39 protein-coding genes (1 of these 39 only partly in view) are annotated in these 52,686 nt (G+C 35.0%); 17 read left to right on the top strand and 22 right to left on the bottom strand.

The annotated features are described in order from the left end of the window. From K0R77_RS14480 to K0R77_RS14500, 5 genes are all read right to left on the bottom strand, one after another. Positions 1-90 carry the start of a DASS family sodium-coupled anion symporter gene (locus tag K0R77_RS14480; protein WP_300353803.1) on the bottom strand. Its footprint begins 1,374 nt before the window's first position, so 90 of the gene's 1,464 nt are visible here — the first part of the coding sequence; it begins with the start codon at positions 88-90; its stop codon lies beyond the left edge, outside the window. Positions 91-135: 45 nt separating this feature from the next. Beyond that, complete coding sequence (locus K0R77_RS14485) at positions 136-1,194, bottom strand: MlaD family protein (RefSeq protein ID WP_300353806.1); 1,059 nt, start codon at positions 1,192-1,194, stop codon at positions 136-138. Positions 1,195-1,206: 12 nt separating this feature from the next. Continuing rightward, on the bottom strand, positions 1,207-1,986 hold the full coding sequence (locus tag K0R77_RS14490; RefSeq protein ID WP_300353809.1) for an ABC transporter ATP-binding protein: 780 nt from the start codon (positions 1,984-1,986) through the stop codon (positions 1,207-1,209). Then, positions 1,986-2,750 (bottom strand): ABC transporter permease, encoded by a 765-nt coding sequence (locus K0R77_RS14495; RefSeq protein WP_300353812.1) that lies wholly within the window; start codon positions 2,748-2,750, stop codon positions 1,986-1,988. Before K0R77_RS14495 ends, K0R77_RS14490 begins: the two co-directional genes overlap by 1 nt. Positions 2,751-2,865: 115 nt before the next feature. Beyond that, positions 2,866-3,528, bottom strand: a complete 663-nt coding sequence (locus K0R77_RS14500; RefSeq protein WP_300353814.1) for a BON domain-containing protein — start codon at positions 3,526-3,528, stop codon at positions 2,866-2,868. 241 nt (positions 3,529-3,769) lie between these two features. On the opposite strand from K0R77_RS14500, the gene K0R77_RS14505 reads away from it, so the two are divergent. The 8 genes from K0R77_RS14505 (at position 3,770) to K0R77_RS14540 (ending at position 12,098) form a co-directional block, all read left to right on the top strand. Further along, entirely contained in the window at positions 3,770-4,705 is a 936-nt protein-coding gene (locus K0R77_RS14505) for a 1-phosphofructokinase family hexose kinase (RefSeq protein WP_300353817.1), read from the top strand. Between the two features lie 104 nt (positions 4,706-4,809). After that, on the top strand, positions 4,810-6,183 hold the full coding sequence (locus K0R77_RS14510; protein WP_300353820.1) for a L,D-transpeptidase family protein: 1,374 nt from the start codon (positions 4,810-4,812) through the stop codon (positions 6,181-6,183). A 7-nt stretch (positions 6,184-6,190) separates the two neighbouring features. Beyond that, positions 6,191-7,066: a universal stress protein gene (locus K0R77_RS14515; protein ID WP_300353822.1), complete on the top strand. Its 876-nt coding sequence runs from the start codon at positions 6,191-6,193 to the stop codon at positions 7,064-7,066. 336 nt (positions 7,067-7,402) lie between these two features. Next, the gene (locus K0R77_RS14520; RefSeq protein WP_300353824.1) at positions 7,403-8,596 is read left to right on the top strand and encodes a PAS domain-containing sensor histidine kinase; all 1,194 of its coding nucleotides are present in this window, start codon (positions 7,403-7,405) and stop codon (positions 8,594-8,596) included. A gap of 21 nt (positions 8,597-8,617) precedes the next feature. Continuing rightward, the gene (locus tag K0R77_RS14525; RefSeq protein WP_300353827.1) at positions 8,618-9,670 is read left to right on the top strand and encodes a response regulator; all 1,053 of its coding nucleotides are present in this window, start codon (positions 8,618-8,620) and stop codon (positions 9,668-9,670) included. Between the two features lie 79 nt (positions 9,671-9,749). Then, entirely contained in the window at positions 9,750-10,106 is a 357-nt protein-coding gene (locus K0R77_RS14530; RefSeq protein WP_300353830.1) for a hypothetical protein, read from the top strand. A gap of 85 nt (positions 10,107-10,191) precedes the next feature. Then, positions 10,192-10,623 carry an Hsp20/alpha crystallin family protein gene (locus tag K0R77_RS14535; RefSeq protein ID WP_300353833.1) on the top strand — a complete coding sequence of 144 codons (432 nt, stop codon included), beginning with the start codon at positions 10,192-10,194 and terminating at the stop codon, positions 10,621-10,623. A gap of 107 nt (positions 10,624-10,730) precedes the next feature. After that, a complete protein-coding gene (locus tag K0R77_RS14540; RefSeq protein ID WP_300353835.1) occupies positions 10,731-12,098 on the top strand; it encodes an MBL fold metallo-hydrolase in 1,368 nt (455 codons plus the stop codon). Between the two features lie 259 nt (positions 12,099-12,357). On the opposite strand, the gene K0R77_RS14545 is transcribed toward K0R77_RS14540, so the two are convergent. Then, positions 12,358-13,794: a serine hydrolase gene (locus K0R77_RS14545; RefSeq protein ID WP_300353837.1), complete on the bottom strand. Its 1,437-nt coding sequence runs from the start codon at positions 13,792-13,794 to the stop codon at positions 12,358-12,360. 447 nt (positions 13,795-14,241) lie between these two features. Here K0R77_RS14545 and K0R77_RS14550 point away from each other — a divergent pair, with 447 nt between their 5' ends. Next, positions 14,242-15,846: an ice-binding family protein gene (locus tag K0R77_RS14550; protein WP_300353840.1), complete on the top strand. Its 1,605-nt coding sequence runs from the start codon at positions 14,242-14,244 to the stop codon at positions 15,844-15,846. 339 nt (positions 15,847-16,185) lie between these two features. Here K0R77_RS14550 and K0R77_RS14555 read toward each other — a convergent pair whose 3' ends face one another. Together K0R77_RS14555 and K0R77_RS14560 are read right to left on the bottom strand one after the other, a co-directional pair. After that, positions 16,186-16,719: a hypothetical protein gene (locus K0R77_RS14555; RefSeq protein ID WP_300353842.1), complete on the bottom strand. Its 534-nt coding sequence runs from the start codon at positions 16,717-16,719 to the stop codon at positions 16,186-16,188. A gap of 23 nt (positions 16,720-16,742) precedes the next feature. After that, a complete protein-coding gene (locus K0R77_RS14560; RefSeq protein WP_300353844.1) occupies positions 16,743-19,001 on the bottom strand; it encodes a hypothetical protein in 2,259 nt (752 codons plus the stop codon). 503 nt (positions 19,002-19,504) lie between these two features. Here K0R77_RS14560 and K0R77_RS14565 point away from each other — a divergent pair. From K0R77_RS14565 to K0R77_RS14575, 3 genes are all read left to right on the top strand, one after another. After that, positions 19,505-21,067 carry a tetratricopeptide repeat protein gene (locus tag K0R77_RS14565; RefSeq protein WP_300353846.1) on the top strand — a complete coding sequence of 521 codons (1,563 nt, stop codon included), beginning with the start codon at positions 19,505-19,507 and terminating at the stop codon, positions 21,065-21,067. Between the two features lie 182 nt (positions 21,068-21,249). Then, a complete protein-coding gene (locus tag K0R77_RS14570; RefSeq protein WP_300353849.1) occupies positions 21,250-21,753 on the top strand; it encodes a hypothetical protein in 504 nt (167 codons plus the stop codon). Between the two features lie 411 nt (positions 21,754-22,164). Then, a complete protein-coding gene (locus K0R77_RS14575; protein WP_300353852.1) occupies positions 22,165-23,397 on the top strand; it encodes a YaiO family outer membrane beta-barrel protein in 1,233 nt (410 codons plus the stop codon). Between the two features lie 201 nt (positions 23,398-23,598). On the opposite strand, the gene K0R77_RS14580 is transcribed toward K0R77_RS14575, so the two are convergent. The 11 genes from K0R77_RS14580 to K0R77_RS14630 form a co-directional block, all read right to left on the bottom strand. After that, positions 23,599-25,728 (bottom strand): glycosyltransferase, encoded by a 2,130-nt coding sequence (locus K0R77_RS14580; protein WP_300353854.1) that lies wholly within the window; start codon positions 25,726-25,728, stop codon positions 23,599-23,601. Further along, positions 25,722-26,783 (bottom strand): HEAT repeat domain-containing protein, encoded by a 1,062-nt coding sequence (locus tag K0R77_RS14585; RefSeq protein WP_300353857.1) that lies wholly within the window; start codon positions 26,781-26,783, stop codon positions 25,722-25,724. Before K0R77_RS14585 ends, K0R77_RS14580 begins: the two co-directional genes overlap by 7 nt. A 9-nt stretch (positions 26,784-26,792) precedes the next feature. Beyond that, a complete protein-coding gene (locus tag K0R77_RS14590) occupies positions 26,793-27,146 on the bottom strand; it encodes a response regulator (protein ID WP_300353859.1) in 354 nt (117 codons plus the stop codon). Between the two features lie 14 nt (positions 27,147-27,160). Beyond that, positions 27,161-31,066, bottom strand: coding sequence for a response regulator (locus tag K0R77_RS14595; RefSeq protein WP_300353861.1), 3,906 nt, complete (start codon positions 31,064-31,066; stop codon positions 27,161-27,163). Positions 31,067-31,517: 451 nt separating this feature from the next. Next, positions 31,518-32,804: a TolC family protein gene (locus K0R77_RS14600; RefSeq protein ID WP_300353863.1), complete on the bottom strand. Its 1,287-nt coding sequence runs from the start codon at positions 32,802-32,804 to the stop codon at positions 31,518-31,520. A 41-nt stretch (positions 32,805-32,845) separates the two neighbouring features. Further along, positions 32,846-35,269 carry an ABC transporter permease gene (locus tag K0R77_RS14605; protein ID WP_300353865.1) on the bottom strand — a complete coding sequence of 808 codons (2,424 nt, stop codon included), beginning with the start codon at positions 35,267-35,269 and terminating at the stop codon, positions 32,846-32,848. 39 nt (positions 35,270-35,308) lie between these two features. Further along, on the bottom strand, positions 35,309-37,723 hold the full coding sequence (locus K0R77_RS14610) for an ABC transporter permease (RefSeq protein ID WP_300353867.1): 2,415 nt from the start codon (positions 37,721-37,723) through the stop codon (positions 35,309-35,311). A 94-nt stretch (positions 37,724-37,817) separates the two neighbouring features. Next, on the bottom strand, positions 37,818-40,235 hold the full coding sequence (locus K0R77_RS14615) for an ABC transporter permease (protein WP_300353869.1): 2,418 nt from the start codon (positions 40,233-40,235) through the stop codon (positions 37,818-37,820). Positions 40,236-40,351: 116 nt separating this feature from the next. After that, the gene (locus K0R77_RS14620) at positions 40,352-41,074 is read right to left on the bottom strand and encodes an ABC transporter ATP-binding protein (protein WP_300353872.1); all 723 of its coding nucleotides are present in this window, start codon (positions 41,072-41,074) and stop codon (positions 40,352-40,354) included. A gap of 12 nt (positions 41,075-41,086) precedes the next feature. Then, complete coding sequence (locus tag K0R77_RS14625) at positions 41,087-41,461, bottom strand: hypothetical protein (RefSeq protein WP_300353875.1); 375 nt, start codon at positions 41,459-41,461, stop codon at positions 41,087-41,089. A gap of 2 nt (positions 41,462-41,463) precedes the next feature. Then, positions 41,464-42,708 carry an efflux RND transporter periplasmic adaptor subunit gene (locus K0R77_RS14630; protein WP_300353878.1) on the bottom strand — a complete coding sequence of 415 codons (1,245 nt, stop codon included), beginning with the start codon at positions 42,706-42,708 and terminating at the stop codon, positions 41,464-41,466. Between the two features lie 257 nt (positions 42,709-42,965). On the opposite strand from K0R77_RS14630, the gene K0R77_RS14635 reads away from it, so the two are divergent. After that, the gene (locus tag K0R77_RS14635; RefSeq protein WP_300353881.1) at positions 42,966-44,309 is read left to right on the top strand and encodes a sigma-54 dependent transcriptional regulator; all 1,344 of its coding nucleotides are present in this window, start codon (positions 42,966-42,968) and stop codon (positions 44,307-44,309) included. Beyond that, positions 44,306-45,622: an ATP-binding protein gene (locus K0R77_RS14640; protein WP_300353883.1), complete on the top strand. Its 1,317-nt coding sequence runs from the start codon at positions 44,306-44,308 to the stop codon at positions 45,620-45,622. The genes K0R77_RS14635 and K0R77_RS14640 overlap by 4 nt, the downstream gene beginning before the upstream one ends. Before the next feature lie 54 nt (positions 45,623-45,676). On the opposite strand, the gene K0R77_RS14645 is transcribed toward K0R77_RS14640, so the two are convergent. The 3 genes from K0R77_RS14645 to K0R77_RS14655 are packed head-to-tail and all read right to left on the bottom strand — an operon-like array spanning position 45,677 to position 47,427. Continuing rightward, entirely contained in the window at positions 45,677-46,780 is a 1,104-nt protein-coding gene (locus K0R77_RS14645; protein WP_300353885.1) for a DNA topoisomerase IB, read from the bottom strand. A gap of 14 nt (positions 46,781-46,794) precedes the next feature. Beyond that, positions 46,795-46,962 carry a phosphatidate cytidylyltransferase gene (locus K0R77_RS14650; protein WP_300353888.1) on the bottom strand — a complete coding sequence of 56 codons (168 nt, stop codon included), beginning with the start codon at positions 46,960-46,962 and terminating at the stop codon, positions 46,795-46,797. 27 nt (positions 46,963-46,989) lie between these two features. Beyond that, the gene (locus K0R77_RS14655; protein ID WP_300353890.1) at positions 46,990-47,427 is read right to left on the bottom strand and encodes a DUF6526 family protein; all 438 of its coding nucleotides are present in this window, start codon (positions 47,425-47,427) and stop codon (positions 46,990-46,992) included. 313 nt (positions 47,428-47,740) lie between these two features. Here K0R77_RS14655 and K0R77_RS14660 point away from each other — a divergent pair, with 313 nt between their 5' ends. The 3 genes from K0R77_RS14660 (at position 47,741) to K0R77_RS14670 (ending at position 52,624) form a co-directional block, all read left to right on the top strand. Beyond that, positions 47,741-49,510, top strand: coding sequence for an aminopeptidase P family protein (locus tag K0R77_RS14660; protein WP_300353893.1), 1,770 nt, complete (start codon positions 47,741-47,743; stop codon positions 49,508-49,510). A gap of 383 nt (positions 49,511-49,893) precedes the next feature. Next, the gene (gene mnmE / locus K0R77_RS14665) at positions 49,894-51,279 is read left to right on the top strand and encodes a tRNA uridine-5-carboxymethylaminomethyl(34) synthesis GTPase MnmE (RefSeq protein WP_300353896.1); all 1,386 of its coding nucleotides are present in this window, start codon (positions 49,894-49,896) and stop codon (positions 51,277-51,279) included. Positions 51,280-51,448: 169 nt separating this feature from the next. Further along, positions 51,449-52,624 (top strand): site-specific integrase, encoded by a 1,176-nt coding sequence (locus K0R77_RS14670; protein WP_300353899.1) that lies wholly within the window; start codon positions 51,449-51,451, stop codon positions 52,622-52,624. Positions 52,625-52,686: the final 62 nt, after the last annotated feature.

Below are 52,686 nucleotides of genomic sequence, written 5' to 3' on the forward strand. Positions count from 1 at the left end.
AAAAGGATTAGTTATAAAGCACAACACACTGAGTACAAGCCCAATGACAAGGCCTATTTCTTTTCTGTGGATCTTGTAGTAGGTTGGCATGGCGGTCAGAATAAATGGATCATACTTTTGAATGATTAAGAGGAATTATCTTTTTTGTTTTTCGGTTTCTTTTTTCTTTTTATTAAAATAGCCTCTTAACAAAAAGTTATTCTTCGCGGCGGCTTCTATTTCCCTGAGTTCATCGACACCTTTCCCGATATTGATAATCGTGGAATCAACGGATCTGCCAAGTTTGGGATTATTAGTAAGCTTGGATAGCACATTCTCATCATTATTTATTTTCGAAGTAAATTGAATAAGATCATCAGAACTTTTTTCAAGATTGCGCAGTGTCTTTTCGATTGAAAGAGCTAAAGAATCGTTGGAAGATAATTGAGAAAATACATTGTTTTTATCATTTAGTTTTTTGGTGAATATACTGATTTCACGGGAGCTGTTCTGTAGATTAGAAATGCTGGTTTCAATATTATCGGACCATTTCTTATCAGTAAATATTTTTGCAACCGTTCCGTTTTTATTACTCAGTATGGGGGTGAATTTTGCCAGTTCCTGAGAGCTTATCTCTAGATTTTCTATAGTTCTGTCTATTCTCGCAGCAAAATCTTTATTAGTCATTATTTTTGTCAATAAACTATTCTTGTTATTCATTTTAGCACTGAACTCGACAAGTTCATCAGTAATTGCTTTGGCGTTGTCGGCACTTTGTTTTACACTTGAGAATAGATCATCTATTTCAATGGTTTTATAAGAAGCAATCATGTCATTATCCTTCACCATGGTTGTGGATGTGGTGCCCGGCGAAATAATAAGAATTTTATCACCCATTAATCCGTCTGATGCTATACTGGCAACGGCGTCAGTTTTAATATATTTTTGTACATCCTTTCTGATTAATAACCTGACCAGAACCAATGAATCTGAAATGAAATCTATTTTACTGACCGTTCCGATGTTGATACCGGAAAGACGCACGTTACTGCCCTGCTTTAATCCACTGACATTCTTAAATTCTGAACGCAAGACGAAATTAGAGCCAAACAAATTTCTGTTGACCCCAATAAAGTAGATGGCTGTTATGAAAAGAAGGATGCCTGCTGTGACAAAAATTCCCAATTTCCAGTTGTTTGATGACTCGTTGCTCATGGCTGTTTTTATTTATTTTTCAAAAAAAGATTTTACCCAGTCATCGGCATTATTTTCTATGTCTTTATAGCTGCCTTCTGCTTTTATTAGACCGTCCTTCAGGACGATGACTCTGTCACCCGTATATTTTGCACAGGTTAAATCGTGTGTTATGATAATGGATGAGGTATTATATTTTAGTCCGATATTTCGGATGAGCTCAATGATTTCACGGGCTGTGATGGTATCTAAACCTCCGGTCGGTTCATCATAAATGATAATTTCCGGTTTAATGATTAATGCTCTTGCCAGTCCTATTCTTTTTCTCATTCCTCCGGACAGCTCTGCCGGCAATTGATCAATAGCTTCTTCCAGTCCTACGTTTTGTAATGCTTCTTTAACAGCAGATTCCATTTCCTGTTCAGTAAGGTTCTTTTGGTTATGCTGTAATGTGAAAATTAAATTCTCCCGGACGGTCATCGAGTCATATAAAGCTCCGTTTTGAAACAGAAAACCAATCTTCATCCGGATCCGGTTGAGTTCTTCCTCATTGAGCTTTGTTATATCTTCTCCAGATATAAATATTTCTCCTTTATCCACTTTAGTAAGACCAACAAGGCATTTAACAGCAACCGATTTACCAGAGCCTGATTTTCCTAATATGACCAGGTTTTCTCCTTTTTTAACGGTAAAACTGATGCCGTTCAACACCTTATTACTGCCATAAGATTTGTAAACATTTTTAAATTCTATCAGTGATGCACCGGTTGCTGACTGGTCATGCCTGATAAGCAAATTTTTATTATTTTCCATTACAATTCAAAAAATAGATCAGTTACCTGCACTGCTATCAAATCAATGATAAAGATCATCAATGAAGCGATGACTACAGCTGAATTTGCAGCTTTTCCCACGCTTTTTGTTCCCCCGGAAGCATTAAAGCCTTCATAGCAGCCAATAATCCCGATAAAAAAACCGAAAAAAAAGGTTTTGATGATCGCCGGTAAAATATCTGTGTATTCCAGGGATTCAAATATGTTAGAAAAATAATGTTCTACATTACTTTCGCTGTGCATATTGATCCCGATAAAACCACCCATGATTCCAATCAGATCGGCATATAGTACTAAAATCGGAATCATTAGTGTTGTAGCGAGGGTTCTGGTCACGACCAGATACCGATACGGATTGATCGCTGAAACTTCCATGGCATCAATTTGTTCTGTTACTTTCATGGATCCTAATTCAGCTCCAATTCCTGATGAAACCCTTCCGGCACAAATCAAAGCTGTAATAACCGGAGCAATCTCTCTTATCAGTGATAGCGAAACCATACCGGGGATCATAGACTCGGCTCCGAACCTTGCCATAGCAGGACGCGACTGTATGGTGAGTACTAGTCCCATGATAAAACCCGTTATGGTCACTAATGCTAATGACTGATAACCAACAACAAAACACTGTCGTGTAAACTCTTTAAACTCAAAGCCTGGTTTGAAAATTTCTTTAAAAAAGCGGCTGGAGAATGAAGCTATGTTGCCTACAATACTGAGGTTTTTTTTAAAATAGGTTTCCACGATGTGATGTTTATAATGTTCATATAGCTAGGTTGTCCATTATTGATATTTGCAGAAATATTTTCAGCCGATAGACAAAATGTACAATCCGGAACGTTTAAGAATTAGTAATGAATTATAGATCGTACTCATAATCCACTGTTAACTCATTTTTTACATCTTGTATACCGGGAGTTTTCCAGACGATGCGACCTGCTTCTTCCTTTTGATACCAGGTGTGTACGTTTCCGGTTAATGTGACCGTTGTTCCGGATACTGATACGTTGATCTCACTGCTGTCAATTGAGCTTCTTTTAAGAGCCTGCTCTACATCTTTCTTTTCAACAGTGTTCCGGATTTCGGGGTTAATGGTAATATTATTGTAAATACCTTTGACGCCGGGAAGATATTTTACGGCATTTTCTGTAATATTCCTTATGTACTCCCAAGACACTTCACCATCCAGATCTACCCAACCGTTTTCTACTTTTACAGTTATTTTTTCTTGTGGAATAATTGAGTTTGCATTAAATGCAGCAATAATTTCACCGGCAATTTCGACATCAGTTTTTGACCGGGGATCTGGCAATTTTACTTCAATATCTTCTACCAGAATTTTTACTCCTGAGACATTTTTTGTGGCATGCTCTGCCTGTAATTTCTTTGCATAGCTATCTACAGTTCCTGTAAGGGTTACGATTCCATTTTTTACAATAACTCCGATTTCTGCTGAATTTAGTAGGGGTTCCCATTTAATGGCGTCTTGAACATCTTTTTGTAATTCTGCATTTGTTTTCATTTTGTTATAAATTTATATTTCAAAGGTCAGGAAACCTTATTGAAGATAAGATGATCAACATCACGATGAAATATGATGTTGATCAGATTAAATATTTGGCAGTGTATGGTTTATTGTTGAAATTTGAATAATAGAATCAATAATTTTTGAGCTGTCCGTTGTTACTAACATTTGGATGTGTCCAACGGATTTGTGGGCTATTAGACCTATTATAATTCTATAGTATTCTAAAAATTAAGAAATGAAAAAATCTGTTTTAACAATCACACTGAACCCGTCCGTAGACAAGAGCAGCAGTGTTTCAAATATAATTCCAGAAAAAAAATTACGTTGTAATCCTCCTAAGTATGAGGCTGGAGGTGGTGGAATTAATGTATCTCGAGCCCTAAAAAGATTAGGAGTAAATTCAGATGCCTTTTTTACTTCAGGAGGCAGAACCGGCAAGTTACTGGAAAGTTTGCTTCAAGACGAACAGGTGAATATAAGACCTTTCTATGTTACAGCAGAAACCAGGGAAAATTTCACTGTCCTAGATACTTCTAATAATAAGCAATATAGATTTGGGTTCCCTGGAGAACTCTTAACAAAAGAAGAGCAAAACGAAATTCTAAATAGAGTTGAGGAAGTGAATCCGTTTCCTGATTTTGTAGTAATTAGTGGCAGTTTACCAGCAGAAACTGATCCAAATTTTATGAAACAACTTGTTAATATGTGTAAGTCAAAGGGTAGTAAAGTGGTTATTGATACATCTGGAGAGGCTCTGAAAACAGCGGTAGAAGAAGGTGTATTCATATTAAAACCCAATATAGGGGAGCTTGCGATTTTAGTGGGAAAAGATAAGCTGGAAGAAGATGATGTAGATCAAGCTGCCCAGCTTATAATTTCGCAGGGTAAAGCTGAGGTTGTAGTAGTGTCATTGGGTTCTCAAGGAGCTGTTTTATTTTCAGCAAACGAAAAAATTAAGATTGAGGCACCGCCTGTAGAAGTGAAAAGCACTGTTGGTGCCGGAGACAGCATGGTTGCCGGAATGGTTTCTGTTTTGGTAAAAGGAGGAGATTATAAAAAAGTCCTTTCCATGGGAATCGCGTGTGGATCTGCCACTACAATGGCTGAAGGAACAGGGCTTTTTATAAAGGAAAATGTAGAGCGTTTATTCGATGAAATTTGGAAATTATAATTATTAATTTAAAAAACTAATAAACATTATATCATTTTTTTAAGTGACCGCAGTCATTATTTGAAACCGCTATAATTTGGAGATTTGCTACATAATTCAAGATTATGAAAGCTCTTTTAACCTTCACAATTATTCTTTGCTGTGCAATGATCACACGGGCTCAGGATTTGAAAATGACTAATGAGATTGCTTCTTCACTTAAAGACAACATTACTCTTTCGAAACTACATTATCCAAAATCGGTCATTCAGTTTTATGCCAAAAATAATTCTGAATATGCCTGGATAAATAGTAACAAAAAATCAGATCAGCCAGAAATAGCAATGTTGTTGCTGGAGTATTCTTATCGATTCGGATTGCCTTTATCTGATTATCATCCGGAAACTCTTTCGTTAGAGAATTTAAGAAAATTGAGAGATACTTCTGCTGAAATAAATCAGAAAGAACAAGCGGTGTTCGATATTCTGATGACCGATGCTCTTATTACTTTCATCAATAATCTGCATTTTGGAAAATACAATCCTTCGTACACCTCATCGTTTATTGATATCAACGATATTAATGGATTTCGCTCAGAGAATATATTGTTATATGCAAGACAGCAAAAAGATTTTCTTAAGGCAATCCTTGATGTTCAGCCTAAGATTAAAGCTTATACAGATTTTCAGGATTATTTGAATACAGTCTATGCAGAAAATGATTGTATGGATTCTCGTCCAGAAATGGAAAAAATAGTGATTAATATGGAGCGTTTACGATGGGTCGATACAGAAGATACGACATATATTCTGGTAAATATTCCTTCTTATACATTAGAATTTCATCAAAAGGGCACTGTGTCTGATTTTAAAGTAATTATTGGAAAGCCAACTACCAAAACACCGGTTTTGAAAAGCAGTATTAATTATTTTACAACAGCCCCTGACTGGAAAGTTCCCCAAAGTATTTTCGTAAAAGAAATGCTTCCAAAAATTTTAAAAAACAAAAGTTATTTAACAGATCATCATTATTCAGTTTACGATAAACAAGGTAATGAAGTCGAAATAACTTCGTCAAAATTAAAAGAGATCCGTCAAAATCCTTATAAATATAGTGTCAGACAATCATCAGGATGTGATAATGCATTAGGAGCAGTGGTTTTTAGATTTGAGAACTCTTATGGAGTATATCTCCATGATACTTCTCAGAAACAATTGTTTAATAAAGATGAAAGAGCTTTCAGTCATGGATGCATTCGTGTTGAAAATGCTAAAGAACTCGCATCTCTCCTTTTAAAAAATGATGGCTCCGAAAATAAGATTCCCATTTTAGAAAATGCAATGGCTGATTACCAAAGAAAAGATTTTGTATTAAAGCAGCCGGTTCCCATCATTATTACTTATCTGACTTGCTTAATAAAAGATGGAAAACCTGTACTGTATAAAGACATTTACCATTTTGATGATTCACTCGAAAATAAATTTAACCAAAATAAATAATAAAATTATGAGAACGATTGTAGTACCTACAGACTATTCAAAGCCGGCAAAAAATGCAGCATTGTATGCACTCCATCTGGCTAATGCTCTAAAATGTAATGTTGATTTGTGTCATGCATTTGCACTGCCGGTTGATAGCCCTATGCTTGGGCAGACCGCTTGGGCTTTATATGAATATCCGGCCTTACAGGATGAAAACAGTAAGGAGATGAAAAAACTGGTAAAAGTACTTGAAGATAAAGAGAAAACTTTATGGGGAGATGAAGCTTTTCCTTATCATCCGTCGATATACTATTCTTGCGAGGGAGGTGATGTTGTACAGTTAATAAATAATACAGCAGCCAATAATAAAACATTGCTCATTGTAATGGGGATGCAGGGAGCCGGAATGCTTGCCCGGTTTATTTTTGGAAGCAACAGTCTTAAAATGATTGAAAATACACAATATCCACTCCTGTTAATTCCTCAAAATCATAAATTTAAGGGAATAAAAAAGATCGCTTTTGCAACAGATCTGAACAAAAAAGATATAAAAATTGCTCAATCTTTGATTAAGTTTGCCCAATATTTTGATGCCGAACTTTTAATTACCCATATTATTCAGAGTAATAATGATGTGATTCAGGATACTTCTTATGAACATAAAAAAGAAGTGTTTTTAAAGGCTCTGGATGGTAAAGTTTGTTATAACTGTATTTACAGCGAAAATATAGATTACGGTTTAGATATTCTGAAAAATAAAGACATTGACATCTTGGCAATGGGACATGACCACAGAAGTTTTCTCGAAAGATTTACTAAAAGCAGTCATGCTGCAAGACAGGCTGCAGAGTTAGAAATTCCACTATTGATCATTCCGGAAACTGATCATTTGTTTTTTTAATCTAAAATAAAATTCCTCGGGGGCTCTATCTCGGGGAATTTTATTTTAGATTTCAATTTTTTTATTCTTGTTTTATTGAGAATAATTAATTATAATTTAACATTTTTTTATTGATTGTCCGTTTTAATACCTAAAATTAATTTTAACACAAAGTTCGCAAAGGTTTTTTAACTACTAACTGCTTTTAAGTTACACAAAGGCGTAAAACTTAACAAAGACCACAAAGTTTTTCGTTACTTAAAATAGTTTAGGTTGAAAAACGGATATTCAATTTTTTTTACATTCACATACTATTATTTGTATTAAAACTCATAACTTTATATGATGATTTAATATATGGAAGATACTAAACTTTTGCATGCTATTATAGAAACAGCAATTGATGGTATTATTACCATTGATAATAGAGGGAGAATAGAAAGTATGAATCCCTCTGCGCTAAAAATATTTGGGTATAAAAAAGAAGAATTAACAGGCAGAAATATTTCAGTACTGATGCCGGAACCGGATAAAAGCAGACATGATGGTTATTTGCTTAGTTATCAAAATACCGGCGAAAAAAAGATAATCGGAAAGGGCAGGGAAGTAAAAGGATTAAGAAAAGATGGATCCCGATTTCCCTTCAGGCTTGCCGTAAGTGAAGTGCAATATCAGGACAGGGTAATTTATACAGGTTTTATCCATGATCTTTCAAAAGAAAAAGAAGCAGAAGAATTTCTTAAAAAATATACGATCGAGCTTGAAGAATTAGTTGAAAACCGTACAAAATCGCTGAAAAAAATGCTTCACGAATTGGAGGTGGCAAAAGAAGAAGCGAATGTATCTCTGGAAAAAGAAAAAGCGCTGAACCGTATGAAAAGCCGTTTTGTATCAATGGCATCGCACGAGTTTCGTACCCCTTTAAGTTCTATGCAGCTTTCTGCTGTACTTATTGAAAAATATCTGCAAACTTCCGATAATCTTCAAATATTAAAACATCTCCATAAAATTAAAACGGCAATTGGGAGTCTGAATTCCATCCTCAATGATTTTCTTTCCTTAGAAAAATTGGATACCGGAATTGTAAAACCTCATTATGACTCATTTGATATTGTTAAGTTTTCAGAAGAACTTACAGAAGAAATGCAGCTCATCACCAAAGAAGATCAAATTATTATTTACCAGCATACCGGATCGGAAAATGATGTAAATCTGGATCAAAATCTATTAAGGAATTGTTTAATGAATTTAATAAGCAATGCTATTAAATATTCAGGAGAGCGTACGTTGATTGAATTCTCTACGGCAATAAGTGAAGATCAATATGTGTTTTCAGTAAAAGATAATGGAATAGGAATACCTGAAGAAGACCAATCTGGCCTTTTTCAGCCATTTTTCAGAGCCCATAATACAGGAAATATTCCCGGAACAGGATTAGGGCTCAATATTGTGCAGCGGTATGTAAATCTCATGCATGGTAAGATTCATTTTGAAAGTAAATCAGGTGAGGGCACCGAGTTTACCTTATCATTTCAGAAAAAATTAGTTTAATAATACTCCAATTTAGTTCCAATGGAAAAAACACGCATATTGATAATCGAAGATAATGACGATATCCGCGAAAGCACATCAGAAATTCTTGAACTTGCCAGTTATGAAGTATTTCAGGCTTCTAATGGTAAACAGGGAGTTGATCTGGCCATTAAACATATCCCGGATGTGATATTATGTGATATTATGATGCCGGAACTTGACGGGTATGGGGTTTTGCATCTTTTAAGCAAAAGAGAGGATACTGCGCTTATTCCTTTTATTTTTATAACGGCAAAAACGGAACGGGTAGAAGTCCGAAAAGGAATAGAAATGGGTGCAGATGATTACCTTACCAAGCCTTTTGATGATATAGAACTCCTCAGTGCTATTGAAAGCCGATTGAAAAAGAAAGAACGTCAGAAAAGTCTTTACAGCAATATTCTTACACAAATGACAAATTTATTTCATGGTTCACACGGACTTGATGAATTAAAGAAAGCTTTTGATGAACGAAAAGTGAAGTTCTTTAAAAAAAAGCAGATTATATACTACGAGGGTGACACTGCGAATGCGGTTTATCTTATTATATCAGGCTCAGTGAAAACAACAAAAATGACCGAAGATGGAAAAGAACTCATGACGGGAGTCTACAGCCCGGAAGAATATTTTGGAATCACCTCATTATTTGCAGGAAAAGAATATAAAGAGACAGCTGAAGTATTGGAGGATGCTACCTTATGCTCAGTTCCCAGAGAAGTAATAGACCAGTTACTATATAAATATCCCGATATAGCTGAAAAATTCATCAAAATTCTTGCCCAGAATGTTATTACTCACGAAGAACAGTTATTGCAGCTTGCTTATTTTTCTGTAAGAAAAAGAATGGCAGAGGTCCTACTTAAACTCCATGCAAAACATCCTCACACCGACAATTTTGAAATTTCAAGAGAAAACCTCGCTTCTATGGCTGGAATGGCTATCGAAACGGTAAGCAGAATTCTCAGTGATTTTAAAGAAGAAAAATTAATAGACAGAAGTGCCGGAAAGATTACCATACTTGATGTTCTAAGACTTCAAAAGCTTAAAAACTAATCTCTATCACTTTTTATAATGATTTCATGCATTTGTCAGTTCAATACAGTTCAATACATTTGGAGATTGAACAGATAGTATGAAAGTCATCGTTTATCATATCAGCCAGGAAGATAAAAAGCTTCTTGCTTTGGCTAATCGTAAAAAACATAAAATTACGATTATAGTAGATCCTTTAAGTGAAGCTACAGTCCATTTTGCAGAAGCAAAAGATACTGCCATAATCATTGATCAGGAAAACCCGGTTTCAAATAACCTTATTTTGAAACTTATATCCTATGGGATCAAATATTTTATATTCAGATTCCAGGAACATGTTCCCGTTGATGTATCAATAATTCAGGATTCCGGATTGAAATACATTACCGTTCCAGACTCAAAATTAGCCATTTCCTCAATAATTGAAATCCTCGATGCTTGGGAAAAAAGTGATTAGTATCATTTCAAAACGCAACGACAGTCATGATTTAAAAATTATTTCCATTATACCTTTGGAGTATAAACCTTAAAATAATTTTATTATGAAAACTTTAGAAAAAACCAATCCAACGAATCAATCTCAATTATTAGAATCTCTGGTAGAAGATTTCTGGAAGAATGATGATCTTGTTAATCAGTCGGTTAAAGTGGAGCCAACAGTTAATATTGTTGATAAAAATGGTGTCTATAAGATAAAAGTTTCAGCTCCGGGATTTAAGAAAAAAGATTTCCATGTAGCTGTGGAAGACGGATCACTGATCATCAGTGCTGAAACCAGTGCAGAGAAAAAAGAAGAAAAAGAAAATTATGTAAGAAAAGAATTTTCAGCTTCCTCATTTGTCCGCAGTTTCCGTTTACCAGAAAACATCACTTTGGGTCATATAAAAGCCAATTATAAAAACGGATTGTTAAATATTACGATCAGTAAAACTAATCTGGATAAAAAAGAAGTAAAAGAGATCAAAATACGCTAAAATTTTTTAGTATTAATTCATAAAACCTGTTGCGCATTTTAAGAGATTATTCAAGTATCAGAGCCTGAATAGATGAGGTGCGCAACAGATTTATAAAAATAAAAAAAATGGACACTATCATTCTAAAATCTCTCGGAGGAGCTGAAACAGTTACGGGATCTAAACATTTATTAAAAACCTCGGAGCTTACTATATTAGTAGATTGCGGATTGTTTCAGGGCATTAAATCTTTGCGTGAACAAAACTGGGAACCGTTAAATTTCGATGTAGCTGAAATAGATATTGTCATTCTTACCCATGCCCATCTTGATCATTGCGGATATATTCCTCTTCTTGTAAAAAACGGGTTTAAAGGTAAAATTTATATGACGGAACCTACCAAAGAATTAGCAAAATTGATTTTACTTGATAGTGCAAAACTGCAGGAAGAAGACGCTGAGAAAGCAAATTTTCATCATTATACCAAGCATAATCCCGCAAAACCGTTGTACACGATAAATGACGCTGAGAGATCTTTTAAACAATTTTTTACGGTTAATGAAAACACCACGATCAAACTTAGTGATCATATTCAATGCAGGTTTAAACCTTGCGGGCATATTATTGGAGCGTGTTCTGTGGAAATAGTATGTTTTGGAAAACCGATCATTTTTTCAGGAGATATCGGGCGGACTCAGAGCGCAATTTTACCTCCTCCTGATTTTTTCACCAAAGCAGATTTTATAATAATGGAATCTACTTACGGAGACAGACTTCATGACAATACCAATTTGTATGATAAATTGGAACACTGGATTAATCTCACGGTTAAAAACCAGGGTAACATAATTATTCCCAGTTTTGCTGTAGGCAGAGCACAGGAGCTCATTTATATTCTTTATCGGCTCAAGGAACAAAACAGAATACCCCGTAACCTTCCAATAATAATGGATAGTCCAATGGCTGCTTCTGCAACAGATATTATGGTTGAATATGCTGCATATACAACTGTTGATAAAGAAAAATGGTTGGAAATTATTGAACAGATGAATATCAACAGAGAATATACAAATACAACTGAAATTGTTCGTGATAAACGAAGTAAAATAATAATTGCAGGCAGTGGGATGATAACAGGAGGGCGTGTTCTTGAATATTTAAAACATGATGTCGGAAACAGCCGGAATACAGTATTAATTGTCGGATTTCAGGCAGAAGGTACTCGTGGAAGAGCATTACTTAACGAATCTCATGAGTTAAAAATTCACGGAAGATACTATCCTGTGAAAGCAAATGTTGTTGAATTGACGGGATTATCCGCACACGCCGACCAATCTGAACTGATGGAGTGGATAAAGAAATATAAAAATCCTCCTAAACAAATCATGCTGGTTCATGGTGAGCCCTCTGCATTGGAAGCATTAAGAGTGAAAATTCAAACGGAGTTACAAATACCGGTAAAAATTCTAATAAAAGGCGAGGAAGTCGTTTTTTGAAATGCCGATTATTACTCTTGAAAGTCGTTTTGGTGAAAGTTTATTTCCTCATTTTGTTTTCTATTCTGTTTAAGAAAAGTTTTCTATCGGTATTTGAAATTTCTTTGTCCAAATTCAATTTTTCTATTGTGATTTTATACGTTTCTATAGCTTGGTTTTTCGTTTGAGGTTTCTCAATGCATCAGCTTTCGGCTCATAGTGTCGCCAATAATCCTTTCATTTACGATGTTTTTACTGAATCACATCCTTCGTGCTAATTTTATTTAGAAATTATTTGATCCAATACTTTTTTGCCATTTCCATTTTCTGGATTTAATTCAATAGATCTTCTGTACATTTCAATGGCTTTGTTTTTATCTCCTAATTTTAATAAGATTTCTCCATAGCTGTCATAAGCATTCCAGCTTTCTGGGAACAGATAAACATTTAGTTTAAAGATTTCTAAAGCCTCACTTAATTTATTGTTGGCTGTCATTCGATATGCCCAATTATTAAGCTCAGATTCATCCGGGGCAAATGAAGGATTAATTTTTTTCTCCTTTTTTACAAAATCAATCGCTTTGTTAAATCCTATTTCATTTAAATTTTTTCTTAAATAGGTAAGTGGGTCCGCTTTCACTATATCCTGATTGTAACATCCTGCAATTTCTTCAATAAAGTCTTCCGGAGCACTTCCTGCTAAATTGGTTAATACAATTATTGCCAAATTATCGTTGGGATAAACTATTATTGCTGACCTGTTTCCACCGGACATTCCGATGGCTTTATGGTTTTTCCGAAGTTTTGCAATTCCCCATCCTCGTACCCAATTGGTTGGGGTTCCGTTGTTGAAATTACCAGGTGACCACATTAAATTAAGTGTTGATGATTTTTGAAATAGTTTACCATTTTGCAAAGCAATGACCCAATTTGCCATATCTTCGGCTGTACTGTTGAGACCAGCTCCTGTACGGGTGAAATCTGGAAATTCTGTGTAAGTATTTACCAGTTTTGTTTCACTTTTCTTCCCGTCAAAAAAACTATTGTAGCGATAGGATGGCGAATAATTAGGAATAATATCTCTCGAATCTCCAAATACGGTATTTTTAAGTTGGGCGATTTTAAATTGATTTTCATTAAAATTGGTTGCAAAAGGTTTTCTGGCGAGTTTTTCAATAATTTTCCCCAACAAATAATAATTCGTCTGGTTGTAACTGAATTGTTCTCCTGTTTTAAATTCTAAGGGAAGTGTTTTGAGTTTTCCCCAAATCGCTGCTTCATTTTTTAAAGGTCCAATATTCCCTGTCAGAGGATTAAGAAGTATTAGGATTTCAGGCAATCCTGAAATATGAGTTAACAATTGGTCAATAGTGATTTTCTGCCATTCATCAGGCAGGTCATCCAAATATCTGTTGATTGGGTCATTAAGTTTAATTTTATTCTGCTCTACTAATTGCATCACAGCAACCCCTGTGAAAATTTTTGTATTTGAGTTTATAGGGAAAACTGTAGTATTATTTACAGGAATGTTATACTGTAGATTTGCGATTCCGTAGGATTGGCTTAAAACGATTTTTCCATTCTGTACAACTGCCAGTTGCAATCCGGGGATTTTCCTTTCTTTCATTTCTCTGTGAATGATTTTATCAACATTGTTTTTAGTTTGTTGGGCGAAAAACTGTAATGAAATTAGCAATAGTAAAAAGTAGATTCTCATAATGATAAGACAACTGAAGCTGACTTTTATTACATTGAAAAGTATTAATGAGCAGGAGAAACGATCATATAAATAATTTAGTCTAATAAGATTTTTAGAGTTATTTTAAAGTCAAAGGAAAATACAAAACCATCTGATGAATTTTTGTCATCACAAAATTAAATCCAGATGGTCCGAATTCCATAAGATTTGAGGCACAAGTATATTCAGGTTTTACAGTTTCTATGTAATTTGATTTTTTTAAAATTACAATAATTACAATTTTTATTAATTTTTTTAATTTAATAATTAATTATATTTTTGTCAAAATTATAATAATATAATTTATTTATTTTTATTATTTTAATTTATCTATTGTAAATAAATTAAAATAATATTGTTTATGTTGTATTTAGTTGTATATTTGAAATTATAAATAATTGAATATTTATAAAAAATAATAATATTATGATAAAAATTTTACAATTCATATTCTCTATAGCAGTAATGATTACTGCAGGAGTATTTGCTCAAGCACCAGTGCTTGGTGCTACTTCCGATTTTGCGCTTTTTTCATCAAATGGTGCAGTAAGTAATACCGGTTTATCTCAATTGACGGGCAATGTGGGCACTAATAACGGCTCAAGTACAAATTTTGGTAACGTAGATGGTGTAATGCATGATGCAGACGGTGCTACAGCTACAGCCGCAGCAGCTTTAACGATTGCATACAATCAGCTGAATTCAGCTATTCCAAATTTCTTCCCTGCACCATTATTGGGTAACGGACAAACATTGACAGCGGGAACTTATTCTATCGGACAAAGTGCTACACTAAATAATACCTTGACCCTTGATGGTGGAGGAAGTGGGAATTCTGTCTTTATATTCAAAATTCAGGGTGCATTTTCTTCGGCGGCTGGTGCGCAAGTATTGCTTACAAATGGTGCTTTGGCATGTAATGTATTCTGGAAAGTGGAAGGATTGGTTGATTTGGCATCTAATACATCAATGAAAGGTACGATTATCGCAAATAATGCGGCTATCATACTTAATACAGGAACATCATTAGAAGGTCGTGCGCTTTCTACAACGGGAGCCGTTACAGTATCCGGTGTTACTGTGAGAAAGCCTATTGGCTGTGGAAGCTTGATTTTAACAGGACCGGCTCAACCGGTTTTAAATAGTGTTGCATGTTATACCATTTTTACAGGTAATGGTACCGTTACCAACACTGGTGTTTCTCTGGTGACGGGTGATATAGGTTCTAATCTTGGTCTTACCACAGGTTTTTCTGCAATTAATGTTACAGGTACTATACATGCAAACCCAGATACATCAACAGCAATATGTGCCTTAGATTTAGCTAATGTATATGCTTTTTTAAATACTCTTCCAACTGATATTGAATTGCTTTATCCGGCTGCATTTGGTCAAAACCTGGTACTTACACCTCATACTTATCAGCTAAATGCTGCAACAGTTCTTAACGGTACAGTATTTTTAAACGCTCAAAATAATCCCAATGCTGTTTTTGTGATAAAAATAAATGGCGCTCTTTCCACAAGTACTTATGCTTCTGTAGTTTTACAGAATGGAGCTCAGGCAAAAAATGTATTCTGGAAAATTGACGGTGCTGTGAGTCTTAACGATTATGCAAGTTTTAAAGGTACTGTAATTGGTAACAATGGTGCAATAAATATGAATATTGGTTCTACTATTGAAGGTCGTGTATTAAGCACAAGCGGTGCGATCAATACAGTTGGTATTAATGCGCAAATGACAGCTGGATGTAACCCTGGCTCTTTAGCAGTGAGTTCTGCTGTTAAAAATAAAGAAACAGCTTCTGTTTATCCTAATCCTTTTTCATCAGTTCTGAATGTGAAGCTGGATAATGAGAACAAAGAATCAAATCTTACAATTTATAATGCTGCAGGAACAAGAGTTTTAGGAAAAGTTTTGAATGAAACTTTAAGTTCAATTCAGTTAAATCTTCCTGCTGGAATTTATTTTTATCAGATACAAAGTAAAGATGGTAAGGTTCAAACAGGAAAAATTATTTCCAAACCATAGAATTTTATATATTTTCTGAATAAGGCAAAGTCTCACTTTTTAGTGAGACTTTTTTATTTACCGATTTACATATAAATACAGAAATGAACTTGCAGGATTTTCTGAAATGAAATTTATATATTTCTAGGCTAAATTTTAAGTCGATTATACATTTTAAATGCCCTAAAGCAGCAGCTTTTTCTTTGGAAATAAGATAAATTTAAATAATCATTAATGAAAAAAGCCCTCTCTTAGAGAAGGCCCGAAACACAATAATGAAAAAAAACAGCTTTGAACTGTGCGCGCTTGTCTGAGGGATTAATAATAATTGTGCTTTCAGTCAAGAATAAAATATGTACTTTATTTCCAATAATTCCAATTGGCTCCGTCATAGACTGCTAATGTAGATGATGTGGAATCATATACTATGGTTCCTGCTACGCATCCAACCATCGTTAGATGCGGGTTCTGAACAATTGGAAGTACTAAAGCTCTTGATGTAGATTCCAACACCAACGTTCCTGACTTTGATGAAGTTCCAGAACCTATGATAACACCGGCATTTGAACTATTATCTGAGCCGGCATTGGTAAATGTATGTGGTATTCCTGCGTTAAGTTCTGTCAGGTTCAGCCAGTCACCGCTTCCGTTGTTATTTCGCTGTTCCCATACCTGCACTGATTTTGTTGTGGTGTTGAATACGAATGTTCCGCCTGAATTATTTGCCGTAATAGATGGGACAGCAGGAAGAATTATTCCTTTGTTAGCGGATCCGAACTCCAATAGTACGCTGCTATTTGTTAGTGATGTCTTATCAATAGCTATCTGTGCATTCAGAAGATAAGACAAATTAAAAAGAGCAATGCATACACTTATCTTTGAAAATTTTTTCATAATTTATTAAATGATTTTGTGGTTTATTCGTTACATCCTTTTGTGATACAATTCCATCCTCTTCTTGCATTATCTACAGAAGGATTATTACCTCTGTAAAGTTGTACGCATCCAAGATCTGTGTTGTAGATCACCATTCCTTCTACAGCTACAAGTGCATCTCGCTGAGCAGTAGTCACATGCGTAATGACCAGTCCTTTTCCAGCAGAATCCAGAGCCATATAACCGTTTGGTACATTTTTGGGCCAGTTATTTACGTTTAGATTGGCTTTTGTAGTGATTCCCAAGTCGGTGTAGCCTAAGGGTGTTCCTGTTGCACCAGGCTTAATACAAGAGCATACAACTCGGTTAAGTCCATAGCCACGACCAGACATATTTGTTGCACCCACAACATTCTGTGTGGCGACAACAGTATTGGTTCCGGAAGTATTCCACGTTATGGTGTTGAATGTATTACCATTGACAAGTTTTAGAGGAAACAACGGACCTCCCGATGATTTGCTCCCGAACATAGTTACTGTTCCGGTAGGACTGATGTTCACCCTGATTATAGGATCGGTTTGTGTTCCTGTCATATTATAAATGAAAGGGGTATTGGTTTCGTAACTGCTGTTATCAACAAACTGAACGTTGATCCCGGAAGTTCCTGATGATTGAAATTCAATTTCTTGTGTTGCCAGAGGAGTTCCGTTGATAATCATATTAAATGAATTATCCAGTTTGGTAATGTCGAGTACAAAACCATAATTTGCAGCAGGTTGATTGAAGGATTGTGTTACCGGATTTGAGGGCGCATTGCTTCCGTTGTAATCCCAACTGAAGGTTGAGCCGTTTACAGCTTGTGTACAAATATCTTCCGCAGGAAGAATTCCGAACTTTATATTGTTCACCGAAGGATTTGTCGAATTGAAAAGCACTGGTATCCTGAGGTTCGGAACTCCGCTTTCTACACCGGTTCCCGCAAGATTGTTTAAGCCATAATCTTCGCCGACAATTTCCCATCCGCTGGGAAGTATAGGAGAAGAAAAGCTATAGGTTCCAGTGACATTACGGGTGTCAATTGCCACCGTATAGGTGTTACTTACTTCAAGTATTGTTGATGGAAATGAAAAACTCCCACTTGCATCGACTGCTACTTTTGAAATAATTGTGTTGTTTGATGCCAGAAGATATGCATATAAAGGTAAAGATGCTGCAGATCCTATGCCTGTACCGTTAATTGCAGTATTTCCGTCAATATCACGGTATACATTTCCGTTAACTGTTGCCGGAGCTACATCCGATGCCACAAAGAAGCCTCCGCCGCCCATAAAATCAAGTCCACCGACAGTACCGTCTGTATCGGAAGGTACATTTGATAAATTGATCAGGTCATGAGTTCCCTGAAGTACATCATTGGGAAAAACCGATATGCCATAGATCACCTGTCCGCCAGCTACGCCAAGCTCAGAAAACGTAACAAAGTCACCTGATATTGCCTGTGATGAAATATTTTCCGAAGGTCGTATCAAATTTTCTGCTGCCGAAGGATTTGCACTGTTAGCATTTTGAAAAACAGTACTGGTAAGCGTATAGCCGGTGCTGCTGAAGTTCGCCTGATTTCTGCTGATGAGATTTCCTAAGCCTGAAACTTTTCCTGTTGCGTCAAGAGAGGTTATAACGGCAACTTTATAATTATCATTTCCACCTCGATCTAGCAAGAGTGCTCCCAATTTGTTGAGGTTGATATTTGCCGGCATTACCACTCCTGCATCCAAGATCAGATCTACTCTTTCTACATTGTTAGTAGTTCCGGTTGTTGAATTGGAAAAGATATTGTCGACCCCACGGTTAATCACGTAGCTGTTAATCAGATCTTCAAGGGTTTCAATATATTCCGCTTTAAAATAAGTATCATTACCGGAAATCAGGTTATTTTCAAAAAATCCTGTGAATTTATTAGGATTTTGAGCGGTCATCCCTGCTGCAATTCTGCGATTCACTGCAATACGGTCATAAGGGATTGTTCCTGATTGCGTGAATGGTACATAGTTTTGACTGTTAAACTGAAAAGACTGCAGCTTTGGAACTGTGCCTGTCGTAGAGGAATTTGTACGTCCAAAGAAGAGATTGTAATTGGTTGATGACAGATAGCCAGATGAACCGGTGTTGTATCCTGGTCGTGTAACATTGGTTGTAATTGCGCTCTGATTTTGTACGACTGTAAAATTAGACGCTGTCTGTCCGGATAAGGAAACAGCTATACAGATGGCTGATAGTTGTAAATTTTTTTTTATTGACATTAATATAATTTTTTTGTGTTTATTTGGCTTTATTCGTTACAATGTAATCTTGGTATGGAAATGCTGTCATGTTTTTGGCTCCAATCAATTGAAGCATCTCCGACAGATTTGAATTTGACAGTTGCAAATCTATTGTGAGTCTATTAATAAAGAAAGAATGTGTATTATCATATTCCAGAAAGTGGTAATGGCAAAAAAGAATTACCTGGCAATTCAGTTTTCTAAAAGAACATTTTTCTAATCTCATAGTTCAAATTATAGTGAATACCATGTAATAAGTGGAAGAATATTTCAACTTTTATAAAATGCCAATAAATTGTCTTGATGAAATTTAAACGATGTTTCTTCATTTGAATTTGACCGAAATATGCTGAGTTTGCAAAATAATTCACGATAATGATAAAATATTGCTGATAATGATAATTAAGTTATGGTATTAAAAAAGAATTATTATATTTTATGCTTAGAAAATTTTACTTTTGTCACATCAATAATGACACTTAATGAAAAGGAACTTTGCGTTGCTGTTATTCTTTTTGTGTATGTATGTCCATTCACAAAGAAGGGAGGAATTTGACAAACTTTATGTGAAAACTTATCTTGAAACTTCGCAAAAGGATTTTAACAAGGCTATTAAAATTGCTGACTCTCTCTATCAATTTTCCTCTGATCCTATTTTAAAGGGCAGAAGCCTCATGTTGTCTGCAACATTATACCAGCAAAAAGGAAAATTTACCAAAGCAGTTGATTATGCACTCTCTGCAGAAAAAGTGATCGATAAAACTGATAATATTACTTGGAAGACAAGAATTTACGGTTTTCTGGCATCTCAGTACAGAATGCTGAAATTATATGATCTCTCAAAAAAATATGCAGATGAAGCCATAGAAAGCAGCAAAAAAATTACTGATACATTAGCATCAAGACAAATGGTGGGTCTTATGATGCAGGAAAAAGCATACTTTGAAATTGATCGTAAAAATTATAAGGCATCGATTCGATATGTCAAATCTTCTGAAAATCTTCTTAAGGCTGTCAACAAAAACCATGATTTTTTTACCGCAAATAACGAACAGCTGTTGGGGCTTAATTATTTTCATTTGCAACAATACCCACTCTCACTAAAGCATTATGAAGCTGCACTGTCGCAGGTAAAAGATCAGCCTGAAACATTTCTGACAGGATTGATTTATAATGGTATTTCCAACGTATATCTGAACACCGGAAGACTTAAAGAGGCTGAGTACGAATTAAATAAAGCTCGGAAAATTGCAGATGAGACCCAATTTCTACAATTAAAAAAAGAAATCTATGATACTGCTGAACGCCTTTACCTTGCGAAGAAGGAAATAAATAAGGTAGGGGAATTCAAAAAAAAACAAGACTCTGTAAAAGCTCAACTAGACATTGAGACCGGCAGCTTTTACAATTCATCTTTAAAAGCAGCAGAAACAAAAAATACTTCCGCAAAGAGGTCAGGGATCATTAAGAACATTTTAATTATTTCGGTTCTTGCACTATTATTAGGATTCTTCATCTACTTTTTATATTATCAAAGAGCAGAAAAAATGACCTATCGGAGATTTAAGGCAATTATTGCAGAATTGAACCGAAGAGCACATGATAGAGAAAAGCAAGAGCATAAAGGTGAGAATCATCTTTCAGGTATGATCAATGAAGACCAAACATCATTAATGACTTCTCTAACGGAAAATAAGTTAGTTAAAGATCTTGAAAAATTTGAACAGACCGATATTTATTTAAAAAATGACATTTCCTTATCCGTGCTAGCTTCCTACTGCAAAACAAATACTAAATATTTATCGTATGTAATCAAACACCATAAAGGGATGGATTTCAATAATTATATTAATTCCCTTAGAATCAACTATATCATAGAAAAGCTGACTCATGATCCTGAATACAGAAAATATAAAATTGCGACTTTAGCGGAAGAGTGCGGATTTTCTTCTCAGAACAAATTTGCGACTGTTTTCAAAAAAATAACCACCATATCACCATCAGTTTTTATCAAATATCTTCAGGATCAGCCGCAGAACACTTAGTAGATAAATGTAATGGTTAACTGTTTAATTTTGATGAAAGTAAGTGTGATTTGTTTTACTGTTTTCCTGAAAATGATAATAGAAGTTCTGGTAAATAAGTAAAAGCTTGTGTAGTTTTGTAGAGCCAACTCAAGCGCAGGTTATATTGAAATGCATAGCCGTAATAGCTGCAAACCACAAATATGAAAATCATTAACAATGAATACATAAAAAATTTTAGATACAGCGTTATCGTTGTGAGTATTATTTTTTTGGCAGGAATTATCTTTATTGACAGACCATTCTTAAAATTAGTTGTTTTTAGTTTAAGCATACTTGCGATCTCTTTGGCTGTATTTTTTAAATATAGAGAATTTGAAACTTGTGCTGAATATATTTCATTCAAAAAATACAGTTTTTTTAATACAGGAGATATTCGACCTTACATCGAAATACCCAAAATTCATATTTTAGATTATTCTGCTAAAAATATTTTTCACATTTATTATTTGTCAATAATGCTTGAACCAGATCATGTTAAACCGAAGATTCTTACAATATCAATGATAGGTTTTTCAGAGAAAGACATCATTGCGATCGTTAAAATTTTTGAAAACATTAAAAAGCAAAATAGGGATAATATAGAAAAACATTTTAGAAGTCTGTTGCTGGCTTACAATGAGTGGGAGGCTGAGCATGAAAAATGATGTAAAAAATTATCCGGTGCTTGACTGCAATTTTGATAATGCATTATAATTTTTTACATATTTATAGGTTAACTTTGTTAATCAATCTTCAAGAAGCAGGAATTTTTCCTGCTTTTTCTTTTATAATATATTGTCAGTGGGATTTCCGGGATCTTTTTAGATGATGTATTTGAGGCAATATCAAGATTATGTATTCAATTTTAAAAAATTGACAGTTAGTAATATCAAAAAATTAATACATCGTCAATGTGAAAAATTAGATAATTCTGTATAAAAAAACTTCAATTTTATGTAGGTTTTATCATAAATACCGGAAAAAACAAATTATTTTTTTTTTGACAAAAATATGTAGTTTCCTTATTAAAAGATCAATATATTTGTAATAATAGACGATAAATAATTTAATCTTCAATGAAAAGATATCCTGCCTTTTTGTTATTGCTGTTATTACCCATTACGATGTCGGCACAGCAAAATTCTACTGCTGATGAGCTGTATCTAAGAGCCCGTACTGCAGCTTTTGAGCAGAAGGATTATGTTGTATCTATTGCTCTCGCAAAAGAGGCATTGGAAAAAGCTCCCGATTATACTGATATTTCTATTTTTTTAGGAAGACTATATACATGGAACAAGGATGTTGTTTCTGCCAGGACTGTATTTGAAGATCTCGGAAAAAAAGGGGTGAAGGATGAGGATTATTTTGTAGCCTATGCTTCGTTGGAGTATTGGAATGATGAAAATACAAATGCCATTAAAGTGATTGATGAGGGATTATCAAATCACCCTTCTTCTGAAGCGTTGTGGTTATTAAAAGCAAAAGTTTATTTTGGAATTAATGACTATTCCGAAGCGGAAAAAGCCATTGCCAGTCTTTTATTGATCAATCCAAAAAATACGGAAGCAAGAGCTCTTGCTGTGAGAATAAATGAGTTTTCTACAAAAAACGCAATAGGTATTATTTACAATTATTCACACTTTGATAAGCAATTCGATGATGACTGGCATGTTATAGGGGTAAGTTATAAAAGAATAACCTCATTAGGATCAATAATCTTGAGAGGAAATTATGCAAATAAGTTTGCACAGAACGGCACGCAGATAGAGTTGGAGGCTTACCCAAGATTGTCTAAGATATTTTATCTGTATGTAGGCGGTGGGTATTCTGATGATGTAGGTCTTTTTCCAAAATACCGTACAGGAGTTTCCCTGAATGCCAATTTACCACACAGTTTTGAAGCAGAGATAGGGTACAGGCAACTTTATTTTACTAACAGTATCTGGATGTATACCGCTTCAGTAGGTAAATATTACAAGAATTTTTGGTTTAATTTGCGTACCTATATTACCCCAGATAACAAAAATATTTCACATTCTTATACAGGAACTGTACGTTATTATACAAAAAGTGCTCAAGACTATTTTGCCTTTCAGATAGGAACAGGAATTAGTCCGGAAGAAAACCGCAACAACCTTTTGGAAAATGAGAATTTTAAATTGAAGACTTTCAAAATAGGGGCTGAATATAACTTTTCTGTCCAGGCAAATTCATTTTCACTGGGAACGATGTACTATAATCAGGAATATCTCCCGAATGAAAAAGGCAATCAATTCGATATAACTTTAGGATATACCCGGAAATTTTAAAAACCGTATTTTATTCTTTCATTAAATTAAAAATTACAGAAGTCAATATTAATTTTTGAAAGTATAAAACATGGAGTTTATTGTTTTAAACTGATTGAAACGATTGCTGATTTTTTTTATTACCGTAGTATCATTGGCTACATATTCTTTCATTCAAAAAAGAAAATCCTCATTTAGTATTCCGGAATTGCTCTGAAGCTTCTAAGGATTGCCTAAAAATTCGCTAATTTCCGGATGCTCGTTAATAAAACTATCTTCATTAGATTTAAAAAAGTAGATCCACTTGCTTTTCGCTGCATTTTGATTAAATTCATTGGCACTCTTCAATACTTTGGTATCTAACAGAAACGAAGGAACAAAAAAAGCGAGTAAACCAATTCCCAATAATGTAATACCTGTATAGATTGATTTGAAAGAACTTTTCCCGGCCAGCCATAAAGGAATAAATGATGCCACAATCAAAATACCCATCAAAGCAAAATTTTTGAAATTAAGCATACCACTTGCCTGTAAAACCTGTTTTATTTCGTTTTTGCTGTAATAGAGAAGTTCAGATCCCAGAAGATTATGAGTTTCAGTAAAATAAAGAAACAAAATATACTGTGTAACAATTACCGTCAAAAATACTCCTGTGGTAAGTATTTTTGCCCAAGTTTCTTTGACGAGCGATAAGATGAGATAAATAATACCCGTCAATAATATCAGCTTAAAGGCAAACAAAATATTTTCAGATAAAAGGGGAGCAATGATTATTGATGTATCTAATGTTGGGAAAGAATACTGATACCATAGCAATTCTGCACCTATTCCAATTAAAAAAAGTATAAAGAATATTACCGCCAATATTCCAAAGCGCTTAAGCCCTTCCTGAAGAATAACTGAAATTCTTTCTTTTAACGGTAAATTTTGGGTACTTTGATTAAAGCCCTGTCTTGTCATTTCTCCCCAACCGTGAGATTTCCTGAAATAATCAATAAACCCACTGACACCAGCTTTTACCACAATAGGATGAAAATAAAAAGGTTCTGAAAAAGCAGTAGCAATAAGAGCAAAAAAGTCTTTTCTTTTTGTATATACCTGATAACTTACCAGGTCGACCAGTATCGCATAGATAGAATACAGAAACCCCATTGAAATTACTAATGCAAATAGGACACTGAAAAATGACCAGCTGATAATACCCAATAATAAAAAAATAATAAAAATAATATATCCTGAAAATTCTACCAGTGGTCCCAGAAATTCGAAAAAGAACCAATAAGGAAGGCTGATCATCCCCAGTTTTCCGTATTTGGGATTAAACATCATCTTTCTGTGCTTCCAAAGCGTTTCTATCGTTCCGCGCATCCATCTGTTCCTCTGTTTTTTAAGAATATCCTTTGTTTCCGGAACTTCAGTCCAGCACAAAGGATCAGGGATGGTAAGTACTTCATAAGGCTCATTTCTTTCTTCCATATACTTTCGCATACGGACTACCAGTTCCATATCTTCACCCACAGTATTCTTATCATACCCACCACAAGCCAACACAATTTTTCTGTCAAAAACTCCAAACGCTCCTGAAATTAAGATTAGCCCCGATGCGCGTGACCAAGCCATACGCCCCAGTACAAAGGCCCTGATATATTCCAATGCCTGAGTTCTTCCAAGCAGGGTTCTTGGCATATTCACACTTATCACTTTACCATTTTCAATGACACAGTTGTTCGCCAGACGAATCACTCCACCACATGCGATATACTTTTTATCGGTCTGTTCCAGAAAAGGCTTTGCCAATTTCAAAATAGCATCCTGCTCCAGAATACAGTCTACATCTATACAGACAAGATATTCGCCGGAAGAAATATTAACACCTACATTGAGAGCATCTGCTTTACCCCCATTTTCTTTATCTACAACAATGAGCTTTTTAAAAGCCGGATTTTTACTTTTATAAACGCCTCTCACTTTGTTTGTCTCTATTTTTCCCTGTATGAAATAAGCCATCGATTCAAGATCATAGGCTTCGATCAGTTTTTGTATAGAATCATCTTTACTACCGTCATTGACAATAATAATTTCCAGATTATGATAGTATAGAGATAACAAGGAACGCACATTTTCTACAATGGTCATTCCTTCGTTGTAGGCAGGAGCAATAATACTAAAGGTCGGAGCGTTGGGATTTGCTGCAATAATGCTGTAATCTGTAAATGTATTTTCTTTTTTATATTTTGATACAGCTCCTAATGCATAAATTCCTATCCATCCGTAAATAATTGCTACAGCTGAACCATACAGTAGAAACAGCCATATAACAACTTCATAAATGATGTGTGAGAATTCTAACATATTTTTTCCTGCAATGCGTATTTTATGATTTTAATTAATTCTTCGGAAGAACTTTCATTCTCAGCCATCTGTGCTAAATATTGCTTTTCTTCCAATGAAAATAAAGCTTGTGCGGCGCAGACTTTGATGCCTGTTTCAGTATTATCAAGCAGTTGTTTTTTCAGGAAATCTGTAGACCTTTTATCGCCGGAAGTTTTGATTGCTTTAAGAATTTCGAGTTGAACTTCAATGGGCTGATCGGGATATACATCAGTAAAGCAGGTAATCGTTGAGGGATTCTCCAAAGACAATAAGGTTTGTATTGTCTGCACTCTTACTTCTGTTGAAGGATGGGCCAACAGTTGAGTAACAATAGAGTAAACTGTAAGTACCTGAAATTTTCTTAACAGTTTAAGGGTGAAAATAACCACAGAATTGTTTGAACTCTCAAGCCAGCCTTTTATGATACCTTCAGAATTTTCGGGAATGTGATTTATTGAGCGAAGTAAACGCAGCTGTTGCCATTCTGATATTACTGTAGGAATAGTATTTAAATAATGTAATCCTTCAAATCCTTTAAAATTCACCAACGCATATTGAGCTTCCTGGTATACCTGTGGTGAAGGATGTGCCAGAAATCTGGAAATTTCCGGTAGGCTGCCTTCTGCATTCATGGCTGTAAGTTCCTGTATTCCTCCTGCCGTTAAGTAAAGCTTTTTTTGATTCAGCTTTTTTAGGGCGTCCTCCTGAAGATTATATTGTTCAAAAAGATACTTTATTTTATTTTGGGCAACTCCGGAAAATTTTTTCTCCGAATCAACCAGTTTTTGCAAAAAAAGATTTCTAAATGAAGGATTTCCGTTAGCTATAATAAAATCACGATCAGGTGACACTTCATCCTCTTCGTAAACAATGACTTTTGTGATTGTTTTATTGATTATTTCTGACCATCCCGAAAGACGAACTGACACTTTATACTGATAAAAGCTATAAATGATGACCACAATAATCAACACAAGTACCAGTGAGAGCATTCCCAGAAAGATAAGAAAAATAAAATGTACAGAATTTATCATCTTAGCTGTTTATTTTGAAAATCTTTTTATCCTTAAAATTAATTCGTTGGGACTGAAAGGCTTTACAATAAAATCGGATGCCCCTAAGTCAAAAGCATTCAGCACCACCTCTTCCTGTCCCATACTTGATAGCATGATTACAGGTATTTTCTTACCCATTGACTGTATGGCAGACAGAATTTCAATTCCGGAGGCAAAAGGCATCATAATATCGGTTATAGCGAGATCTATGCTTTCGTTTTTCAAGGTTTCAATAGCTTCTTTGCCGTTACGGCTCAAAATTACCTCATGCCCTTCTTTGAGCAATTTGTGCTCTATTGTCTTTAAAATAAGCTCGTCATCTTCAGCAATTAAAATCACCATCGTCTTGTTATTTATTATATTAAATCCTTAATTAATTGTACTCCTGTCTTTATTTCATGTATGATTTCATACTCCATAGAAGTATACTCCATATTGTCTTCAATACGGCTCTCCCAACTGGCAGTTTGTTCCGTAAGCTTTACTAATCCTGCGGTTCCGGCAGTTCCTCTGAGTTTGTGAAGAATCTGTTTTAGATATTCATTATCCTTTTCTTTTATCCCTGATTTTAAATTTTCTTCCGCTTGGGTAAGTTCTTGTACCACTAAGTTCAAAAATACTTTTCTGAAATCATCATCATCGCCCATTTGCTCCCTTAGAAGATTCATATCCAAATACATTTCAGGATGTGAATGGTCTTCAGATATTCCCTGAACGTCAATGCCTATATATTTTTTCAACATTTCCAAAAGATCGTTTTGTCTGAGAGGCTTGGGCAGAAAATCATTCATTCCCGAATCCAGACATTTTTCTTTTTCACCCAATACATTTCCTGCGGTCACCCCAATAATCGGAATTGTGGAGTACTCCGGTAACAGGCGGATCTGCTTCGTAGCTTCTATCCCGTCCATTACAGGCATCTGTACATCCATTAGCACCAGATCAAAAAGCTGATCCCGGCATTTTTCCAATGCTTGCAGACCATCGTATGCTTCTACTAACCGTACATCGGAAATCAATGATTTCATCATCCTGTTATTAAGAACCATATTCACAGGATTATCATCAACAAGCAAGACATAAGGAGAAGACATGAGCATAGAAGGTTCTGCTGTCTGCAATAGTTTGTGGGCAACTGTCTCTTTTTCTGAGCTTTTTATTGCCCGTCGTAACGTTTTGTACAATTCTTCAGATTTGATAGGTTTAAGCAGAAAATATGAGTTTTCTTCCCTCTTAAAAGAATTGATAACATCATGCTCTTCAGAAGATGTGTGAAGGATAACAAGAGGTGAGACTTCATTTCGCTGATTAAATAGTTGCTTTATTTTCTCGATTGTTTCCAACCCTGATATAACCGGCATATGGTAATCTACCAGGATGACATCAAACCGTTCTCCTGCTAACAACAGCTGAAGAGCTTCCATACCATTAGCAGCCAGTGTAGAATCTATATTTTTGTAAGCAAGCATATGCTGAAGAATAATTCTGTTTGCTTCATTATCATCAACGATAAGAACTCTGTTGATCTGCAGTGCTTCATCTTCGCTGTGATCAGAAACTTCATAAGAAATCTGAATGTCAAAATAAAAAACAGATCCTTTTTCAAGTTCGCTTACCAGGGAAAGTTTACTTCCCATATATTTCAAAATATTATTTGAAATTGTGAGTCCCAGACCAGTTCCTCCATATCGTTTACTGATAGAACTGTTTTCCTGAGTAAAAGCATTAAAGATATGCTGCTGTTTTTCTACAGGAATACCAATTCCTGTATCTCTCACAGAGAATCTTAATGTTATATTTTTATCGTCTATATTCAGCTTTTCTACTTTAAGCTCTATCTCACCCTGTGCTGTAAATTTTACGGCATTCCCGAGAAGATTGATGAGAATCTGCTTCAATCGTGTTTCATCAAGCCAGATTGTTTTAGGTAATCCCGGTTCAATATTTAAAAGAAGTTCGATATTTTTTTTCTGAGACTGATAAAGAATTACATTGATTACCTGACTCACCATATCATAAACATCGGCTTTTTCGACCAAAAGCTCCATTTTCCCCGATTCAATTTTAGAGAAGTCAAGAATATCATTAATAATATTCAGCAGGTTTTCACCAGACTCATTAATATAATTGAGATACTGCGTTTGTATTTCATTCAATGGGGTTTGAAGTAAAAGATCGGAAAACCCTATTACCCCGTTGAGCGGAGTTCTTATCTCATGGCTCATATTGGCTAAAAATTCAGACTTGGTTTTATTGGCAATATCTGCCATCTCCTTTGCATTCTTAAGCTCTTCATTGGTTCTTACCGACTCCGTAATATTTTGTGCAGAAACAATAACTCCACCCATAACTTCATCAGATAAATACCATGGGCTTATCACAATATTATAATGTTGTATTCCTTCTTTATGAGGAACTTCTAAAGCCATGTCCCTATTTATGTAAGTTTTACCTCTCAGTGCATCTCTATATATTTTCTTCCTGTCATCTGGCACATTGGGTGAAACGGTAAACATATTTTTTCCGATAAGGTCTGTATCATGCATCTGAAACTCATTTTTCCAACTGCTGCTTACTGACAGATAATTGAGGTCGTTATCAAACATTGCCACCGCAGTGGGAACATATGTTACAAATGACTGTAGCATGGCTTCTTTTGTAGCCAGTTCGATATATATATTTTTGAAGGTATCAATATCCTGAATAATTCCAAAAACTCTTGTACAGACACCATCTTCAAATTCAGGTATTCCCTTCACCCTTACCCATATCATCACTCCATCCTCACGTATAAGCTGTAACTCTTCATCATACGGTATCCCTTTTTGTACAGCTCTCTCAAATAATAATTCTACTTTTTTTCTACTTTCTTTACTATAAAATCCTAATGCATTTTCAAAATCAGGCTGAAATGTCTTGTCTATTTTATGTATTTCTTTAGTAGATTGAGACCAGAAAACAGTATTGGTTTTAAGATTGACTTCCCAGCCTCCGACTTGTGCCACCGCGCTCGTCTGTTCCAATATTTTCTTAGTGTACAACAAATCTTTTTCAAGAGTCATTCTTTCTGTAACATTCAAAGCTGTACTTACTACATATGGCATTCCCTCTTTGTCAGTTTCTACCAGATTATGATACATCCACACCATTTCTTCTCCGTCCTTAGATTTTAGGATCATGGTTCCGAGATCTTCCTGATTGACGTTGATTCTTTCAAGATATTGTGCTAGTAAAGGCCAGTTTTTTTCCGGAACAAGATCTTTTAAATTCAGTCCTCTAACTTCTTCTTCTGAATAATGAAGTGTTTTTCGTCCTTTTTCATTAACGGCGATGATATTTCCTTCCATATCATGCATACTCATTAATCCTATTGCATTTTCAAAAAAACTTCTAAAGCGACGCTCTGAACTTTCAAGTTTTTGTGTCTCTTCGATCTGCTGTGTAATATTGATACCAAAGCAGAAAATCTCAGAATGGTTCTGATTCTGTTTTAAATACCATTCTACGGTAATCGGTGAGGCATCATTGATGTCTGTAGAAGTAGAAAATGTAACTTCCTCATGAATATCAGGCAGCTTTTTTATTAGCAATTGCAATTCATTATTATGCTCACCTAAAATTTTTAAAAAATTCTGATCAGGATTTTCTGTTTTACTAAACCGGAAAACCTTTTCGAAGGTAGGATTAGCATCCTTAAGCATGAAATTATTATCAAGGACACAAATTAGATTATTGGAAATATTGAAGGTCTGCTGAAAATATTCTGCTTCAATATTTTTTCTTTTTCCTGTCAGGAGATTGGTAACAGCGCTTCCTATTTTTTGCAGAGCGATTATTTGCTTTTCTGTCAGTGTCTTGGGCTGATAATCAATAACGCATAGAGTTCCTAATGCAAATCCTTCATCATCTATAAGAGGGATTCCTGCATAAAAGCGAATTCCTCCAGCCAGTATCAGTGGATTTTCAGATGATCTTTCGTCTGATAATGTATCATTGATTATTACAACCTCACCACTTGCAATGGAATATTGGCATAAAGTGCTTTTTCTGTCTACAGAATCAAAGGCAAGTCCTATACAACTTTGAATGACCTGTGTTTCACTTTCCATCATAGCGATAAGAGAAGCCGGACAGTCGGCAATGAGGCATGCTGTTTCTGCAAAAATATCTAACTGCGGATCTTTTTCCAACTGCAAAAGGTCAAAAAACTTCAGCTTATTGATTCGTCCGTCTTCGTTAGCAGGAACAGGGTATTTATCCATGTAGTAGTTTCTTATTTTATAGTTTATTAAAATGATATTCGTTGATTTAAGGCTTAAAATTTTAACTATTATAACTAATAATCAAATTATGTAATCAAAATTCCAAATTACAAATTATTTTACACTTAACCGCTATAAATTAGAGTATGCAGAAATATGTAAGTGAATTATTTAAGAATAAAGATGATGTTTAAGCCTATACGCTCAAGAAAAATTTTAAAAAGGTACAACAAAATAAATTTATATATCTATAAAAAGTGATAAATTTACATTGATTTTAAACTGCGGATTTAGAGCTCTAAAATATTTAAACTGTTGATAATCTCTGTAGTAGGAGGGTGTTGGGAATTTTTAAAGTCCCGTTTTGATTTGCTATAATATTAAAATATCATCAAAACCCCTTAAAAATGAATGTTTTTAAGGGGTCTTGATGAGGAAATTTTTTAATTAATTACCAGCCGGCTTCAAAAACTTTGAGTAATTCGGTCTGCTGCATTACTTCATTTTTACTGTTGATAAGATTATAATTTGCTTGAAGCCAGTTGTTTCGCACTACAAAAAACGTGTAAGCATCCATCAATCCTTCTTTGTACTTCTCTTCGGATTTTTGGAAAGAGAGTCTTTGATTTTCGAAGTTTGCCATTAATAAAGTATATTTTTCTTCTGAATTCTGGAATTGTGCTTTGATAGAATTGATGCTTTGCGTGAGATTATTAATCACTATTTCTTTGTCATAATTGGAATTGATGACATTCAGTTTTGCGATTTCAACATTGTTTTTTACTTGTAATTTATTGAAAACAGGAATGTTGAGACTGAATCCGACCTGCTGATTCTTGTTTCTTTTGAACTGATCCGAAAATGCATCGGCCGATTGCCCTAAAGTTTTGCTGTAAAAGCTTGACCAGTTGTAGGAGCCATTCAGCGTTGGAAGATAAGCTGATCTTGCAATCCTGATATTTTTTTCGGCTGCTTCAATATCTGTTACAACAGTTTTGTAAGCCGGATTCTTTTCCAGAAGGTTTTTTACAAAATCAGGATCGTTGAAATTGGAATGAAGTAGATTTTCTTCATTCATTTTAAAATCTAAAGAATCACTTGTAATTGCCAAAGAATTAAGCAAATTAATTTTGGAAAGATCTCGGGAATTCTTCGCAGAAACCCATTGTTCCTGCAACGTTCCGAGGTTGGCTTTGATGTCGTAAACGTCGCTTTTCGGGCGGTTGCCGATCTCTACTTCTTTTTCGGTACGTTTGATTTGATCTTCGATACCGGAAATCTGCGTTTCCAGAACATCCAGCCAGCTTTTGTTGTTCTGATAATTGAAAAACATCTGGATAACATTCAATTTCACCTCGTTCTGAGCCTGCTTCATTTTGAACGTCGAACTTTCTTTATTGATTTTTGATAAAGAAATATTGAGGTAATTTCGCCAGTTCATCAGCTCCCAATTGGCTTGTGCATAAGCCTGATCGTACTGCATATTGAGAGATCCTCTTTGATTCGTGGTCTGATCGATCGTAGATCCGAAGCTGTAATTATGATTAACTCCTGCTTCAACAGACGGTAGCAACATTCCTTTGGCTGCAGAAATCTGACGGTCATTTTTCCGGATATTGACAACAGATTGCTTTACCAAAGGATGATTGGCAGATGCATAGTCCAAACATTGCTGAAGCGTCCAGACCTGCTGAGCCGGGAAAAGGTTGATGATAAGTATGAAGAATAGTTTTTTCATTTTGATTTATTTTTTATAAACTTTCAAGGTTAGAAAGCTTTTTACTCGTATTTCAGGTATTTTACAAGATTGATTTTTGTAGCTCGATAGGCTTTGAAACTTACTACCGAAAAAGTGAGAATCAATAATAAGATCATACTTAAAACATAAGGCCAAACAGGCATATCGATTCGGTAAGAAAAATCTTTGAGCCATTCATTCATCGCATAATAACTGATAGGAATGCTCAGTAAAACGGCAAATGAACATATTAAAAGAAATCTTTTCGTCAAATCCCATATAATAGTTTTCTCGTCTGCACCCAAGGTTTTTTTGATGGCAACATCTTTCAGTTTCTGTTCAATTAATAATGATGACAAGGCAAATAATCCTAGTAAAGCAATGACCAGAACCACAATATTGAGTATCGTGAAAAGCGTCTGCTGTTTCTGGAATTTCTCAAAGGTTTTTGCAAATTGTTTGTCTACAAATTCATAATCGAAAGGATATCCGGGTTCTGCTTTTGTGAGCCAGAACTCCTTGATTCTTTCTAATGTTCCATCGATATCATTTCCGGAAAGTTTGATCTGGAGGTTTTGCATATTATTTTTGACCCAGTTTCTGTCATAATTGAAGAAAACAACTGGAGAGATAGGTTTGTCTACGCCACCATAATAAAAATCTTTTACCACACCCAAAATCTTATATTTTTTCTTGCCATCCCAGCCGGTAAGGATTTCTTTTCCAATGGCATTTTGGTAATTGTAACCTAGTTTGCTTGCAAAAGTTTCGTTTACAACAGCTCCATTAATGGTGTCAGAAGTTATTTTCCAGTTTAAGTCTCTTCCCGATAAAAATTTGATCTTGTAAAAACGAAGATAATTTTCATCGATTGCTCCAAGACTTGTACTTTCCACCATTTTGGTTGTATCAGTAGCATTTTTGGCTACAGAACTATTGTTAATGCCTCTTCCTATAGATTGTATCGACCCTGTAATATCGGCAACACCAGATATTTTAGAAATTTCATTTTTCAGAAGTTTGTATTTATTGAAGTTGTAATTATTCTCCCAATTGGTTTTCTTGAAATCGATTTGAATTACCTGATCGCCTTTGAAACCGAGATCTTTATTCATCATATAACTTACCTGAGTATGAATGATTAATGAGCAAATAATGAAAAATGATGAGATAATTAATTGTAAAGTCAAGATAGAATTCCGTAGCCAAACGCCTTGTCTGCTTCTTGCAAAATTACCTTTCAGTGTATTTATCGGTTTGAAGTTCGAAAGGTAAAGTGCGGGAATCAATCCTGAAATCAACGAAAAAATCACAAGTAAAAATCCTGTGTAAATGAATAAGCCTGGATCATTCAGTTTAATTTCTTTGTTTAGAAATTTGTTATAAGAAGGAAGCAAAAGCTCAACCAACGCAAAAGCGATAACATAAGCCGCAACACATATCATAAAAGTCTCCATCAAAAACTGCAAGATCAATTGTGATTTTGAGCTTCCGATTGCTTTTCTTACCCCAACTTCTTTTGCTCTTTGAGAAGCCTGCGCGGTTTTAAGATTAATTAAATTAATGCCAGACAAAAGCAAAATTAATGCAGATAAGCCCAATAGAATCATAATCGATTTTTTGTCGCCTTTATTGATTCCATCATTACTTTTCGCATCCAATTTTATGTTGGCAATCGATGACAGATACATTCTTAAAGGATTCTTTTTATCAATTTCGTATCCCCATTTTTTGGCTGAAATCTCGTCTTCCTGCTGCATTTTTTTTGAAATTTTATCTTCCAAAGCTTTTACATCAGAACCCGGTTTCAATTTAAAAAAACCAAAATAACTGTAACTCGTCCATTGGGTTTTGCTCTCTTCCAAATATGGATTCATAAACAGGAAATCTGGTTTGAAGACTGTATTTTCTTTCGACTTTTTATAAATAGCCGTTACTACATAATTCTTATCATCGCCTTCATTTGTAACAGATTTTCCTATTGAGTTCAGATATTCGTCACCAAAAAGCAGTTTGGCAGTTTCTTCTGACAAAGCTACTTTTCCAGCATCTGACAAAGCATTTTTAAAATCTCCCGCCACTTTCTCAAAAGGGAAAAAATCAAAAAAAGAATCTACTGTTGCACCAGCCGAAACATAAGCAGAATTGCTTCCCGAAGTCAATTTCTTTTTCCCCCAATCGTTGAATATCGTAGCCGCCTCAATCTCGGAAAACATTTCTTTCGAGCTAAATATCTCTGGATAGCTGGAAACAGGCATCATGCCAAATGAGGGATTGCTGTTCTCAACCAAGTAAATATTCTCCTTGTTCGGAATCCATTGCTCATAAGACCTTTCGTCCTGCCAATGGATAAATATCAATAAGAAAACACACAAGCCAACACTCAGTCCCAATACATTGATAATGGTAGAAAGCCAGTTCTTCCTGTAATTGATAAACGCTATTTTGAGCCAGTTCTTTAACATAATGATGAATTATAAGTGATGATTAAAGTCTTCCGACTTTTACTCGTATTTTAAATATTTCACAAGATTCACTTTTGTGGCTTGGTAGGCTTTAACACTTACAACCGCAAAAGTCAATAAGAGTAAAACCACAAGGCTCAAAACGAACGGTAAGACAGGCATATCAATCCGGTAAGCAAAATCTTTCAGCCACTCATTCATCAGATAATAACTGATCGGAATGCTGATCATAACGGCAATTAAAGTGATCCAGAGGAATTGTTTCGTAAGTCCCATTATCAAAGTTCCGTCAGATGCACCAAATGTTTTTCTGATCGCAACATCTTTCAGTTTCTGCTCGATCATTAATGATGACAAAGCGAATAATCCTAATAAAGCAACCATCAAAACCATTGCATTCAGAATGGTGAAAAGCGTCTGCTGTTTCTGGTAAGTTTCAAAGGTTTTTGCAAACTGTTTGTCAATAAAATAGTAATCGAAAGGATAACCTCTTTCCACATTATTCTGCCAATAAGTTTTGATTCTTTTCACAGTTCCGTCGATATCATCCGATTTTATTTTTAACTGAATATTATAGACCTGGAATCTCTTCCAATCTGTTTCCCGGTAATGGAAAAACGCAATGGGCTCTACTTCTGACTTTAAACTTTTGACATTAAAATCTTTTACAATTCCAACAATATGATAAGGTTTATTGTCAAAGCCGGGACGGAATTCGATCTTTAAAGCCTGATCATCATTCCATCCGAATTTTTTAACAAATGCCTCGTTGACCAAAAGATTATCAATGGTATCTGATGCAAGATCGGGATTCAGCCAGCGCCCTTTTTTCAATGTAACATCCATAAACTGAAGGTAATTATAGTCCATAGAACCTAGCTGGGCGAGTATACTTTTATCCATATAATCCATAGTTGCATTGCTGTACCTAAAGGTTCCGGGAGCGGCTTCGCCAAAAGAAACATCGGCAACACCATTTATTTTCCTGATTTCATTTTTCACCCTCTCGTATTTCAGCCAGGGTTTCGGATCATTTTCAATAAAGTTGATCAGCATAATCTGTTTGCCATTGTAACCAAGATCTTTGTTCATCATATATTTCACCTGTTGATTCACAATCAATCCGCCTATGATGAAGAATGAAGAAATAATGATCTGTAAGTTCAGAATCCCGTTTCTGAGCCAAACGCCGTGTCTGCTTCTGGCGAAATTCCCCTTCAACGTTTCTATCGCTTTGAAATTTGAGAGGTACATTGCCGGGATTAATCCTGAAATCAATGTAACCAGCAATACCATTACAAATGAGTAAAAGAAAATATGCCAATCGTTCATCTTCATTTCTTTGTCATAGAACTTGTTGAAGCTTGGCAGAAGCAATTCTGTCAGAGCCAACGAAAGCAGGTAAGAAATAATACAGATGATAAAAGTTTCCAGCAAAAACTGCAGAACAAGACCGGATCTTGTACTGCCAATCGCTTTTCTCACACCAATTTCCTTTGCACGTTGGGAAGCCTGAGCCGTTTTCAGATTTATGAAATTGATGGCTGATAAAATGACAATCAGGACAGAAAGTGTAAACAGAATCATCATTGTTTTAAAATCTCCTGCTCCAAACCAATAAGCTTTTGCGTGAAGTTTCATTTCATCCAATGGGGTCAGCAGACTATCTGAAGGTCCGTATAATTCCAAATATTTTTCCTGTGTTATACCAAGTTCTCCGGAACTGATTTTAGCCCTGTATTTATAAACTTCTTCAACTATTTTTTCCTGAACAGCCTTAATATCTGCATTTTTACTCAACATAAACAAGGATCCGTAATTAAAATTTGACCATCCATCTTTATCATTTTTCATCTGTTCAAAAGGCAGAACGACAAACTCCGGTTTTATAAGGCTGTTTTCTTCCGGCAATTCATAAACTGCCGTTACGACGTAATTTTTATTATCAAATTTGATACTTTCTCCGGCAGCATTCGTTTTACCAAAAAGGTTTTTGGCGGCAGTTGTGGAGATGGCGATTGAGGTTTCACCTTTAAGCGCATTTTTGTAACTTCCTGAAATCAATTTAAACGGAAAAAAATTGAAAAAATTTTCAGAAACCAACATTCCATCTTTCTGATAGGCTGTTTTATTTTTCGTGCTCATTTTATAACCTACTCCGGCTGCGTGAAACAACACATAATCCTTAACTTCGGGAATGACTTTTACAGCACGGTCCACCATTGGAATAGAAATTCCGGTTCCGTAATTATTATCCTTTTTATAATAGCTTTGTAATCCATAGATCTGGTCTTTCTTCGGATTCCATTTTTCGAAAGATTCTTCGTCATTCCAATGCATAAGGATAAGCATAAATCCTGTCAAACCGATCGTCAACCCAAACAAATTGATAATGGTAGAAAGCCAGTTTTTTTTATAATTGATGAAGGCGATTTTGAGCCAGTTTTTTAGCATAGTTGATGGTTTTTGGTTGTCAGTTGATGGTTTTTGGTTGATGGTTTTTGAGAATAATCTCCATCAACTATCAACCGACAACTATTAACAAATTTTACTCGTATTTCAGGTATTTTACAAGATTCACTTTTGTTGCTTTATAAGCTTTGATGCTTACAACTGAAAAGGTCAACAGAAGCAAAACGACAAGACTCAATACGAATGGTAAAACAGGCATGTCAATTCTGTAAGCAAAATCCTTCAGCCATTCGTTCATCAGGTAGTAACTGATCGGAATGCTTATAATAACGGCGATTAACGTGATCCAAAGGAATTGTTTTGTCAGTCCGAAAATCAAAGTTTTATCTGATGCGCCAAGTGTTTTTCTGATGGCAACGTCTTTCAGTTTTTGTTCAATCATTAATGATGACAAAGCGAATAATCCTAACAAAGCCACCATCAAAACCATTGCGTTCAGAATTGTAAATAATGTTTGCTGTTTCTGATATTTTTCGAATGTTTTAGCAAATTTCTGATCCAGAAAATAGTAATCAAAAGGATAACCTTGCTCCACATTATTCTGCCAGTAAGTTTTCAGTCTTTTTACAGTTCCATCGATGTCATTCGAGTCGATTTTCAACTGGATATTATAGACATCAAATCTCTTCCAATCGGTTTCTCTGTAATGAAAAAATACGATGGGTTCTATGGTGGTTTTTAGATTTCTGATATTAAAATCTTTTACAATTCCTACAATATGATAATCCTTTTGATAATCAAAACCTGGATGGAATGAATTATTCAAGGCTTCTTCATCAGTCCATCCAAATTTTCTTACAAAAGCTTCATTAACCAAAACATTACTCATTGTGTCGGAAGCTAATTTTGAATCCAACCAACGGCCTTTTTTTAATTTTACATTAATGAATTTCAGATAATTATAATCCATCGATCCGTGCTGGGCTTGTATGCTTTTATCCATATAATCCATATTGGAATCGCTTGATCTGCCATTTCCAGGCACAGCTTCTCCGTAGGATATATCGGTTACGCCTTGAATCTTCCTCATTTCATTCTTAAGCCGTTCGTATTTAAGCCAGGGTTTAGGATTTTCTTCGCTGAAGTTGATCATCATAATCTGTTTTCCACTGTAGCCAAGATCTTTGTTCATCATATATTTCACCTGTTGATTCACAATCAATCCGCCAATGATGAAGAATGAAGAGATGATCAATTGCAATGTCAGAATTCCGTTTCTGAGCCAAACACCGTGTTTGCTTCTTGCGAAATTACCTTTTAGTGTTTCTATCGCTTTGAAGTTGGAAAGATAAGTGGCTGGAATCAATCCGGAGATCAACGTTACCATAAGAACCATTGCAAATGAGTAAAAGTAAATATGCCAATCGTTCATTACCATTTCCTTGTCATAGAACTTATTGAAGCTTGGCAAAAGCAGTTCTGTTAAAGCCAAAGCCAATAGATAAGAAGCCATACAGATTAGAAATGTTTCAATCAGAAACTGAAGAACCAGATTGGTTTTTGTACTTCCAATGGCTTTTCTCACGCCAATTTCCTTCGCTCTTTGAGAAGCTTGCGCCGTTTTCAGATTAATAAAATTAATGGCAGATAAAATGACAATCAGGACAGAAAGCGTAAACAAAATCATCAAAGTTTTGAAATCAACCGGACCAAACCAAGATGCTTTTGCGTGGAGTTTGATTTCATCCAATGGTGTAAGAAGACTATCCGTAGGGCCGTACAAATCAAGATATTGTTGCGGCGTCATTCCTGAAGAGTCTTTATCCAAACTTGCACGATATAGAAAAATATCTTTTATAAATTTTTGTCTTATCTGCTCGAGATCTGCATCTTTTTTAAGCATAAAAAAGCAGCCATAGCTGAAGTTTCCCCATTGGTTTTCATCGTTTTTCATTGGTTCTACTGGCTTTAGAAGAAACTCTGGTTTTATCTGGCTGTTTTCTTTTGGTAATTCATAAACTGCTGTTACAACAAAATTTTTATTATTGAACTTGAGACTTTCGCCAGCAACATTAGTTTTACCAAATAGATTTTTGGCGGCAGTTGTCGAGAGTGCAATATCGCCACCACCTTTCAAAGCATTTTTAAAACTCCCGTCAACCAGTTTGAAAGGAAAAAATTCGAAAAAATTATCGGACACATTCATTCCCCCTTCTTGATAGAATGTTCTATTTTTAGTGGTTATTTTAAAACCCATTCCAGAACTTTTGAACAAGACATAATCCTCAACACCTGGAATAACTACTTTGGCACGATTTGCTATCGGAATGGAAATATTGTTACCATAAGAATTCTCTTTTTTATTATAAGTTTGAAAATAATAAATATCGTCTTTCTTCGGATTCCATTTTTCGAAAGATTCTTCGTCATTCCAATGCATTAGAATGAGCATAAAGCCTGTCAATCCGATCGTCAATCCAAATAAATTGATGATGGTGGAGAGCCAGTTCTTTTTATAGTTGATGAAGGCAATTTTGAGCCAATTGTTTAACATAAGTGATATTTTATGATTGATAAACGATTTTAAAAACCTCAGAGAAACAGAGTTTGTCCGAATCTCCGAGATCAGTTATAAAATGGTTGAATGAATGTTTTTTTTATAGAATCTGATTACTCAAAATTCTTTGCATCTGCTTTTTCGAAGACATCTTTTCTTTGAGTAGAATGTTCTTCGCTGAAGATTTCGCCGTCTTTCATATTCACAATTCTGGAAGCGTAACCGGCGTCATAAGATGAGTGCGTTACCATTGCGATTGTAGAACCTTCTCTGTGAAGTTCTGCAAGAAGATTCATTACCTCGTTTCCGTTGGAGCTATCTAGGTTTCCGGTTGGCTCATCGGCAAGAATTAATTTCGGTTTTGTAACCAATGCTCTTGCAACCGCCGCTCTTTGCTGCTGACCGCCAGAAAGTTGTTGCGGATAATGTTTTGCTCTGTGTGCGATGTTGATTTTCTCCATAATTTCCTCAACACGTTTTTTTCTTTCTGAGGACGAAACGCCGTTGTAGATTAATGGTAATTCTATATTTTCGTAAACTGTGAGTTCATCAATCAAATTAAAATTCTGAAAAATAAAACCTATATTTTTCTTTCTAATGTCTGATTTTTTCTTCTCAGAAGTTCCGATTGTTTCTATTGATTCAAATTGATAAGAACCGGAAGAAGCGCTGTCCAAAAGTCCAAGAACATTAAGGAAAGTCGATTTTCCACAACCTGAAGGTCCCATTATCGCTACGAATTCGCCTTCTTTGATGCTAAGACTTACATTGTTTAAAGCATTGGTTTGAACATCTTCGGTTTTATAGACTTTTGAAAGGTTTTGAATATTTATCATTTTATTAATTTTTTAAAGTGTTATTTTTCTGATTTCTCCTGTTTGGTTGATGTAATATTTTGATTTTAAATCCCGTGTCAAAGTGATATTTTTCCATTCTACGCCCTTGATTCCTTCTAAGGTAATTTCGTTTCCGTTTTTAGAATATTGAACCAGGAAAGTGGAGTTTTGTTCGTCTGGATTTTTCTTCAGATTAGCCATTGCATTTTCATTAAGGACAACTTTTCGATAAGAGTCAAAACTTAAATATGAATAATTGCAACCTTTGGAACATTCAAAAATGACGTGATTCTTTTTGAAAGAAATTGCCCATTCTAATTCTGTCGGTTTCTGAGAATATGCCATTCCTGAAAATGAGCACATTAGAAATATTAATATAGTTTTCATAATTATTTATTTTTAATATCTAAGATTTCATATTTCTTAAGTTCGGTATAATCTGATGTAATGACAGTTTCGCCTTGCTTCAGTCCGGAAACCACTTCGTAATACATTTGATTTTCTCTTCCAAGACTGATGTTTCGTTTTTCGGCTTTATTATTTTTCATTACGAAAATCCATTTCCCGTTGGTGTCTTTGTAGAAATTTCCCTTCGGAATCATCAAACTTTGCGTATCAGCAGAAAGTTTCAGCTTCACTCCGAACGTCATTCCGATTTTCAGGTTTTCCGGTTTTACATTAACAAAATTAAGTTCCACAGAAAACTGTCCGTCTTTCACTTCCGGAAGAATTTTTGTTATGATCACTTCAAATTGTTTCGCATTGCTTTCCAGACTTCCTTTGATTCCGTTGGTTAGTTTATTAATATAATATTCGTCAACTTTTGCAATTAATTTGTAACCGCCCATCAAATCTACCTTTCCGATGCTTTCGCCACTTGTTAAATTCTGTCCTAATGAAATATTAAATGATGATAATCTTCCTGAAACAGGCGACATAATCAGGAAATTATTCTTATTGGAACGAAGAATATTCAAACTCTTTTCCATTTGACTGATGGAATTATTGATGGCAGAAAACTGAGAATTTCTGGAAGCTTTTTCGCTGGAAGCACCTTTTTCTACAATTACTTTTCTCTGTTTCTGATAATTCAGATTTTGCAGAGCTACATCATAATCTGTTTTCTTTCCGATTTCCGCATCGTACAGTCTTTTCTGAAGATTGAAAGACTGCAAAGCTGTATTATAATCATTTTGTGACTGAAGTAACTCTTTGTCCTGATTGAATTCCTGATTTTTAAGTTCCAAAAGTGAACTTCTCATCTGACTGATCTGCTGCATAATTCCCGTTTCCTGATTCAGATAATTGAATTCCGTATTTGGATTATAAACCCTTGCGATGGGTTGGCCTTTCGTTAACATTTGTCCGTCTTCCGCAAAAATTTCTTTTACCGCTCCACCTTCCAGAACATTTACTAATGAAGAATTCAGAGATTGCGTCTGCGCCGTCACCATCAACATATCTTCGAATTTCCCATTCGTCACTTCATCTGTTTGGATATCTTCTAACTTTACATTGTAAGTTTTTTTCTGATTAAGGAAATACCATCCGAAAACTGAAACTGCCAAAGCAGAAACAACGATAATCGAGATTAATTTTAGTTTAGACTTCTTTTTTACTATTTTCGTATCCATATTAACGATAACTTATTTATCTACAGACTATTACGCAATGCAGATGCCAAAAATTTATAACTTTATAACTATCTGAAAATGTGATTAAATATAATTTTGTTAATTTTAAAACTGTTCATTATCGGACATTTTTTGTGCGAAAACGAACAGCTTTTGTTGAGAGAATTATGTTTTAGTTGATTGCTTCATTAATATTTGTCAGGCTGAGCGGAGTCGAAGCCTATTGATTAAGTTATTTTAGATTTCAAATTATAAAAATGCGAAAAAAAGAAGCACATATTTTAATTGTTGATGACGACGAGGATATTTTGTTTTCGGCGAGAGTCTGGCTCAAGAAATTTTTTACGGAAGTCAGCTGTCTCAGCCAGCCGAAAAATATTCTGAAGTTTTTAACGGAACAGCAAGTTGACACGGTTCTTCTGGATATGAATTTCCGAAAAGGCTTTGAAAGCGGACAGGACGGATTGTACTGGATGAATGAAATCAAAACGTTGGAACCTCAACTTCCAATCATTCTGATGACGGCTTACGGCGAAGTGGAATTGGCAGTTGAAGCTTTGAAAAACGGTGCTTCGGATTTCATTCTGAAACCTTGGAATAATGAAAAATTGTACGCTTCCGTAAATCTCGCAGTTGATATTTCCAGAAAAAATAAAAAACTGAATCAATGGGAAAATGTAAGTATAAAAACCAATCAATATCAGCTGGAAACGCAGTCTTTTGCGATGCAGGAAGTGATGGAACAAATTACGAAAGTGGCACCGACTGATGCTAATATTTTACTTTTAGGAGAAAACGGAACCGGAAAATATGTCCTCGCAGAACACATCCACGAGTTATCGGAAAGGAAAAACCAACCATTTGTTCACATCGATTTGGGAAGTCTTTCCGAGAATCTTTTTGAAGCAGAATTATTCGGTTACAAAAAAGGGGCTTTTACCGATGCAAATCAGGATTATTCCGGGAAAATTGAAAATGCTCAAAACGGAACAGTTTTCCTAGATGAAATCGGGAATCTTCCACTTCATCTTCAAACTAAATTATTGAGTTTGATTCAAAACCGAAAATTAACGAGAATAGGAGAAAATAAAGAACGGAATCTGGATGTACGGTTTATTTTTGCGACCAATGAAAATCTCAAAAAAGCAGTTTCAGAAAATCGTTTCCGAAAAGATTTATATTACAGAATCAATACAGTAGAACTTCAAATTCCGTGTCTGAGAGAGCGTTTAGAAGATATTCCGACTTTAGCCGATTATTTCCTTGAGAAATACAAACAGAAATATCACAAAACTGATTTGGCTTTGAACGAATCTTTGACTAATGAACTCACAACGTATTCCTGGCCGGGAAATATCCGCGAACTGGATCATTGCATCGAGAGAAGTGTGATCCTTTCCAACGAGAAAAATTTGAAATTATTAATGCCTCAGGATGAAGAATCTGACAAACCGATCGTCAACCTCAATATTGAAGAAATGGAAGAAATTCTCATCAAAAAAGCATTGAAAAAACACCGAGGAAATATTTCGCTTGCTGCAGAAGATCTCGGATTATCAAGGGCAGCATTGTATAGAAGAATGGAAAAATTTGAATTATGAATTTAAATCGCTATATATGGCTAATTTGTATTCTCCTGGCGGTTATCAGTGGAATCTTTGCCTTTGATTTTTATTCCCAGGATAAGTGGATCAACTTCGGCTTGTTTACCATAATTACTGTTGGATGTGTCATTTTAGCTCAGAATTTTGCATCATCTTACATTCAGAAAACCGAAAAATTATTGCTTGCCATCCAGAAAAAAGACTTTTCTCTTTTCCCAAAAACTGAGGAGAATAATTTAGTTGACAATGCCGTAAAACTCTATTATCAAAGCAAAGAAGAACATTTATCATTATCTTCTTATAAACTTCTTTACGAAGAGATTTTAAATCAATTGGAAATTGGATTGATGATTCTTTCCGAAAAAAATAACGAATGGGGAGTTTTCTATGTGAATCCTGCCTTTCTGGAAATTTTGCAAATCCCAAAATACAATTCCTGGGAATTATATGAAGCCAAAGCACCCGATTTTTATCAAATCATTGAGCAAACTAATTACGAAAACTCGCAGGAATTCTTTGATATTTCGATCAATGAAAATGTGAAACAGTCATTTTCTCTTCGGACCAAAAAAGTTCAGAATGTCAAAAACCGTTTCTGCATCATCAGTCTGGAATCTGTTCAGAAAATCATCGAGCAAAAAGAAAAATTGGCGTGGAATAATCTGATGAAGGTAATTTCTCACGAGCTTCTAAACACTTTAACACCTGTGAACAGTCTGATTCAAAACCTGGAATATATTGCCAATCAGGAAGTTGTTGAAAAAGAAGACCAAGAGGAAATGAAGGAAAGCCTGATGATTATCAATTCGAAATCCAAACAATTACTAAATTTTGTAGACGATTACCGACAAGTTGCCGAACTGCCAAAACCCGTTTTCAAAACCATTTCTCTGACGAATATTGTAGAATCTGCAATCAATTTCCTGAAGCCTGAATTTGAAAAAAATAACATCACGATCGTTAATTCATTAGACAATCAGATGATTTTTGCTGACCAGAAAATGATTGAAAGATGTTTGATCAATTTATATTTAAACGCAATTTATGCTGTTGCTGACAATTCAGAAAAAATCATAAGAACAGAAATTAAAACTTTCAATAAACGTATTTTACTAAGTGTTGAAGACAACGGAATTGGCATTTCAAATGAGATCAAAGACAAAATTTTTCTTCCGTTTTTCACAACCAGACTTAGCGGTTCTGGAATTGGGCTCACACTCAGCAAAAGCATCATCGAAGCACATAAAGGTTATCTGAATTATAAACCTTTGGAAAAAGGAAGCCGTTTTGAGATTTGGTTTGTGGAGTAAATAATTTTCGGAGTTTTTATTTTAAAATTGATTTATTCGCAAAAGAAAACATATCTACATTTTTTCATTCTCTAAGATTTTCAAAACCAGTTTCTCCTCGTAGGTTAGGCTTGCTTTTCCATCATTTTCTTCGATAACTTCCAAAGCATCGAGATATTTTTTGATAGAATTATTTTCATAAAGATTGATGACTAAAGGATGAACGTAATATTTTCTGCATACCGTACTTGTATTCCCAAGATGTGAAGCAACGATTTCAAGAGCTTCTTTCACTTTCTTTTTATACTGCGTATTATTTTCTGCATATCCGATTTCTTTAAAAGCAATTAAAGCATTTACAGTTCCTGACCAGGTTCTGAAATCTTTTGCGGTAAAATCGTCACCACTGATTTCTTTAATATAATCGTTGACCATTCCGGAATCTATCGCATGTCTGTTTCCTTCATCATCATAATACTGAAAAAGCTCTTTTCCCGGAATCTCTTTGCATTTTGTAATCAGTTTTGAAAGTCTTTTGCTTTTCAGATCAACGTTATGCATAATTCCTTTTTTACCTTTAAAAGAAAAATTGATTTTTTGCCCCTGCACTTTTACATGCTTTCCTTTTAAGGTTGTTAATCCAAATGAGCCGTATAGCTTTTCGTAAATGCTGTTTCCGATTCTTATGTTTGTACGTTGCATAAGACTTACAACCAATGCGAGAATTTTTCGTTTTTCAAAATTCCTTAAGGCTAAATCTTTCTCAAGCTGAAGACGGATTTCCGGTAAGGCATAGCCAAACTGAAGCATTCTGTAAAATTTGGTGTGATTTCGCAAAGCACTCCAAAGCGAATGATATCTGTACTGTTTTCTTTTTAATGCATCAAATCCTGTTGCTTGAAGATGACCGTTGTCTAAAGCACAAATCCAGACATTTTCCCACGCTGGAGGAATCACTAAGCTATTGATGCGGGTGATTTCTGCTTTGTCTTTGATTTTCTCACCATCTTTATAATATGAATATTTTGCGCCTCTTTTTTTACGAATGATACCGGCTGTTTCTGCATCGGAAGTGTAAATAAGATTCACTGCCTTTGCAGAAGCTACCGGATCTTTCATAATTTTGACAATCTTCGATGGTTTAAGGTGAGAAATAATCTCTTGATCTGATTGATCCATAAAAAATAATTTGGTTAAGAGTTCTTACCCCTTGAAAACAGCCATAATAAAAGCGCTATTATGCCTACAACGACAATTATTCCCCACCACATTCCTGCTTTAAAGATTGTTTCTACTGCTTCGCAACTTGTTAATAAAAGAATGCTAAACAGACTCATGCTGTATAAAGTTAATTTTCTCATAACAGTTTATTTTTAGTGATTATTTAATTAAATTCTGTCGTTGTCTGGTCGCCAGTTTTTGATTGACTTTTTGATCTCGTCGCCTGAAATATTTTCATTCAAAGCTTTGTACAAAAGCTCTTTGAACTCCTCATCATTAGCGAATCTCAGTGCAGCAATCTGGCTGAAACTAAGTTTTTCACAAACCTCATCAGATCTTTTATTGAATATCTCAAAATATCTTTGTCTGAATTCCAGCTTTACAATCCGGTTTTGATTTCCTAATGCATAATGTTGTCTTACCATTATCGCCAAATACAAAAGCAGAAATATAATAATTGAAAATAAAATCCATGTCAATTGATGATCTGCATCATTCCATATTTTATAAATTCCGTAACCTTCTAAAATGAGCAGGATAGGAAGATAAACAAAATGGTGTGGAGGATAAAATTTCCTGTGATTGTCGTAATTTTGAGTTTTCATTTTTAACATATAGCAATAACCTTTCCAAAATATTATGATATTAATAACGATAATGACTTTGTGGTATATAAATTATTATTCAGTGTGGTAACTGTAAGTTGTACAGCAACTTCCATCTTATCCCGGATAGAAGTGGTAACCTTGGAATGAATGATGGATTTCGTTGCAAATGAGAAAGCTTTGATGGAGAAGTACGAGCAGGTAATCGGAAACAGCTTCTAAAAAAGCTAACAATTGAACTCTGAAAAGCACTTGTAAATCTAGGTGGCGAACTTTATTTTTTTGTAACTTTCGGTTTTTAAAATTTAAAATAATGACTTCAAACGAAAAAGTAGCTGCACTTCGTGAAGAGATGCAAAAAAATAATGTTGATGCATTTATCGTATATTCTGCTGACCCGCATATGAGCGAATATTTACCCGCAGAATGGCAAGAAAGAGCATGGTTGTCAGGTTTTACGGGATCTGCCGGTTTTGTGGTCGTTACTAAAGATAAAGCCGGACTTTGGACGGACGGAAGATATTTTACACAAGCTCCGAAAGAACTGGAGGGTTCCGGAATTGATCTTTTCAAGGAGGGGATGGAAGGAACTCCACATTATATCGACTGGATCATCTCGGAAATTCCCACAAACGGAAAAGTAGCGGTGAATGCTTTGGCGACTTCTCATGCAAACTGGGAATTGCTGTTTGAAAAATTACATCCGAAAAACATTACATTGGTTGATCTTCCTTTGCTGAAACAAGTCTGGAAAGAAAGGGGAGAACCTTCAAAAAATCCTATTTACACACATCCGATAGAAAGAGCAGGAAAATCTGTGATTGATAAAATTGCTGCAATCCGTCAGAAAATGGAAGCACAGGAAGTAACCGTTCATATTATTTCGAGCCTTGATGATGTTGCATGGACTTTGAATCTTAGAGGAAGTGATGTAGAGAGTAATCCGGTATTTTTGGGATATATCATCATTACTAAAAATGATGCAATTTTATTCACAGATCTTGAAAAAATGGATGTTGAATCAAGAAAGCAGTTGGATGATTCTTTCGTTAAAATGATGCCTTATGAGGAATTTTTCAATCATCTGAACAATATCAGAAACGAAAAAGTTCTGATTTCACCAAACAGTAACCAGTCAATTTTTGAAGCATTGAAAATTGGAAACGAATTTGTGAAATCTGCAGTTCCGGGAAATCTGATGAAAGCTCAGAAAAACGATACCGAACTTGAAGGTTTCAGAAAAGTAATGGTAAGAGACGGTGTGGCAATGGTGAAATTTCTGCATTGGCTGACTCATAATGCCGAGAAAGAGGCAATGAATGAATATTCTATCGGACAAAAGCTGAAAGATTTTCGGGCTGAAGGAGAAAATTTTGTAGGCGAGAGTTTCGGAAGTATTGTAGGGTATAAAGATAATGGTGCAATCATGCATTACTCGGCGAAAAAAGAGGGCAGTAAAGATGTAACTAATGAAGCTACAATTTTAGTAGATTCAGGAGGTCAATATTTAGAAGGAACTACTGATATTACAAGAACTTTTGCGTTAGGTCTGGCTTCTGAAGAGTTTAAAATAAATTCCACTTTGGTTTTACAGGGATTGATCCGTCTTTCTATGGTGAAATTTCCTAAGGGAACAAAAGGTGTTCAGTTGGATGCGATTGCCAGACTGCCTCTGTGGATGAACGGTAAAGATTACAATCACGGAACAGGGCATGGAGTAGGGAGTTTCATGAATGTGCATGAAGGTCCGCAAAACATCAGGAAAGATTTGAATCCCCAGGAATTATTGCCTGGAATGGTTTGTTCAAATGAACCCGGATTTTATGTGGAAGGTGAATACGGAATCCGTCATGAGAATCTGATTGCGGTAAAAGAATCTGAAACTACGCATTTCGGAACGTTTTATGAGTTTGAAACTTTAACTTTCTGTCCGTTCTTCAAAGATACCATTGTAAAAGAAATTTTATCTGCAGATGAAATCAAGTGGCTGAATGATTATCACAGAACCTGTGAAGAAAAAATAGCTCCGTTTCTGGAGGGTGAAGTGAAAGACTGGTTCCTTGAATTGGTGAAGCCTCTTTAATTGATTTAAAATTTACGAAAAAGTCTTGTATCAAGTGATGCAGGACTTTTTTTATTGAATGATGTAATGATTTTCAGCAATCACTGTCTACCAATCTGTATTTTACTTGTGGACTTGATTGCATTTAATTTTGACGATAATTTAATATTCTTAACACCTTTTTTAGCCCTGATTGAACGGCATGTTTGAGCTCTTTTTGCACGAAAAGGAAAATGAAAAGGCGCAAAAAAGCGAGTAGTGAAAGCAGGTTCCCGGCTACTGAAAAAGCGGGAGAGTTAGAATATTTTTGAGTATAAATATTTTGAATTGGGGATTTTTTGAGTTTTGAATATTTCAGTAAAAAATGGATTTTTTAGCCTGCTAAATTTGCGTAATTTTGCAACATGAATCATGACACTATCTGCGCACTGGCAACTGCTAACGGAATTGGAGCTATCGGAATTATAAGAATTTCAGGAGATGATGCTATTTCTGTTTCTTCGAAAATTTTCGAAGGAAAAAATCTTGAAAAAGCCGATTCTCATACGGTTCATTACGGATTTATCAAAGATAATGATGAGGTAATTGATGAAGTAATGGTTTCTGTATTCAAAGCTCCGAAAACTTTTACTGCAGAAGATTCGGTAGAGATTTCTTTTCACGGTTCGCCGCATATTGCCAAAAGAATTCTTGAAGTTTTGATCAAAAATGGAGCAAGAATGGCCAAAGCAGGTGAATTTACGATGCGTGCTTTTATGAACGGCAGAATTGATCTGAGTCAGGCAGAATCGATAGCAGATTTGATTGCTTCGGAAAACGAATCTTCCCGAAAAGTAGCTCTAAACCAACTGAAAGGAGGAATTACCAATGAGATTTCTTTCCTTCGAACAGATCTTTTAAATTTTGTGTCACTTGTTGAGCTTGAGCTTGATTTTGCAGAAGAAGATGTGGAATTTGCTGACAGATCTGCATTGAATCAGCTGCTTGATAAAATTGAAACAAAACTAAATTCACTTATCGAGAGTTTCCAGTACGGAAATGCCATCAAAAACGGAACAGCTGTTGCAATTATCGGAAAACCAAATGCCGGAAAATCTACATTACTAAATGCTTTATTGAAAGAAGAACGTGCAATTGTAAGCAATATTGCGGGAACGACCAGAGATACGATCGAGGAGATTCTTCATATAAAAGGTCATGCTTTTAGACTGATTGACACAGCAGGATTACGCGATACAGTGGATGAAATTGAAGCAATCGGTGTAAAAAAAGCCAAAGAAAAAGTAGAAAATGCCAATATTCTTGTCTATTTGGCAGATGTTGCAACAGAAAATTTCTCTGAAGATATTGAAATGATCAAATCTTTAATGAGAGATGATCTGAAGCTGATTATCTGTGCAACAAAAATTGACGAAGTGATCCCGATTCAATATGAAAAGGTAGAAGATATTTTCAGGAATGCAATTTCTCAGGAGTTTGATTTTATTAAAATTTCGGCTGTTGAAAACCAAAATATTCAGGATCTAAAAAATGAATTGTCATCTTACGTCGAGCAATTAAAATCACAGGAAAATAATGTTGTCATCACCAATCAGCGTCACTTCGAAGCTTTAGGCAAATCTCTGGAAGCTGTAAATAAAGTGAAGGAAGCGATCGCTTTTCAAATTTCAACAGAGCTACTTGCTTATGAATTGAGAAATGCCCTTGAATATCTGGGCGAGATTTCAGGAGAGGTTACTAATGATGAGGTTTTAGGAAATATTTTTTCTAAGTTCTGTATCGGGAAATAAATTAGCTTTTCTTTGATTTCTTTTTCTTTCTTTTAGTTGACTATCAGATATTTATATATTTTTTATTTTCTCTTTTTGGAGTTTATTTATATATTTGTACACCTGGTGTACACCTTGAGCTACCAAAATTAGCCCCAAGGTGTACAAATGTACACCTCAAATAAAATGTATGAATATCACTTTAAAACAAAAAAATTTAGCTGATGGAAGGATTAGTCTTTTCATTGAGTATTACAAAGGTTCTTCCACTAATGTACAAGGAAAAAGAATTCATTTACGGGATTTCGAGTATTTGAAGCTTTATCTGCATCCCGAACCAAAAACGCCTAAGGAGAAAAAAGAAAATAAAGAAACTATGGTTCTTGCCGAAAGTATTTTGGCAATCAAAAAAGCTGAATATGTCCAAGGACGTTACGACTTAAAGGATACTGTGAAAAGTAAAAGAACTTTTTTAACATATTTTGAAGAGTTAACCGATGAAAAACGACTGCAGGATTCTTCAAATAATTACGGTAACTGGTTTTCTACTTTACAACATCTCAAAAAAATTGTTTCTAAAAACATGACATTCGAAGAAATTGATGAAAGGTTCGTCAAAAAAGTTCATCGATATTTTGAAAAGGAAGCTCTTACTAAAAGTGAAATTCCACTTTCTCAAAATTCCAAATATTCATATTTCAATAAATTTAAAGCTGCACTTCGTAATGCGTTTGACAATGGCTATCTGACAATAAATTATGCGGCCAAAATTAAATCATTTGAACAGGCAGAAAGTCAAAGAGAATATTTAATTTTTGATGAACTACAACGTTTAGCCAAAACAGAATGTAAATATCCAGTTTTGAAGAAAGCATTTCTTTTTTCATGTTTATCAGGATTACGTTGGTCAGATATTAATTCTTTAATTTGGAAAGAAGTTCGTGACGAAGGTGATATTTCTAGAGTCAATTTCCGACAAGAAAAAACAGAGGGTGTAGAATATCTCTATATTTCAAAACAAGCCAGAGAATTGTTAGGTGAAAGACAAGATCCGCAAGAAAGAGTTTTCAAAGGTCTGAAATATGGGATGACCTACAATACAGAAATTATCCGTTGGTGCAATCGAGCTGCTGTTCCGAAACATATTACTTTTCATTCAGCTCGACATACGAATGCTGTCTTACTTCTGGAAAATGGTGCAGATATTTACACAGTTTCCAAAAGATTGGGACATCGAGAATTGAGAACAACGCAGATTTATGCAAAAATCGTGGATAGTAAAATGAAAGAAGCTGCTGAGATTATCCCGGAACTAAATATCGAACTGTATGTAAATCGTCATCAAAAAGTGGACATTAGATATTAAAGATTTAAGGAGTGTTTTCATAAAAAGAGTAATTTTAATTATGGCAACACCAAAAAAGAAAC

Origin of the sequence: Chryseobacterium sp., from assembly GCF_029240215.1 — a bacterium.
Taxonomy (GTDB): Bacteria; Bacteroidota; Bacteroidia; order Flavobacteriales; family Weeksellaceae; genus Chryseobacterium.

Bases quoted from the DNA above. Each gene is read 5' to 3' on its own strand.
- K0R77_RS14650 (WP_300353888.1), bottom strand. From the start codon at position 46,962: ATGAGAAAATTAACTTTATACAGCATGAGTCTGTTTAGCATTCTTTTA.
- K0R77_RS14560 (WP_300353844.1), bottom strand. From the start codon at position 19,001: ATGTCAATAAAAAAAAATTTACAACTATCAGCCATCTGTATAGCTGTT.
- K0R77_RS14545 (WP_300353837.1), bottom strand. From the start codon at position 13,794: ATGAGAATCTACTTTTTACTATTGCTAATTTCATTACAGTTTTTCGCC.
- K0R77_RS14555 (WP_300353842.1), bottom strand. From the start codon at position 16,719: ATGAAAAAATTTTCAAAGATAAGTGTATGCATTGCTCTTTTTAATTTG.
- K0R77_RS14590 (WP_300353859.1), bottom strand. From the start codon at position 27,146: ATGGTGATTTTAATTGCTGAAGATGACGAGCTTATTTTAAAGACAATA.
- K0R77_RS14505 (WP_300353817.1), top strand. From the start codon at position 3,770: ATGAAAAAATCTGTTTTAACAATCACACTGAACCCGTCCGTAGACAAG.
- K0R77_RS14525 (WP_300353827.1), top strand. From the start codon at position 8,618: ATGGAAAAAACACGCATATTGATAATCGAAGATAATGACGATATCCGC.
- K0R77_RS14550 (WP_300353840.1), top strand. From the start codon at position 14,242: ATGATAAAAATTTTACAATTCATATTCTCTATAGCAGTAATGATTACT.
- K0R77_RS14520 (WP_300353824.1), top strand. From the start codon at position 7,403: ATGGAAGATACTAAACTTTTGCATGCTATTATAGAAACAGCAATTGAT.
- K0R77_RS14570 (WP_300353849.1), top strand. From the start codon at position 21,250: ATGAAAATCATTAACAATGAATACATAAAAAATTTTAGATACAGCGTT.
- K0R77_RS14610 (WP_300353867.1), bottom strand. From the start codon at position 37,723: ATGCTAAAAAACTGGCTCAAAATCGCCTTCATCAATTATAAAAAAAAC.
- K0R77_RS14660 (WP_300353893.1), top strand. From the start codon at position 47,741: ATGACTTCAAACGAAAAAGTAGCTGCACTTCGTGAAGAGATGCAAAAA.
- K0R77_RS14585 (WP_300353857.1), bottom strand. From the start codon at position 26,783: ATGATAAATTCTGTACATTTTATTTTTCTTATCTTTCTGGGAATGCTC.
- K0R77_RS14655 (WP_300353890.1), bottom strand. From the start codon at position 47,427: ATGAAAACTCAAAATTACGACAATCACAGGAAATTTTATCCTCCACAC.
- K0R77_RS14605 (WP_300353865.1), bottom strand. From the start codon at position 35,269: ATGTTAAAGAACTGGCTCAAAATAGCGTTTATCAATTACAGGAAGAAC.
- K0R77_RS14635 (WP_300353881.1), top strand. From the start codon at position 42,966: ATGCGAAAAAAAGAAGCACATATTTTAATTGTTGATGACGACGAGGAT.
- mnmE (WP_300353896.1), top strand. From the start codon at position 49,894: ATGAATCATGACACTATCTGCGCACTGGCAACTGCTAACGGAATTGGA.
- K0R77_RS14595 (WP_300353861.1), bottom strand. From the start codon at position 31,066: ATGGATAAATACCCTGTTCCTGCTAACGAAGACGGACGAATCAATAAG.
- K0R77_RS14575 (WP_300353852.1), top strand. From the start codon at position 22,165: ATGAAAAGATATCCTGCCTTTTTGTTATTGCTGTTATTACCCATTACG.
- K0R77_RS14615 (WP_300353869.1), bottom strand. From the start codon at position 40,235: ATGTTAAACAATTGGCTCAAAATTGCCTTCATCAACTATAAAAAGAAC.
- K0R77_RS14530 (WP_300353830.1), top strand. From the start codon at position 9,750: ATGAAAGTCATCGTTTATCATATCAGCCAGGAAGATAAAAAGCTTCTT.
- K0R77_RS14510 (WP_300353820.1), top strand. From the start codon at position 4,810: ATGAAAGCTCTTTTAACCTTCACAATTATTCTTTGCTGTGCAATGATC.
- K0R77_RS14670 (WP_300353899.1), top strand. From the start codon at position 51,449: ATGAATATCACTTTAAAACAAAAAAATTTAGCTGATGGAAGGATTAGT.
- K0R77_RS14515 (WP_300353822.1), top strand. From the start codon at position 6,191: ATGAGAACGATTGTAGTACCTACAGACTATTCAAAGCCGGCAAAAAAT.
- K0R77_RS14580 (WP_300353854.1), bottom strand. From the start codon at position 25,728: ATGTTAGAATTCTCACACATCATTTATGAAGTTGTTATATGGCTGTTT.
- K0R77_RS14500 (WP_300353814.1), bottom strand. From the start codon at position 3,528: ATGAAAACAAATGCAGAATTACAAAAAGATGTTCAAGACGCCATTAAA.
- K0R77_RS14630 (WP_300353878.1), bottom strand. From the start codon at position 42,708: ATGGATACGAAAATAGTAAAAAAGAAGTCTAAACTAAAATTAATCTCG.
- K0R77_RS14490 (WP_300353809.1), bottom strand. From the start codon at position 1,986: ATGGAAAATAATAAAAATTTGCTTATCAGGCATGACCAGTCAGCAACC.
- K0R77_RS14620 (WP_300353872.1), bottom strand. From the start codon at position 41,074: ATGATAAATATTCAAAACCTTTCAAAAGTCTATAAAACCGAAGATGTT.
- K0R77_RS14640 (WP_300353883.1), top strand. From the start codon at position 44,306: ATGAATTTAAATCGCTATATATGGCTAATTTGTATTCTCCTGGCGGTT.
- K0R77_RS14645 (WP_300353885.1), bottom strand. From the start codon at position 46,780: ATGGATCAATCAGATCAAGAGATTATTTCTCACCTTAAACCATCGAAG.
- K0R77_RS14600 (WP_300353863.1), bottom strand. From the start codon at position 32,804: ATGAAAAAACTATTCTTCATACTTATCATCAACCTTTTCCCGGCTCAG.
- K0R77_RS14540 (WP_300353835.1), top strand. From the start codon at position 10,731: ATGGACACTATCATTCTAAAATCTCTCGGAGGAGCTGAAACAGTTACG.
- K0R77_RS14565 (WP_300353846.1), top strand. From the start codon at position 19,505: ATGAAAAGGAACTTTGCGTTGCTGTTATTCTTTTTGTGTATGTATGTC.
- K0R77_RS14535 (WP_300353833.1), top strand. From the start codon at position 10,192: ATGAAAACTTTAGAAAAAACCAATCCAACGAATCAATCTCAATTATTA.
- K0R77_RS14625 (WP_300353875.1), bottom strand. From the start codon at position 41,461: ATGAAAACTATATTAATATTTCTAATGTGCTCATTTTCAGGAATGGCA.
- K0R77_RS14485 (WP_300353806.1), bottom strand. From the start codon at position 1,194: ATGAGCAACGAGTCATCAAACAACTGGAAATTGGGAATTTTTGTCACA.